Annotated in this window: 51 protein-coding genes, 3 tRNA genes and 1 pseudogene (1 of these 55 running past the window's edge); 19 read left to right on the forward strand and 36 right to left on the reverse strand. The window is 74.0% G+C overall.

The features are described 5' to 3' along the window. Positions 1-112: 112 nt before the first annotated feature. From ACFYON_RS14850 to ACFYON_RS14860, 3 genes are all read right to left on the reverse strand, one after another. Entirely contained in the window at positions 113-1,048 is a 936-nt protein-coding gene (locus tag ACFYON_RS14850) for a serine hydrolase domain-containing protein (protein ID WP_355015011.1), read from the reverse strand. Positions 1,049-1,140: 92 nt separating this feature from the next. After that, positions 1,141-3,342 carry an ATP-dependent DNA helicase RecG gene (gene recG / locus ACFYON_RS14855; RefSeq protein ID WP_354865842.1) on the reverse strand — a complete coding sequence of 734 codons (2,202 nt, stop codon included), beginning with the start codon at positions 3,340-3,342 and terminating at the stop codon, positions 1,141-1,143. Further along, positions 3,339-4,952, reverse strand: a complete 1,614-nt coding sequence (locus ACFYON_RS14860) for a DAK2 domain-containing protein (protein ID WP_354865844.1) — start codon at positions 4,950-4,952, stop codon at positions 3,339-3,341. Before ACFYON_RS14860 ends, recG begins: the two co-directional genes overlap by 4 nt. A gap of 210 nt (positions 4,953-5,162) precedes the next feature. Between ACFYON_RS14860 and rpmB the strand changes: the two genes are divergently transcribed. Together rpmB and ACFYON_RS14870 are read left to right on the forward strand one after the other, a co-directional pair. After that, complete coding sequence (gene rpmB / locus ACFYON_RS14865; protein ID WP_013284551.1) at positions 5,163-5,354, forward strand: 50S ribosomal protein L28; 192 nt, start codon at positions 5,163-5,165, stop codon at positions 5,352-5,354. A 224-nt stretch (positions 5,355-5,578) separates the two neighbouring features. After that, a complete protein-coding gene (locus tag ACFYON_RS14870; protein ID WP_354865846.1) occupies positions 5,579-6,835 on the forward strand; it encodes an ATP-grasp domain-containing protein in 1,257 nt (418 codons plus the stop codon). Here the strand turns inward: ACFYON_RS14870 and ACFYON_RS14875 are convergent. Both ACFYON_RS14875 and ACFYON_RS14880 read right to left on the reverse strand, forming a co-directional pair. Beyond that, entirely contained in the window at positions 6,832-7,299 is a 468-nt protein-coding gene (locus ACFYON_RS14875) for a GNAT family N-acetyltransferase (RefSeq protein WP_354865848.1), read from the reverse strand. The two genes, ACFYON_RS14870 and ACFYON_RS14875, sit on opposite strands and share 4 nt — an antisense overlap. A gap of 76 nt (positions 7,300-7,375) precedes the next feature. Beyond that, positions 7,376-8,323, reverse strand: coding sequence for a thiamine-phosphate kinase (locus tag ACFYON_RS14880; RefSeq protein ID WP_354865850.1), 948 nt, complete (start codon positions 8,321-8,323; stop codon positions 7,376-7,378). Positions 8,324-8,486: 163 nt separating this feature from the next. Here ACFYON_RS14880 and ACFYON_RS14885 point away from each other — a divergent pair, with 163 nt between their 5' ends. Continuing rightward, positions 8,487-8,720, forward strand: coding sequence for an Lrp/AsnC ligand binding domain-containing protein (locus ACFYON_RS14885; RefSeq protein ID WP_013284547.1), 234 nt, complete (start codon positions 8,487-8,489; stop codon positions 8,718-8,720). After that, positions 8,721-9,311 (forward strand): DUF3515 domain-containing protein, encoded by a 591-nt coding sequence (locus ACFYON_RS14890; protein WP_354865851.1) that lies wholly within the window; start codon positions 8,721-8,723, stop codon positions 9,309-9,311. A 15-nt stretch (positions 9,312-9,326) separates the two neighbouring features. Here ACFYON_RS14890 and ACFYON_RS14895 read toward each other — a convergent pair whose 3' ends face one another. Both ACFYON_RS14895 and ACFYON_RS14900 read right to left on the reverse strand, forming a co-directional pair. Next, positions 9,327-10,430 (reverse strand): D-alanine--D-alanine ligase family protein, encoded by a 1,104-nt coding sequence (locus ACFYON_RS14895; protein WP_354865853.1) that lies wholly within the window; start codon positions 10,428-10,430, stop codon positions 9,327-9,329. A 163-nt stretch (positions 10,431-10,593) separates the two neighbouring features. After that, positions 10,594-10,812 carry a hypothetical protein gene (locus tag ACFYON_RS14900; protein WP_354865855.1) on the reverse strand — a complete coding sequence of 73 codons (219 nt, stop codon included), beginning with the start codon at positions 10,810-10,812 and terminating at the stop codon, positions 10,594-10,596. A gap of 234 nt (positions 10,813-11,046) precedes the next feature. On the opposite strand from ACFYON_RS14900, the gene ACFYON_RS14905 reads away from it, so the two are divergent. Beyond that, positions 11,047-11,898, forward strand: coding sequence for a helix-turn-helix transcriptional regulator (locus tag ACFYON_RS14905; protein ID WP_354865857.1), 852 nt, complete (start codon positions 11,047-11,049; stop codon positions 11,896-11,898). After that, positions 11,895-12,095, forward strand: coding sequence for a DUF397 domain-containing protein (locus ACFYON_RS14910; protein WP_354865859.1), 201 nt, complete (start codon positions 11,895-11,897; stop codon positions 12,093-12,095). The genes ACFYON_RS14905 and ACFYON_RS14910 overlap by 4 nt, the downstream gene beginning before the upstream one ends. A gap of 10 nt (positions 12,096-12,105) precedes the next feature. Here ACFYON_RS14910 and ACFYON_RS14915 read toward each other — a convergent pair whose 3' ends face one another. The 5 genes from ACFYON_RS14915 to ACFYON_RS14935 form a co-directional block, all read right to left on the reverse strand. Next, positions 12,106-13,155 (reverse strand): ROK family protein, encoded by a 1,050-nt coding sequence (locus ACFYON_RS14915; RefSeq protein WP_355093690.1) that lies wholly within the window; start codon positions 13,153-13,155, stop codon positions 12,106-12,108. Positions 13,156-13,239: 84 nt separating this feature from the next. Next, on the reverse strand, positions 13,240-14,031 hold the full coding sequence (locus ACFYON_RS14920) for a putative protein N(5)-glutamine methyltransferase (RefSeq protein ID WP_354865863.1): 792 nt from the start codon (positions 14,029-14,031) through the stop codon (positions 13,240-13,242). Between the two features lie 172 nt (positions 14,032-14,203). Further along, positions 14,204-15,322 (reverse strand): cystathionine gamma-lyase, encoded by a 1,119-nt coding sequence (locus tag ACFYON_RS14925; protein ID WP_354865865.1) that lies wholly within the window; start codon positions 15,320-15,322, stop codon positions 14,204-14,206. Positions 15,323-15,333: 11 nt separating this feature from the next. Then, entirely contained in the window at positions 15,334-16,341 is a 1,008-nt protein-coding gene (locus ACFYON_RS14930) for an NAD(P)H-dependent glycerol-3-phosphate dehydrogenase (RefSeq protein ID WP_354865867.1), read from the reverse strand. Continuing rightward, positions 16,338-17,063 (reverse strand): lysophospholipid acyltransferase family protein, encoded by a 726-nt coding sequence (locus ACFYON_RS14935; RefSeq protein ID WP_354865869.1) that lies wholly within the window; start codon positions 17,061-17,063, stop codon positions 16,338-16,340. The genes ACFYON_RS14930 and ACFYON_RS14935 overlap by 4 nt, the downstream gene beginning before the upstream one ends. Positions 17,064-17,158: 95 nt before the next feature. Here ACFYON_RS14935 and cofC point away from each other — a divergent pair. The 4 genes and pseudogenes from cofC to ACFYON_RS14955 form a co-directional block, all read left to right on the forward strand. Next, positions 17,159-17,782, forward strand: a pseudogene (cofC, locus tag ACFYON_RS14940) (2-phospho-L-lactate guanylyltransferase); the annotation flags it as partial. 24 nt (positions 17,783-17,806) lie between these two features. Then, entirely contained in the window at positions 17,807-18,004 is a 198-nt protein-coding gene (locus ACFYON_RS14945) for a cold-shock protein (RefSeq protein WP_043330566.1), read from the forward strand. A gap of 54 nt (positions 18,005-18,058) precedes the next feature. Further along, positions 18,059-20,365, forward strand: coding sequence for an RNA degradosome polyphosphate kinase (locus tag ACFYON_RS14950; RefSeq protein WP_354865871.1), 2,307 nt, complete (start codon positions 18,059-18,061; stop codon positions 20,363-20,365). A 7-nt stretch (positions 20,366-20,372) separates the two neighbouring features. Beyond that, on the forward strand, positions 20,373-21,290 hold the full coding sequence (locus ACFYON_RS14955; protein WP_354865873.1) for an NUDIX hydrolase: 918 nt from the start codon (positions 20,373-20,375) through the stop codon (positions 21,288-21,290). Positions 21,291-21,376: 86 nt separating this feature from the next. Here ACFYON_RS14955 and ACFYON_RS14960 read toward each other — a convergent pair whose 3' ends face one another. From ACFYON_RS14960 to leuC, 4 genes are all read right to left on the reverse strand, one after another. Next, positions 21,377-23,314 carry an endonuclease/exonuclease/phosphatase family protein gene (locus ACFYON_RS14960; RefSeq protein WP_354865875.1) on the reverse strand — a complete coding sequence of 646 codons (1,938 nt, stop codon included), beginning with the start codon at positions 23,312-23,314 and terminating at the stop codon, positions 21,377-21,379. A gap of 135 nt (positions 23,315-23,449) precedes the next feature. Further along, a complete protein-coding gene (locus ACFYON_RS14965) occupies positions 23,450-24,073 on the reverse strand; it encodes an HU family DNA-binding protein (RefSeq protein ID WP_355015009.1) in 624 nt (207 codons plus the stop codon). A gap of 161 nt (positions 24,074-24,234) precedes the next feature. Continuing rightward, positions 24,235-24,822, reverse strand: a complete 588-nt coding sequence (gene leuD, locus ACFYON_RS14970; RefSeq protein WP_354865879.1) for a 3-isopropylmalate dehydratase small subunit — start codon at positions 24,820-24,822, stop codon at positions 24,235-24,237. Positions 24,823-24,837: 15 nt separating this feature from the next. Beyond that, positions 24,838-26,280 carry a 3-isopropylmalate dehydratase large subunit gene (gene leuC / locus ACFYON_RS14975; RefSeq protein ID WP_354865881.1) on the reverse strand — a complete coding sequence of 481 codons (1,443 nt, stop codon included), beginning with the start codon at positions 26,278-26,280 and terminating at the stop codon, positions 24,838-24,840. Positions 26,281-26,329: 49 nt separating this feature from the next. Here leuC and ACFYON_RS14980 point away from each other — a divergent pair, with 49 nt between their 5' ends. Then, positions 26,330-27,016 carry an IclR family transcriptional regulator gene (locus ACFYON_RS14980; RefSeq protein WP_013284529.1) on the forward strand — a complete coding sequence of 229 codons (687 nt, stop codon included), beginning with the start codon at positions 26,330-26,332 and terminating at the stop codon, positions 27,014-27,016. 152 nt (positions 27,017-27,168) lie between these two features. Here the strand turns inward: ACFYON_RS14980 and ACFYON_RS14985 are convergent. From ACFYON_RS14985 to ACFYON_RS15000, 4 genes are all read right to left on the reverse strand, one after another. Next, positions 27,169-27,241 (reverse strand) — tRNA-Glu (locus tag ACFYON_RS14985). Between the two features lie 152 nt (positions 27,242-27,393). Continuing rightward, positions 27,394-27,466, reverse strand: a tRNA-Glu gene (locus ACFYON_RS14990). 76 nt (positions 27,467-27,542) lie between these two features. Continuing rightward, positions 27,543-27,614, reverse strand: a tRNA-Gln gene (locus tag ACFYON_RS14995). 107 nt (positions 27,615-27,721) lie between these two features. After that, complete coding sequence (locus ACFYON_RS15000) at positions 27,722-28,525, reverse strand: fumarylacetoacetate hydrolase family protein (RefSeq protein WP_210898861.1); 804 nt, start codon at positions 28,523-28,525, stop codon at positions 27,722-27,724. A gap of 207 nt (positions 28,526-28,732) precedes the next feature. Between ACFYON_RS15000 and ACFYON_RS15005 the strand changes: the two genes are divergently transcribed. Together ACFYON_RS15005 and ACFYON_RS15010 are read left to right on the forward strand one after the other, a co-directional pair. Further along, positions 28,733-30,193, forward strand: coding sequence for a hypothetical protein (locus ACFYON_RS15005; protein ID WP_387189063.1), 1,461 nt, complete (start codon positions 28,733-28,735; stop codon positions 30,191-30,193). A 34-nt stretch (positions 30,194-30,227) separates the two neighbouring features. Next, a complete protein-coding gene (locus ACFYON_RS15010) occupies positions 30,228-31,112 on the forward strand; it encodes a 3-methyladenine DNA glycosylase (protein ID WP_354865886.1) in 885 nt (294 codons plus the stop codon). 24 nt (positions 31,113-31,136) lie between these two features. Here ACFYON_RS15010 and ACFYON_RS15015 read toward each other — a convergent pair whose 3' ends face one another. The 8 genes from ACFYON_RS15015 to ACFYON_RS15050 form a co-directional block, all read right to left on the reverse strand. Continuing rightward, positions 31,137-32,264 (reverse strand): cellulose binding domain-containing protein, encoded by a 1,128-nt coding sequence (locus ACFYON_RS15015; protein WP_354865888.1) that lies wholly within the window; start codon positions 32,262-32,264, stop codon positions 31,137-31,139. Positions 32,265-32,351: 87 nt separating this feature from the next. Next, positions 32,352-32,924, reverse strand: coding sequence for a GNAT family protein (locus tag ACFYON_RS15020; RefSeq protein ID WP_354865890.1), 573 nt, complete (start codon positions 32,922-32,924; stop codon positions 32,352-32,354). A 48-nt stretch (positions 32,925-32,972) separates the two neighbouring features. Beyond that, the gene (gene arfB, locus ACFYON_RS15025) at positions 32,973-33,398 is read right to left on the reverse strand and encodes an alternative ribosome rescue aminoacyl-tRNA hydrolase ArfB (RefSeq protein WP_120571223.1); all 426 of its coding nucleotides are present in this window, start codon (positions 33,396-33,398) and stop codon (positions 32,973-32,975) included. Positions 33,399-33,407: 9 nt separating this feature from the next. After that, positions 33,408-33,704, reverse strand: coding sequence for a hypothetical protein (locus ACFYON_RS15030; RefSeq protein ID WP_354865894.1), 297 nt, complete (start codon positions 33,702-33,704; stop codon positions 33,408-33,410). 153 nt (positions 33,705-33,857) lie between these two features. Further along, entirely contained in the window at positions 33,858-34,718 is an 861-nt protein-coding gene (locus ACFYON_RS15035) for a trypsin-like peptidase domain-containing protein (protein ID WP_355015008.1), read from the reverse strand. 37 nt (positions 34,719-34,755) lie between these two features. Beyond that, on the reverse strand, positions 34,756-35,715 hold the full coding sequence (locus tag ACFYON_RS15040; protein ID WP_013284520.1) for a VWA domain-containing protein: 960 nt from the start codon (positions 35,713-35,715) through the stop codon (positions 34,756-34,758). After that, entirely contained in the window at positions 35,712-36,728 is a 1,017-nt protein-coding gene (locus tag ACFYON_RS15045) for a DUF58 domain-containing protein (RefSeq protein ID WP_354865898.1), read from the reverse strand. The genes ACFYON_RS15040 and ACFYON_RS15045 overlap by 4 nt, the downstream gene beginning before the upstream one ends. Beyond that, a complete protein-coding gene (locus tag ACFYON_RS15050; RefSeq protein ID WP_354865900.1) occupies positions 36,725-37,774 on the reverse strand; it encodes a MoxR family ATPase in 1,050 nt (349 codons plus the stop codon). Before ACFYON_RS15050 ends, ACFYON_RS15045 begins: the two co-directional genes overlap by 4 nt. 168 nt (positions 37,775-37,942) lie before the next feature. On the opposite strand from ACFYON_RS15050, the gene ACFYON_RS15055 reads away from it, so the two are divergent. Beyond that, positions 37,943-38,935, forward strand: a complete 993-nt coding sequence (locus ACFYON_RS15055) for an endonuclease/exonuclease/phosphatase family protein (RefSeq protein ID WP_354865902.1) — start codon at positions 37,943-37,945, stop codon at positions 38,933-38,935. Position 38,936: 1 nt separating this feature from the next. Here the strand turns inward: ACFYON_RS15055 and cimA are convergent, their stop codons facing one another. After that, positions 38,937-40,535, reverse strand: a complete 1,599-nt coding sequence (gene cimA, locus ACFYON_RS15060; RefSeq protein ID WP_387187391.1) for a citramalate synthase — start codon at positions 40,533-40,535, stop codon at positions 38,937-38,939. Between the two features lie 359 nt (positions 40,536-40,894). On the opposite strand from cimA, the gene ACFYON_RS15065 reads away from it, so the two are divergent. Both ACFYON_RS15065 and ACFYON_RS15070 read left to right on the forward strand, forming a co-directional pair. Then, positions 40,895-41,359: a PRC-barrel domain-containing protein gene (locus ACFYON_RS15065; RefSeq protein ID WP_387187389.1), complete on the forward strand. Its 465-nt coding sequence runs from the start codon at positions 40,895-40,897 to the stop codon at positions 41,357-41,359. Positions 41,360-41,410: 51 nt separating this feature from the next. Next, positions 41,411-42,151: a tyrosine-protein phosphatase gene (locus tag ACFYON_RS15070; protein WP_387187388.1), complete on the forward strand. Its 741-nt coding sequence runs from the start codon at positions 41,411-41,413 to the stop codon at positions 42,149-42,151. A 52-nt stretch (positions 42,152-42,203) separates the two neighbouring features. Here the strand turns inward: ACFYON_RS15070 and ACFYON_RS15075 are convergent, their stop codons facing one another. Next, positions 42,204-43,298 (reverse strand): branched-chain amino acid aminotransferase, encoded by a 1,095-nt coding sequence (locus ACFYON_RS15075; RefSeq protein ID WP_354865911.1) that lies wholly within the window; start codon positions 43,296-43,298, stop codon positions 42,204-42,206. Between the two features lie 189 nt (positions 43,299-43,487). Continuing rightward, complete coding sequence (locus ACFYON_RS15080) at positions 43,488-44,519, reverse strand: 3-isopropylmalate dehydrogenase (protein ID WP_354865913.1); 1,032 nt, start codon at positions 44,517-44,519, stop codon at positions 43,488-43,490. 214 nt (positions 44,520-44,733) lie between these two features. On the opposite strand from ACFYON_RS15080, the gene ACFYON_RS15085 reads away from it, so the two are divergent. Together ACFYON_RS15085 and ACFYON_RS15090 are read left to right on the forward strand one after the other, a co-directional pair. After that, the gene (locus ACFYON_RS15085; protein WP_354865915.1) at positions 44,734-45,606 is read left to right on the forward strand and encodes an FAD:protein FMN transferase; all 873 of its coding nucleotides are present in this window, start codon (positions 44,734-44,736) and stop codon (positions 45,604-45,606) included. Between the two features lie 326 nt (positions 45,607-45,932). Beyond that, positions 45,933-46,286, forward strand: coding sequence for a hypothetical protein (locus ACFYON_RS15090; RefSeq protein ID WP_354865917.1), 354 nt, complete (start codon positions 45,933-45,935; stop codon positions 46,284-46,286). Between the two features lie 59 nt (positions 46,287-46,345). Here the strand turns inward: ACFYON_RS15090 and serA are convergent, their stop codons facing one another. The 5 genes from serA to ACFYON_RS15115 all read right to left on the reverse strand — a co-directional run bounded on the left by serA (position 46,346) and on the right by ACFYON_RS15115 (position 54,358). Further along, positions 46,346-47,944, reverse strand: a complete 1,599-nt coding sequence (gene serA, locus ACFYON_RS15095; RefSeq protein ID WP_120571297.1) for a phosphoglycerate dehydrogenase — start codon at positions 47,942-47,944, stop codon at positions 46,346-46,348. 316 nt (positions 47,945-48,260) lie between these two features. Further along, positions 48,261-49,274 (reverse strand): ketol-acid reductoisomerase, encoded by a 1,014-nt coding sequence (gene ilvC, locus ACFYON_RS15100; protein WP_354865919.1) that lies wholly within the window; start codon positions 49,272-49,274, stop codon positions 48,261-48,263. 58 nt (positions 49,275-49,332) lie between these two features. Next, complete coding sequence (gene ilvN, locus ACFYON_RS15105) at positions 49,333-49,848, reverse strand: acetolactate synthase small subunit (RefSeq protein ID WP_354865921.1); 516 nt, start codon at positions 49,846-49,848, stop codon at positions 49,333-49,335. Then, the gene (locus tag ACFYON_RS15110) at positions 49,848-51,743 is read right to left on the reverse strand and encodes an acetolactate synthase large subunit (RefSeq protein WP_354865923.1); all 1,896 of its coding nucleotides are present in this window, start codon (positions 51,741-51,743) and stop codon (positions 49,848-49,850) included. The genes ilvN and ACFYON_RS15110 overlap by 1 nt, the downstream gene beginning before the upstream one ends. Positions 51,744-51,922: 179 nt before the next feature. Then, complete coding sequence (locus tag ACFYON_RS15115; protein WP_354865925.1) at positions 51,923-54,358, reverse strand: bifunctional diguanylate cyclase/phosphodiesterase; 2,436 nt, start codon at positions 54,356-54,358, stop codon at positions 51,923-51,925. Between the two features lie 111 nt (positions 54,359-54,469). Here ACFYON_RS15115 and ilvD point away from each other — a divergent pair, with 111 nt between their 5' ends. After that, positions 54,470-56,250, forward strand: the 5' portion of a protein-coding gene (gene ilvD, locus ACFYON_RS15120) for a dihydroxy-acid dehydratase (RefSeq protein WP_387189058.1). Its footprint extends 67 nt past the window's final position; only the first 1,781 of its 1,848 coding nucleotides appear in the window; its start codon is at positions 54,470-54,472; its stop codon lies off the right edge, out of view.

Raw genomic sequence — 56,250 nt, forward strand, 5'->3', positions numbered from 1 at the left:
TGTTGTGGGGGGGGCCCCGCCGCCCCGGGACCCGCCCCCCCCCCCCCCCCCCCCGGGGGCCGCCCCCCCCCCCGGGGGGGCCCGCCCTCGCCATTTGCGTGCCACCGACGGCTCAGACGGTGTCGAGCACCGACGTGACAGCGGCCGGGTTCACCTCGGCCTGGTTGGCCAGCAGGACGAGCCGCTCGTCCGAGTCGGGCAGCCAGGCGGCGAACGCCTTGTAGCCGCCGTTGTCCCCCGAGTGGTGCACCGCCCGCCGGCAGGCCAGCGGGCCGACGAAGAACCCGTAGCCGTACGCCTCCCCGGGCCGGCCGGTCGGCGCGTGCGGGGTGGTCAGCGCCGCCACCGAGGCCGGGGTGAGCAGCCGGCCCCGGCGCGGTACGTCGAGCCAGGTCAGCAGGTCCGCAGCGGTGCACCAGACGTCACCCGCGCCCATGCTCACCGTCGCCAGGTCCCAGGACGGCACCGGACGGCCGTCCTCGTGCCCGACCGCCACGTCCGGCCGGTCGTCGCCCGCACCGGCGAAGCTGCCCGTCATGCCCAGCGGCGCGAAGACCTCCTCGGCCAGGAACCCGGCGTACGGCCGCCCGGCCACCCGTTCCACGGTCCGGGCCAGCAGCACGTAGCCAGGGCTGCTGTAGTGCCACCCCGTCCCGGGCGGGAACAGCGGCGGCAGCGCGGCGAACCGGCCGAGCAGCTCGTCCGGCTCGGCCGGCCCGTGCAGGTCGACAGCCGGGTACTCCTCCCAGTGGCCCAGGCCGGAGGTGTGGGTGAGCAGATGGTGCAGCGTGATGCCGGACCACTCCGGCGGCGGCGTGCCGGGCAGCCACCGGGTGACGGGGTCGGTCAGGCGCAGCGCGCCGCGCTCGGCGAGCAGCAGCACCGCCACGGCCGCCATCTGCTTGCTGATCGAGGCGATCTGGAACCGCGTGGCCGGGGTGCACGGTCGGCCGGACGTCTCGTCGGCCGCCCCGACGACCCGGTCCACAAGGAGTTCGTCGCCCCGGGCCAGCAGCAGCACACCGCGTTCGAGGAATGGTGTCGACATCTGCGCGAGCCTAGGCACGCGACGCGGGTGCCGCAGTCCCGCGGACCCGCACCAGCGCGTTCACCGGGCACGCCGGCCGCCGCCCTCGTGCGTCAGCCCTTCTCCAGGTATTCGGCGCGTTCCTCGTCGACGAGCGCGGCGACCGACGCCGCCAGCGCCGGATGCCGGGACAGATCCGGGTCCTCCTCGACCAGCTCGATCGCCTCGGCCCGCGCGTCGCGGATCAGCTCGGCGTCCCGCAGCAGCGACAGCAGCCGCAGGTGCGAGCGGCGGCCGGACTGGGTCGCGCCCAGCACGTCGCCCTCCCGGCGCTGTTCCAGGTCGAGCTCGGCGAGCTTGAAGCCGTCGGTGGTGGAGGCGACCGCGTCCAGCCGCTCCCGCGCGGAGGATCCCTCCACCGCCTCGGTGACCAGCAGGCACAGACCGGCGGCCGAGCCCCGGCCGACCCGGCCGCGCAACTGATGGAGCTGGGAGACGCCGAACCGGTCGGCGTCCAGCACGATCATCACCGTCGCGTTCGGCACGTTCACGCCGACCTCGACCACAGTGGTCGCGACCAGCACGTCCAGCTCGCCGTCGGCGTACGCGCGCATCACCGCGTCCTTCTCGTCGGCCGGCAACCGCCCGTGCAGCACCCCGATCCGCAGCCCGTGCAGCGGCCCCTCGGCCAGCAGCGGGGCCACCTCGGTCACCGCCAGCGGCGGGCGCCGGCCGTTGTCGTCCTCCCGCGGCGCCTCCTCGTCCGACACCGGACCCTCGCCGATCCGGGGGCACACCACGTACGCCTGGTGGCCCTTCGCGACCTCCTCGCGCAGCCGGCGCCAGGCCCGATCGAGGAACGCCGGCTTCTCGGCGGCCGGGACCACGTGCGAGGCGATCGGCGAGCGGCCCTGCGGAAGCTGGGACAGCGTGGAGGTCTCCAGGTCGCCGTAGACGGTCATGGCGACAGTGCGCGGGATCGGGGTGGCGGTCATCACCAGGACGTGCGGCGGCTGCTCGGCCTTCGCGCGCAGCGCGTCGCGTTGCTCCACGCCGAAGCGGTGCTGCTCGTCCACGACCACCAGGCCGAGGTCGTGGAAGTCGACGCCCTCGTACAGCAGGACGTGCGTGCCGAGCACGATGCCGGCGCGGCCCTCGGCCACCTCGGCCAGCGCCCGGCGCCGGGCCGCCGCGCCGAGCGAGCCGGTGATCAGCTCCACCCTCGTGGCGTCGTCGGCGGCACCCAGCTCACCGGCCCGGCCGAGCGGCCCGAGCAGGTCGAGGATGCCCCGGTGGTGCTGGGCGGCGAGCACCTCGGTCGGGGCCAGCAGCGCGGCCTGCCCGCCGGCGTCGACCACCTGGAGCATGGCGCGCAGCGCCACCACGGTCTTGCCGGAGCCCACCTCGCCCTGCAGCAGCCGGTGCATCGGGTGCGCCCGGGCCAGGTCGGCGGCGATCTCCCGCCCGACGACCTGCTGGCCGGAGGTCAGCTCGTACGGCAGCCGGCCGTCGAACGCGTCCAGCAGGCCGCCCGCCTTCGCCGGCCGGGCCCGTCCCGGCGACGCCGCCGCCCGGTGCTTGCGCTGCACCAGCGTGAGCTGCACGGCGAACGCCTCGTCCCACTTCAGCCGGCGGCGGGCCCGGTAGAGCGCCTCCTTGCTGGTCGGGCGGTGGATCTCACGCAGCGCGGTGCCGATGTCGGCCAGGTTGCGGGTGGCCCGCACGGTGGCCGGCAACGGGTCCTCCGGCGGGGTGAACGTGTCGAGCACGACGCGGACGCAGCGGGCGATCACCCAGGTCGGCACCGCCGCCGCGGCCGGGTAGACCGGGATCAGCGCCCCGGCGAACTCCTCGACCTCCTCGTTCGCCGCCGCCTCTCCCTCGCCGCCCTCGCCGAGCAGGACGTACTCCGGGCCGTTGAGCTGCCGCTTGCCCCGGAACTCGGTCACCTTGCCGGCGAACAGGCCCCACCGGCCGGGTCGCAGCTCCCGCTCCCGCCACGCCTGGTTGCCGAAGAACGTGCAGGTGAGCAGGCCGCCGGAGCCGTCGCCGACGGTCACCTCCAGCAGGTTGCCGCGCCGCTGGCGCATCGGGCGCACGGCGGTGCGCTGCACCTGGGCGAGCACCGTGACCTGCTCCCCCACGTCGAGCGAGCGGATGTCGGTGTGCTCGCCGCGCTCGTCGTACCGGCGCGGGAAGTGGTAGATCAGGTCGCCCGCGGTGTGCAGGTCGAGATGCCCGGCCAGCGCCTTCGCCGTGCGCTCGCCGACCAGCTTCTTCAGCGGCGTGTCGACAGTGGCCGCTTCACCCGTCATTCGACCCCCACCAGGAGCGGATAGTGCGGCTGACCGCCCTCGTACGCCTGCACCTCGACGAACGGCCACGCCCTCTCGACGTGCGCGCGGACCCGGTCGGCCAGCCCGGCCGGCGCATCGGCGCCGCAGAGCAGCGTGACCAGCTCGCCGCCGCCACCGAGCATCCGGTCGACCACGGCGGTGCAGGTGTCGACCAGATCCTGCCCGATCAGGTGCACCTCGCCCTCGACCAGGGCCAGCACGTCGCCCGGGCGGGCCGGTCCGGCGACGGTGAGCGCCTCCCGGGCGGCGTGGCAGACCTCGGCGTACCGGCAGGCGCCGGCCGCCTCGGCCATCGCGATCACGTCGTCCTCGAACCGCCGCTTCGGATCGCGTACGGCCAGCGCCGCGAGCGCCTGCACCGGCGAGCGGGTCGGCACCACGCTCACCTTCACGCCCAGGCCGTGCGCCTCCCTGGCCGCCGCGCTCGCCACCGACTGGGTGTTCGGGTCGTTCGGCAGCACCACCACCCGGGCGGCGCCGGTGGCCCGGATCGCGTCGAGCAGCTCGCCGGTGGACGGGTTGGCGGGCACCACCACGGCGCCCTCGGCCGCGAACAGCTCCGCGATGCCCGCGCCGGTGGCCACCACCACAGCGGCCCGTCCCTCGGGCAGCGGCGCCTGGGGTCCGGGCGCCGGGGCGGCCCGGTCGGCGAAGCGGGTCACGCCGATCCGGTGCGGGCGGCCGGCGACCACGCCCGCCTCGACCGCCGCCCCGATGTCGTTGACGTGCACATGCACGTTCCAGGTGCCGGCGCCGTCGCCGACGATCGCCAGGGAGTCGCCGAGCGCGTCCAGCTCGGCGCGCAGCCGGGCCACCGCCTCGTCGTCCGCGTCGAGCAGGTACTGCACCTCGTAGGCGTACGCGTCGGAGCCGCTCTCCCGCACCGCGGTGGCCGGCGCGCGGCGGACGGGCGGCGCGGGCGCCGGCTGCGCCGGGCTCTCCCCCGTGATCACCTCGACCAGCGCGTCCAGCAGCAGGCACAGGCCCCGCCCGCCGGCGTCGACCACGCCCGCGCGGGCCAGCTCCGGCAACTGCTCGGGGGTACGCGCCAGCGCGTGCGCCGCCGCCTCGGCGGCGGCACCGGCCACGGCGCGCAGGTCGTCGCTGTCCGCCCGGCGGGCCGCGTGCGCCGCGGCGGAGACCACGCTCAGCAGCGTGCCCTCGACCGGCCGGGCGACTGCGGCGTAGGCGGCGGCGGTGGCGTCGGACAGGGCGTCCGCGAGCTGCCGCCCGCGCACCGCGGGCACGGCGGCGAGTGTGTCGGCGAGGCCACGCAGGATCTGCGAGAGGATCACGCCGGAGTTGCCGCGTGCCCCGAGCAGCGCGCCCCGGGCCATCAGCCGCAGCGCGTGCCCGTGCGGGGTGTGCCCGTCGTCGGGGAGCGTGCCGAGGTTCATGGCCAGGGCCTGCTGGGCCGAGGTGAGCGTGAGCACCAGGTTGGTGCCGGTGTCGCCGTCGGGCACCGGGTAGACGTTCAGGTCGTCGATCTCGCCCTGGTGGGTGCGGAGGGCGGCCAGCCCGCTCGCGCACCAGCGGCGTACCGCTGCGGCGTCGAGGGTCTCCAGCACGTCGGGAAGCCTACTGGCGCGCACCGACACGCGCCGGGGTCGTCCGCCGCGTGTCCGCCCCGGCGGACGGCCCGGCCGGGACGCCGGTACGCTGGGTGGGCTCGCGAAAGGGCCGGTTGGGCGTACCGACTGTCATCGGGTAACCTGACCAGGTTGCCCGGGCAGCGCCTGGCGGCGACCTCATGAACGTTTCAATCCCAGGAGTATCCCGTGGCTAGCGTGTGCGACGTCTGTGGCAAGGGGCCGGGCTTCGGCCACAACGTGTCCCACTCGCACCGGCGGACCAACCGCCGCTGGAACCCGAACATCCAGTCGGTGCGTACCCCGGCCGGTGGTGGCACCACCAAGAAGTTGCAGGTCTGCACCTCGTGCATCAAGGCCGGCAAGGTCACCCGCGCCTGACGCGGTAGCGCCACCGGAAACATCGTCGGTCGCCGGCGGATCCCTTCGGGGGTCCGCCGGCTTCTGTCGTGTGTCCGGCAACCCGCCGCACCCACCGGCTCGGTATCGGCCGAGCCGCCCTGGCACCCCTGACCGACCGCCCGGTGACCTGCTGGAACCAGCCGGTTAGGGTGCTGCTGCGCCGGCCGTCCGGTTCCGGCGCGAGCCGTGGGGAGGTGTGACCGGTGGACCTCGATCTGGGTCGCGAGCAACTGGTGGTGGTGGGCGCGTCGTTCGGCTCGCTGAGCTGGTTCGACCAGGAGCTGCCGCCCGGCAGCGTGGTGCTCATCGAGGAGCCGGACGTGGCCGCCCGCCGCGACCTGGCCCGGTTCGCCGACCGGCTGCCGATGATCGGGCGCCTCGTCGTGGCCGAGTACCAGACCGGCTTCGACGCGGACGCCCTGCTCGCCCGCGAGCCCGGCCTCGCCGACGCCCGGCTGGTCCTGCCCGGCCTGGAGTACGCGGTCGGCGCCACCGCCCGGCTCGCCGAGCGGCTCGGCCTGCCGGGCGCCGGGGTGGAGGCCGCCGACGTCTTCTCCGACAAGCACCGGATGCGGCTGCTCGCCGACCGGATCGGGCTGGCCAACCCGGCGTACGAGCTGGTCGACGACCCGGCGCGGGCGGTGGAGTTCGCCGAGGCGCACGGCGGCCGGTGCGTGCTCAAGCCCACCCGCCGCTCGGGCAGCCTGGGCGTGCAACTGATCACCGAGCCAGCCGAGGTGCCGGCCCACTGGGCGGCCAGCGCCGCCCCGCCCGACCCGGCCGAGGCCACCGAGCGCGGCCTGCCCACCGGTGTGCTGGTGGAGGAGCTGCTGGTCGGCTCCGAGCACAGCGTCGAGCTGCTGGTGGCCGACGGCGAGGTGATCTTCGCCAACGTGACCGACAAGCGGATCGCCGGTGGCCGCTACCCGGTCGAGACCGGCCACACGGTGCCGTCCGCGCTGCCCGCCGCCGCGCACGACGCGCTGCGGTCCGCCGCGGTACGCCTCGCCGAGGCGGCCGGCTTCCGCAGCGGCATGCTGCACAGCGAGTGGATCCTGGTCGACGGCGTGCCGACGCTCGTGGAGTGCGCGGCCCGGATGCCCGGCGACATGATCACCGCGCTCATCTCGATCGCCTACGAGCGGGACGTCATCGAGGCGTACCTGCGGGTGCTGCGCGGCGAACGGCCGGCGCTGCCGGCGCGGGCCAGCGGCGCGGCGGCGATCGAGTTCCTGATCGCGCCGCCCGGCCGGGTCACCGCCGTGGACGGCAGGCGCGACGCGCTGCGCGTGCCGGGCGTGCTCGACGTGCAGGTGGAGACGAAGGTCGGTCAGATCGTGCCGGAGCTGCTCTCCTCGGCGCACCGCAGCGGGCACCTGATGGCCTGGGGCGCGACACCGGACGAGGCCGCGGATGCCGTACGCCGCGCCGCGAGCGAGATCCGCATCTCGGTGGGCTAGAGGGTGCGGCCGTACGACAGGCAGCCCGGGGCGTCCTTGTAGAAGCCGAAGTTCGGGATCCGCTCGTAACCGGCCGAGGTGTACATGGCGATCGCCTCGGGCTGCTTGTCGCCGCACTCCAGCACGATCCGCTTGCGGCCGTGGTCGCGGGCGGATCGCTCGACCGCGGCGAGCACCGCGCGGGCCACGCCCCGGCCCCGGGCCGCCGGGTCGGTGTACATGCGCTTCAGCTCGGCCGTGTCGTCGCCGTCGCCGTGGCTGCGCCAGCCCCCGCAGCCCACCGGCCGCCCGTCCAGGTAGGCGACGAGAAACGTGCCGTCCGGCGGGGTGAACTCGGCCGCGTCGACGGGGGTCTCGTCGCCGCTGCCGCCGTACCGGGCGCCGAGGTCGGCCAGCGCCGCCCGGATCAGCGCCTGCGACTCGGGCGCGTCGAAGCGCCGCTCCCGGATCTCGATCTCGCTCACCGTGCCAGGTTACGACCGCCGCCGGCCCGACCCCGGCCGGGCGGCCCGGGGTCGGACGCAGATCACTCCGGACCCGCTACTCCGCTCGCCTGAAGTGGTCCCAGCCGCGCGGGCCGCTGTAGGCGGCGCCGTCGACGGTGACCCCGGCACCGTCGGCCACCCGCCCGACCGGCTGCCATCCGTCGGGCAGCGCGGCGTCCCCGGGGAACGTCGCCGCCAGCGCGTGGTCCTCGCCGCCGGCGAGGACCCAGGTGTACGGGTCGACGCCGAGCGCCTGCGCCGCGTCGCGCATCTGCCGGGGCACCTCGAACGCGTCGCGGTTCAGGTCGATCGCCACGCCGCTGGCGGTCGCCACGTGCCCGAGGTCGGCCAGCAACCCGTCCGACACGTCGATCATGGAGGTGGCCCCTGCCGCTGCGGCAGCCGGTCCGGCGGCGTACGGCACCTCGGGGCGGCGGAACGCCTCGACCAGCAGCCGGGGCGTGCGGAAGCCCCGGGAGAGCACGGTGTAGCCCGCCGCCGACCAGCCGGTGCGCCCGGCAAGCGCCACCACGTCCCCCGGCCGGGCGCCGGAGCGGACCACCGGGGCGCGGCCGGCCAGGTCGCCGAGCGCTGTCACCGCGACGGTGAGCGTCGGGCTGCCGGACATGTCCCCGCCGACCACGCTCGCGCCGACGAGCGCCGCCTCCGCGCCCAGCCCGTCGGCCAGTTCCTCGGCCCAGGCCGGGTCCAGCTCGGCCGGCATGCAGAGCGCGACCAGCAGGGCGGTCGGGGTGGCGCCCATGGCGGCGATGTCGGCGAGGTTCGCCGCCGCCGCCCGGTGGCCCACGTCCCGTGCCGACGACCAGTCCCGGCGGAAGTGCCGCCCCTCCACCAGCACGTCGGTCGAGGCGACCACCCGCCGGTCCGGCGCGGCCACCACCGCGCCGTCGTCGCCGGGGCCGAGCAGGCAGTTCCGTCCCTGCGCCAGCCGGGCGGTCACCCGGCCGATCAGGCCGAACTCGCCGACATCAGTGACAGTCATTCCGTTCCCTCGCTCCGCTGCGTCGTTCCGCACGTCCCACCCCCACCCGTACCGGCGTGTGCTCGCTCACCGCGTCCGACCGGCAACCGATAGGGATCACGGCCGCTCAGTACGGTAGTTTCACCCTTCAGGTCGCCCGGAGGCGACGGACGGAGGTCGAGTCGTGGTACAGGCGTACATCCTCATCCAGACCGAGGTCGGCCGGGCGCGTGACGTGGCCGGTCTGATCGCGGATCTGGCCGGCGTGGTACGGGTCGACGCCGTCACCGGGCCGTACGACGTGGTCGTGCTCACCGAGGCGAACACCGTCGACGAGCTCGGCAAACTCATCGTCAGCAAGGTGCAGATGGTGCCCGGCATCACCCGCACCCTCACGTGTTCGGTGGTGCGGCTGTAAGTGGACGAGAAGGACACCTCCTCTCCCCGCCGGGACGGCGGCACCCGCCGTGCCGCGCTCTGGGCCACGCTCGTCGCGGTGCCGGTGACCGTGGCGGTGGCCGCGTTCACGTTCGCCAAGCTCGCCCCGGAGTCGCCGGAGGCCGAGCCGAGCGCGTCGGCGAGTCCCCGGGCGCAGTCCAGCGCGCCGGTCGAGATGCCCGCCCCGGCGCTGGCCGAGCGCCCGACCGTGCTCTGCCGGGCCCTGATGTCGCAGCTTCCGGACCGCGTGCGTGACCTGCCGCAGCGTCCGGTCACCGCGGGCCCGGAGCAGAACGCCGCGTACGGCGACCCGGCGCTGACGGTGGCCTGCGGCGGCAGTCCGGCGCAGTTCCCGCCCACCGACGAGGTGTGGACGGTCAACAAGGTCTGCTGGCACGCGGCCGAGGAGGCCGACGCCACGGTACTGACCACCGTCGACCGGGAGACCCCGATCCGGGTCCGGGTGCCGAAGTCGTACGAGCCGCCGCTGCAGTGGGTGACCTCGATCTCCGACACGATCGTCAGCTCGGTCCCCTCGGCGAAGCAGGCCCCCTCGGGCTGCTCCGCCTGACGCCCGGCCGGCCGGTCAGCGGCCGGCGCGGCGGTGCAGGGCAGTACGGATCAGACGGTTCACCAGCTTCGGGTACTCCAGCCCGCTGGCCGACCACATCCGCGGGAACATCGACGTCGGGGTGAAGCCCGGCATCGTGTTGATCTCGTTGAGGTAGACGTCCATCTGCGGGGTGACGAAGAAGTCGACGCGGGCCAGGCCGGAGCAGTCCAGCGCGGTGAAGGCCCGGGTGGCGTAGTCGCGCACCTGCCGGGCGACCGGCTCGGGGAGGTCGGCCGGCACGTCGTACTCGCAGACCTCGTCGGCGAAGATGTACTTGGCCTCGAAGTCGTACCAGTCGCGGTCGCCGATCATCCGTACCTCGGCGAGCACCGACGCCTCGGGAGCGCCACCCGCCTCGCCCTCCAGCACGCCGCACTCGATCTCGCGGCCCACCACCGCGCTTTCGACGAGCACCTTGCTGTCGATCTCGCGGGCGGTGACGAGCGCGGCGTCCAGGTCGGCCCAGTCGTCGACCTTGGTGATGCCGAACGAGGAGCCGGCCCGGGACGGCTTGACGAAGACGGGCAGGCCCAGGCGCTCCTTGTCCTCCTCGCTCAGCGACATGCCGGCGCGCAGCACCGCGTACGGGCCGACCGGGATGCCCTCGGCGGCGCAGAGCTTCTTGGTGAACTCCTTGTCCATGGCCGCGGCGGAGGCGAACACGTTCGCGCCGACGTAGGGGAGGTCGGCCATCTCCAGCATCCCCTGGATGGTGCCGTCCTCGCCGTACGCCCCGTGCAGCACCGGGAAGACCACGTCCACGTCGGCGAGCGCCACCGGCCCCTGGGCCGGGTCGAGCACCATCAGGCCGCCGAGGGCGGGGTCGGCGCGCAGCACCAGTTCGGCGCCGGAGCCGGCGGTGATCTCGGGCAGTTTGCGGTCGGCGATGGCGAGCCGGCTCGGGTCGCCGTTGGCGAGCACCCACTGGCCCTGCCGGGTGATGCCGACCGGGATCACCTCGAACTCGTCCGGGTCGAGCGCGGCCAGCACGCTGCCCGCGCTGACGCAGGAGATGCCGTGTTCGGGGCTGCGGCCGCCGAAGACGATCGCCACACGGGTCTTACCTGGGGTGGTCATTGTCACCTCATCGTTCGCGGCTGCGGCTGGCCGTGCTCGCCGGTGGCGCTCACCCGACTGACCTTACTGTGCGTTGCCGCAAGCGGTGGTCGTTACCCGGGGAGAGGCGGAGTCGCGTGGCAAACGGTCAAGGTGACATATACGGGGAGTAACGGAACGGTGCTCACCAGGCCGGGTGCCGGGGCCTGCGGCCGACCGCGATGACCTTCACCCGCTGCCGGCCGGCCCGCACCATGCCCAGCGCCATGAAGGCGCCGGCGATCCGGTCGGCCGCCTCCCGGCTGCTCGCGCCGACCACCTGACGGCGGCGCTCGGGACTGGTCCGTTCGTCGCGCCACGCACTCGGACGCACGTCGGTGAGGACCACGAGGAACCTGGTCATCGCGGATCCCCCCCGTCTCGTGGGGCCAGCAGGGGCACGCGGCGGCCGGATCGTGGGGGAGTAAGAGATCCGGCCACCGCGCGCCCCGTCCCCTCCGGTCGCTCACCGCCACCGTCGCCACGACAACCGACGGTGAGGACGCCGTCACACATTGGCATGTTTACAAGCATGAATGCAACTCTCATCGACTTTCTCTCATGCCCGCTTTCCCAAAAGATGTGCGACCATCGATACATGGCGCCGAAGACCGCCCGGGCCCGACGGCTCGGCATCGCCCTGCGAACCCACCGGGAAGCCGCCGGGCTCACGCTGGAAGCCGCGGCTGACGAGATCAACAGCACCCGGAGCACGCTGTCCCGCTACGAGAACGCCCAGACGCTCGTCAGTCCCGCCACCGTGCGCGCGCTGCTGACCAGCTACGGCGTCGACCCGGCCGACATCGCCGCGGCGGTGGAACTGGCAAAGGACGCCCGCAAGCCGGGCTGGTGGGTCTCCTACTCGTACCTGCTGGACCGCCGCACCATCGACTTCATCGCGCTGGAGGCGGAAGCCACCGGCATCGCGAACTTCGAGCCGTCGGTGGTGCCCGGTCTGCTCCAGACCGCCGACTACATCCGCGGGGTGATGCGCGGCGGGCCGCACACGCTCAGCGACGAGCAGGTGGAGCAACGGGTCCGGCTCCGGCTGGATCGCCAGCAGCGGCTCTCCGGCGCCGAGCCGCCGATCCTCGACGCCATCATCGACGAGGCCGCGCTGCTGCGCCCGGTCGGTGACCGCTCGGTCATGTCCGGCCAGCTCCAGCACCTGCTGAAGACGATCGAGCTGCCGAACGTGACGGTGCAGGTGATCCCGCTGGCCGCCGGCTACCACCGGGGCACCCGGGGATCACTGCACATCCTGGAGTTCGCCGACCCGGAGGATCCGATCATCGCCTCGGTGGAGACCGTCGCCGGGCAGATGATCCTGGACCGGCCGGGTGACCTGCGCACCTGCGTCAAGATCATGGAGCACCTGCGGACCGTTGCGCTGAGCCCGGCGGCCAGTCGGGACCAGCTCCTCCGCCTGGAACGAGAGGTGACCAGATGAACGGCACGAACCGCGCCGCCCCGGCGCCGGCCGGCTGGCGTAAGAGCAGCCACAGCGGCGACGAGGGCGCCTGCGTGGAGGTGGCCTCGCTGACCGGCGCGGTGGCGGTCCGCGACTCGAAGGATCCGGCCGGCCCGGTGCTGGTGTTCGCGCCGCGCGCCTGGGCCGCGTTCACCGCCGCGCCGCCGGGCGCCTGAGCGGTCCGCGTCAGCCGAGAGGGGCGGCGGCGGTGCGGGTGCCGCGTACCGCTTCCAGCGCCGCGATGGCCACCCCGCGCGCCCCGGCCATGTCCCGGTCCGGCACCAGCGCGAAGGTGGAAACCGCCCGCTGCTCCTCCCGGAGCACCGTGTGCTCGGCGACGGTGGCGAGGAACCAGTCCCGGAACTCCGGCGCCGCCTCCACCACACCCCCGCCGACGAAGTACGCGTGCGGATCGGTGAAGTTGGCCGCGATGGTGAACAGCCGGCCCAGCGCCTTCGCCTGCTGGGTGAACACCAGGCGGGCCAGCGGGTCGCCCCGCTCGCCGTATCCGCGCAGCAGCTTCGCCGCCCGGTCCGGCTCCTCCGCCGCGAGCGGGTGCTCCGGGTGCCGGGCCAGCCAGTACGGCAGCAGGTTGCGCCGGATCGCGGTGAGCGAGGCGACGCTCTCCGCGTCCCCGGTGAAGCCGCAGGCGCAGACCGGCGCCGCCTGGTCCGGCTCGACCAGGCCGTCCAGCGGGATGTGCACGTGCCCGAACTCGCCGGCCATGCCGGCCGCGCCGCCGACCACCCGGCCGGACTCCACCACGCCGCCGCCGAGTCCGGTGCCGACGATCGCCGACACCGACGACCGGGCCATCGCCGCGGCGCCGAAGTGCACGTGATGGGCGTAGAGCGCGGCGGCGTTGCCGTCGTTCGCGTACACCACCGGCAGGCCCAGCCGCCGCTCCAGCGCGCTGCGCACGTCGAAGCCGCGCCAGGCGGGCTGGGAGAAGTTCGTCGAGCCGCGGGAGGAGATGACGCCGGTGGCGCTGGCCGGGCCGGGCGTGTCCAGCCCGACCGCGCGGACCAGGTCACGCGGCACGCCGGTGTGCGCCAGCACGCCGTCGAACGCCCGCGCCAGCGCCTCCACCGCCGCCTCCGGGCCGGCGCCGACGTCGCTCGGGATCTCCAGCAGCCCGTCCACCAGGAACCGGCCGTCGACGGTCAGCACCGTGGCGTTGTCGCTCGTGCCCCCGTTGTCCAGCCCCACCACCACCGGCACACCTGCGCTGTCCACCGCCACCGCCTCCCGCCGCGCCTGATCCGAGGCTAGTTCCCGTCCTGGCCACCCGTCACGCCCCCGCGCGGACTCCCGTAGCGGTCAGCCGGGACGGCGGGCGGTGACCGCCGTGGCGTCCCACTCCTCGTCGCGTACCACTTCCGGGTCCAGCCCGGCGGCGGTGAACACGGCGCACAGCGACGGGGCCTGTGCGGCGCTCGCCTCGACCACGACGTGCCCGCCCGGGGCGAGCCACTCGGCCGCGCCGGAGGCGACCCGGCGCAACACGGCCAGGCCGTCCGCGCCGCCGTCCAGGGCCACCGGCGCCTCGTACAGGCGTGCCTCGGCCGGCAGCGAGGCCACTGCGGCGGTCGGCACGTACGGCGCGTTCGCCACCACCAGGTCCAGCCGGCCACGCCGGCCGGCCGGCAGCGCGTCGTACAGGTCGCCCTGGTAGACCGGGACGCCGAGTGGTTCGAGGTTGCGCCGGGCGCAGGCCACGGCCACCGGATCGATGTCGGCGGCGGCCAGCCAGCGCGGCGCGAGCCGCTCGTGCAGCACCACCGCGGCGGCGCCGGAGCCGCAGCACAGGTCGAGCACCGCCGGCGCCGGCCCGGCCAGCGCCGCCGCCGTGTCGACCAGCAACGCGCTACGACGGCGCGGCACGAAGACCCCGGGGTGTACGGCGATCCGCCGGCCGCAGAACTCGGCCCAGCCGAGCAGGTGCTCCAGCGGCAGGCCGGCGACGCGACGGTCGACCAGCCGGGTCAGCGCCGGCGCCGAGTCGGCGGCGGCGATCAGCAGGTCCGCCTCGTCCTCGGCGAAGACGCAACCGGCGGCGCGTAACCGCCGGACGAGGGCCGGACGATCGGGAGTGAATACCGTGGATGCCATGGCAAGCCTTTCGGGAAGCGCTCGTCGGCGCCCCCGGCGTCGCCTCAGCTCCGAGGCGACGCGGACTCGGAGGGAGCGCCGGTCCTCTGCTTGGGAATCGGACTCACCTCCTCGGGTCGGGGCCGCACGGGCCGTGGCTGCCCGTCACCATAGCCCAGCGGCAGTCGCGCCGTCAGCCCGCCGCGTCGAGCGCGGCGGCCACGTCGGCGAGCAGGTCGGCGGTGTCCTCGACGCCGCAGGAGAACCGCACGAAACCCGGTGTGGTGGCATCGCCCCACTGGGCCCGCCGGTCGGCCGTCGTGTGCAGCCCGCCGAACGAGGTCGCGGCGGCCACCAGCCGGGAGGCGCCGAGGAACCGGGCCACCCGGCCCTCGTCGCCCAGGTCGAACGAGAGCACGCCCGGCACGCGCCGCATCTGGGCCGACGCGACCGGGTACGCCGGGTCGTCCGGCCGGCCGGGCCACCGCACGCCGGTGACGTCCGGCCGGGCCGCGAGCAGATCGGCCAGCGCCCCCGCGTTCGCGGTCTGCCGGGCCAGCCGCAGGTCGAGCGTGGCCAACGAGCGGTGGGCCAGCCAGCAGTCGAACGCGCCCGGCACCCCGCCGGTGGTGGTGCGCCAGGTGGTCGCCGAGTCCCGCAGCCCGGCGTCCCGGGTGACCAGGTAGCCCAGCAGCAGGTCCGAGTGGCCGGTCAGCGCCTTGGTGCCGGAGGCGACCACCACGTCCGCGCCGAGATCCAGCGGGCGCTGCCCGAGCGGCGTGGCGGTGGTGTTGTCCACCGCCACCAGCGCACCGGCGGCGTGCGCGGCCCCGGCCACCGCCCGCACGTCGACGACGTCCAGGCCGGGGTTCGCCGGGGTCTCCAGCAGCACCAGCCGCACACCCTCGAACGACGGGTACGGCCCGGCGGTCGGCACGAGCACCACGCGCACGCCGAGCCGCTCCAGCGCGTCGGAGGCGAACGAGCGCACCGCGTAGTAGCCGTCGGCGGGCAGCAGGACCGTGTCGCCGGGGCGCAGCAGGGCCAGCAGCAGCCCGGTGATGGCGGCCTGCCCGCTGGCGAAGACCCGGCAGTCGCCGCCCTCCAGCTCGCCGACAGCGGTCTCCAGCAGCCGCCGGGTGGGGTTGTCCGGCCGCCCGTACTCGTCCGTCGCCGCCGACGGGCCGCGCTCCGGATCCAGGTGGTACGGCGCGGCGAAGACCGGGCCGGGCAGGAACGGCTGCCCGGGTACGGCGTCCGGCAGCCCGGCGTGCACGCTGCGCGTGCCGTCGCCCCAGTGCTCGCTGCCCATCCCGGCTCCCCTCACTCGTACGACTCGGGCTTGGCGGTACGGCTCATCAGCGCGTCCACCGCCAGGCGCGGATCCATCCCCTCGTGGCAGATCCGCTCGATCTGCTCGGTGATCGGCATCTCCACCCCGTGCGCCCGGGCCAGGTCACGGATGGCCAGGCAGCTCTTGACGCCCTCGGCGGTCTGCCGGGTGGCCGCCTGGGCCTGCTCCAGCGTCTCCCCCCGCCCCAGGTGCTCGCCGAAGGTGCGGTTGCGGGCCATCGGCGACGAGCAGGAGGCGACCAGGTCACCCATGCCGGCCAGCCCGGCGAACGTGATCGGGTCGGCGCCGAGCGCCACGCCCAGCCGGGCGGTCTCGGCCAGGCCGCGGGTCATCAGCATGGCCCGGGTGTTGTCGCCGAAGCCCATCGCGGTGGCGATGCCGTACGCCAGGGCGATCACGTTCTTCACCGCGCCGCCCAGCTCGCAGCCGATCACGTCGTCGTTCGTGTACGGGCGGAGGTACGGGGTGCGGATGGACGCCTGCACCAGCGCGGTCCGCCGGCTGTCGGTGCCCGCGACCACTGTGGCGGCCGGCTGCTCGGCGGCGATCTCCGGGGCCAGGTTGGGCCCGGAGACGACCACCACCCGGTCGGCGGGCACCCCGGCGGTCTCCATGATCACCTGGCTCATCCGCTTGGTGGTGCCCAGCTCGATGCCCTTCATCAGCGAAACCAGCGTGGCGTCCGGCGCCAGGTACGGCGTCCAGTCGCCGAGGTTGCCGCGCAGCGTCTGCGACGGCACCGACAGCACCACCACCTCGGCGCCCTCGATCGCCTCGGCGGCGTCGCCGGTCGCGGTCACCCGCTCGGGCAGCCGCACGCCGGGCAGGTACTCCGGGTTGTGCCGCCCGGTCCGGATCGCCTCGGCCACGGCGGCCCGGCGGGCCAGGACCGTGACGTCCCGCCCGGCGTCGGCGAGGATCTTGGCGAACGCGGTCCCCCAGGAACCGGCGCCCAGCACGGCGACGTGCCCGCTCATTCGGTGACCTCCCGGATGCCGGTGCGGGCGGGCCGCTGCCACAGCGGCGGTGGCGTGCCGCCGCGGATCTCCGCGACCAGATCCCGGATGCGCAGCATGATGGTGTCCGTCATCTCCTCCAGGATCGGCCGGGTCGGCGTGGCGCCTGCCCAGGGGCTCAGGTCCACCGGCGGCCCGGCGATCACCGTCACCGGGGTACGCGGGCGCAGCCCGAACCGGGCCGTACGCGGGTCGAACATCCGTTCCGGGCCCACCATGGCGATCGGGACCACCGGGGCGCCGGTGGCCAGCGCCAGCCGGGCCGCGCCGGTCTTGCCCTTCATCGGCCACAGGTCCGGCTCGCGGGTGGTGGTGCCCTCCGGGTAGATCACCACCGCGCCCCCCTCGGCCAGCGCGGCGACCAGCTTGTCCAGCGACTTGACCGCCTCGACGGTGTCGCGCTCGACCGGGATCTGCTGGCACCGGTGCAGGATCCAGCCGACCACCGGCACCCGGAACACGCTCGCCTTGCCGAGGAAGCGCGGCCAGCGCCCGGCGTCGTAGACGAAGTGCGCGACCACGAGCGGGTCGGCGTGCGAGATGTGGTTGGGCACGAGGATCACGCCGCCGTCGTGGCGCAGGTGTTCCATGCCCCGCCAGGCGCGCCGGGTCCAGACCGTCATCAGCGGCTTCACCAGCACCACGGCGAGCCGTCGCCAGAACCCCAGCCTCCGCCGTGCCACTGTGCCTCCTCGATCCGCCACGCGCCCCGGGACAGAATCATGCCTGTTCGCCCCCGCTGCGGCCAGTGCGGGTACCGGCGCTCTCCGCTGGCAGGATGGTCGGCGTGTCTGAGGCCCGCTGGACCGTGGTGACGCCGGTGAAGCGCCTTCCGGCGGCGAAGAGCCGGCTGCGGGGCGCGCTGCCCGGCGTACCCCATGAGGAGCTGGCGCTGGCCCTGGCGGCCGACACGCTGCGCGCGGTGCGGGCGTGCCCGGCGGTCGCCGGGGTGCTCGTGGTCACCGACGACCCGCGGGTGAGCGCGGCGGCCGGCGCGGCCGGCGCCCGCGTCGTCGGCGACCCCGGCGGCGGGCTGAACGCGGCGTTCCGGCACGGCGCGGCAGCGGCCGGGCCGCGCGCCGCCGTGGCCGGCCTGACCGCCGACCTGCCGGCGCTGCGACCGGCCGAGCTGGCCGCCGCGCTGCGGGCCACTCACGGGGTACGCGGATTCGTGGCGGACGCCCCGGGCGCAGGCACGGTGCTGCTGGCCGCGCCCACCGGGGCGGCGCTGGCGCCCTGCTTCGGGCCGGGCTCGGCCGCCGCGCACGCGGCGAGCGGGGCGCTGCCGCTGGCCGGCGACTGGCCCAGCCTGCGCCGGGACGTGGACACCCCGGCCGACCTGGCCGACGCCGCCGGGCTGGGCGTGGGGCCGCACACCGCCGCGCTGCTGGACCGGGTCGCCGGAGCGGTCCGGTACGGTGCTGGCATGCAGGGCACGGTGGCGACCTACGACGCGTCGACCCGCAGCGGCGTGCTGCTGCTCGACGACGGCACCGAACTGGCGTTCCCGGCCCGCGCGTTCGACGCCTCCGGGCTGCGGTTGCTCCGTTTGGGGCAGCGCGTCCGGATCGAGCGGGACGCCGACGGCGAGGTGGTCCGGGTCACCCTGCCGACGATGGCGTGAACAACCTGGCCCGAGTTCATTTTCCGTTCACCCTCTTCGGGGAATCATGAGGTGGTGAGCACCCCTCGCGAGCACCCCGACAGCCCGCCGCCGATCCTCGACCCCGGCACGCCCCGCAACGGCAGCCCCACCCGCGGCCAGGACGGGCGGTTCCGCCCGACCCGGCCCCCGGAGGAGCGCCTCGGCGCCGATCCGGACGCGGCCGGCGCGACCGGGCTGGACGAGCCGCTCGACCCGGTGGAGGGTCCCGGCCCGGCCGACGAGACCGCTGCGGACGCCGGCCCGCGGGCCGCGCCGCCGCTGCCGGAGGACCGCTTCCTCAACCGGGAGCTGTCCTGGCTCGACTTCAACGCCCGGGTGCTGGCGCTCGCCGAGGATCCGCGTACCCCGCTGCTGGAACGGGCGAAGTTCCTGGCAATCTTCGCCAGCAACCTGGACGAGTTCTACATGGTCCGGGTGGCCGGGCTGAAGCGGCGGCTCTCCGCCGGCCTGCCGGTACGCGGCGGTGACCGGCTGCCGCTGCGCACCCAGCTCGAACTCATCACCGAGAAGGCCGCCGGCCTGGTCGCCCGGCACGCCGCCTGCCTGGTCGACGACGTGCTGCCGAAGCTCGCCGCCGAGGACATTCGCATACTGCGCTGGAGCGACCTGGACGACGCCGAGCGGGAACGGCTGCGCACGTGGTTCCGGGAACACATCTTTCCGGTGCTCACCCCGCTGGCGGTCGACCCGGCGCACCCGTTCCCGTACATCTCCGGCCGGTCGCTGAACCTGGCCGTGTCGGTACGCGACCCGGACGGCGGCTCGGAGCTGTTCGCCCGGGTCAAGGTGCCGAACAACGTGCCCCGGTTCGTCCGGGTGCACCGCGACCAGCCGGGCGTGCGGTTCCTGCCGGTGGAGGACCTCATCTCGGTGCACCTCGGCCAGCTGTTCTCCGGCATGCAGGTGGTCGAGTGCCACCTGTTCCGGGTGACCCGCAACGCCGAGGTGGAGGTGGACGAGGACCGCGACGAGGACCTGCTCCAGGCGCTGGAGCGGGAACTGGCCCGGCGCCGGTTCGGCCCGCCGGTACGCCTGGAGGTCGCCGCCTCCGTCTCCGACCGCATGCTTGAGCTGCTGGTCCGCGAGCTGGACATGGACGGCCACGACGTGCTGCGCGTGCGCGGCCTGCTCGACCTGTCCGCGCTCTGGCAGGTCTACGGCGAGGCCGACCGGCCCGACCTGAAGGACCCGCCGTTCGTGCCGGCCACCCACCCGCGGCTGGCCGAGGGTGAGGTGCCGCGCAGCGTCTTCGCCACGCTGCGCGACGGCGACGTGCTGGTGCACCACCCGTACCACTCGTTCGCCACGAGCGTGCAGCGCTTCGTCGAGCAGGCGGCGGCCGACCCGAACGTGCTCGCCATCAAGCAGACGCTCTACCGCACCAGCGGCGACTCCCCGATCGTGGACGCGCTGGTCGACGCGGCCGCCGCCGGCAAGCAGGTGGTGGTGCTGGTCGAGCTGAAGGCGCGCTTCGACGAGGTGGCGAACATCGGCTGGGCGCGCACGCTGGAACGGGCCGGCTGCCACGTGGTGTACGGCCTGGTGGGGCTCAAGACGCACTGCAAGACCGCGCTGGTGGTACGCCAGGAGGGCAACCAGATCCGCCGCTACTGCCACATCGGCACCGGCAACTACCACCCGAAGACGGCCCGGCTCTACGAGGACTTCGGCATGCTCACCGCCGACCCGGAGATCGGCGCCGACCTGACCGACCTGTTCAACGTGCTCACCGGCTACAGCCGGCAGACCGCGTTCCGGCGGCTGCTGGTGGCGCCGCAGGGCATCCGCAGCGGCCTGATCGAGCGCATCGACCGGGAGATCGGACACGTCCGGCTGGGCATGCCCGGGCTGGTGCAGTTCAAGGTGAACTCCCTGGTGGACGAGGAGATCACCGACGCGCTCTACCGCGCGTCGCGGGCCGGCGTGCACGTGGACCTGCTGATCCGGGGCATGTGCACGCTGCGGCCGGGCGTGCCGGGGCTGTCGGAGAACATCCGGGTCCGTTCGATCCTCGGCCGGTTCCTGGAACACTCCCGGATCTTCCGGTTCGGCAACAAGGGCGACGCCGAGTTCTGGATGGGCTCGGCCGACCTGATGCACCGCAACCTGGACCGCCGGGTGGAGGCGCTGGTGCAGGTGAGCGACCCGGTGGCCCGGGCCGAGCTGGACCACGTACTCACCGCCGCGTTCGATCCCGGCGTGGACGCGTTCGAGCTGGCCGCGGACGGCACCTGGCACCGCCGCGCCGGGGACGGCGACACGGCGCTCACCCACCTTCAGGATCTGTTGCTGCGCCGGGTCGGCGGAAGGGCGGACTGAGCGGACCGTGGCGCGTGGCGGGCGGACATACGGTGAGCGGGTGAGCGACGACGAACCGGTACGGATCCGGGCCGCCGGCGGCGTGGTGTGGCGCCCGGGTCCGGCCGGCGTCGAGGTGTGCCTGGTGCACCGCCCCCGGTACGGCGACTGGTCGCTGCCGAAGGGCAAGCTGGATCGCGGCGAGCACCCGCTCGTGGCCGCCGTCCGCGAGGTGGCCGAGGAGAGCGACGTCCGCGCCGTTCCGCAGGTACGCCTGCCCACCGTCCGCTACCGCAGCGAGGGCCGCGCCAAGGCGGTCGACTACTGGTCCATGCGGGCCGTCGGCGCCGGCGGTTTCCAGCCCGGCACCGAGGTCGACGACGTGGCCTGGTTCCCGGTCGACGACGCGGTACGCCGGGTCGACTACCCGCACGACGCCGAGGTGATCGCGGCGTTCGCGGCGCTGCCGCCGGTCACCGCGACGGTGCTGCTGGTCCGCCACGCGCACGCCGGCAGGCGCGGCACCTGGACCGGCCCGGACCACGGCCGCCCCCTCGACGAGCAGGGTTGGGCGCAGGCGCGGGCACTGGTCCCGCTGGTGACGCTGGTGCGCCCGGCGCACCTGTTCTCCGCCTCGGCCCGGCGTTGCGTGCAGACGCTGGACCCGGCGGCGGCCCGCCTGGACCTGCCGATCGAGGTCTGCGGCGACTTCGACGAGCCGGTGCCGGGCCAGCAGGCCGAGGAGTGCGCGCTGGCCGCCGCGGCGCGGCTGACCGCGCTGGCCCAGGCTGTCGGGACGGCGGCGGTGTGCAGCCAGGGCAAGGTGATCCCGGGCGCGCTGGAACGGCTCACCGGCCGCGTGGACGACGACTTCACCACCGCCAAGGGCGGCGGCTGGCTGCTGCCGTTCGCCGGTGACCGGCTGGTCCTCCCCGACCGGTTGTGAGGCGGGCCGCGGCCGACGCCTGTTGTCGCGGCGGGCCGCGGCCGACGCCCGTTGTCGCGGCGGGCTCCGGGTCGTGCGGCGTCGGCTCAGGGCAGCGTGACGGTGAGCGTCACCGGGAGGTGGTCGCTGGCCCCGGTGCGCGGCGCGCGTACCTCGGCGGCGGTCAGGCCCGGCGAGACGAAGACGTGGTCGATCTGGGTGCGCGGATCGTCGGCCGGGCTGGTCCGCAGCGGCCGGGCCGGAGCCAGCGCGTCCACCAGACCCGCGCCTGTGAACTCGGCGAACGCCGGATCGTCCGGCTCGGTGTTCAGGTCGCCGCCGACCACGAGTGGACGGCCGTTCGCGTACCGGCGGGCGAACTCGGCCACCTCGCGTGCCTGCTCGACCGGATCCCGGCCGGGCGGCGGTTGCAGGTGCGTGGCCACCACAGCCAGTTCCCGGCCGCCGAGGTCGAGCGTGACGCCGAGAGCCTGCGCACCGGTCGGCGCACCGTGCGCGGTCAGCCGCCGGGTCTGCCCGGAGCGCGCCGGGAAGCGGCTGAGCACCGCGTCGCCCCAGACCGGGTCGGCGGCGGGCGCGAAGACGTACGGCATTCCCAGCCGCCCGGCCAGCAGCGCCAGCGTGTCGTGGCCGCCGTTGAGCCACCAGCCCCGGTCGACCTCGCTGAGCAGGATCACGTCCGAGCCGTGCAACTCCCGGGCCACCGCGTCCAGGTCCAGCCGGCCGTCCAGGCCGAATCCCATCCGGATGTTGTACGCGGCCACCCGCACCGCCGCCGGTGCGGTGGCGGCCCGGGCGTTTGTCGGTGGCACGTGCAGTGTGGCGGCGAGCCCGGCCAGCGCGGTCAGGCCGCCCAGGGCCGCCACCCGGACCAGGGTGGGCAGCACCGGGGCGGATGACGTCGCGCCAGGCACCGCCGGGACGGACCGGAGGGACGCGCCGACCGCCACCAGAGCCACCAGGAGGGCCGTGGCCACCGGTGCCCACCCGTTGGGGTACCCCAGGTCGTAGGCGGCGTAGTAGGCCACCGTGGCCACCGCGAACACCAGCATCCCGAGCGCCGCCGCCCGCCCGCGCCGCGCCCCCGCCCGCACGTCGCCGGCGGGCCGCTCGTCGGCGGCGGCCGAGTCGGCGAGCGCCAGGCAGCCGCCGAGACCGGCGGCGGTGAGCAGGTACGCCGGGACGAGGCGCCCGGTCACGAACAGCACCGAACCGGCGAGCAGCGCCAACGGCCACACCACCCGGGCCAGGCGCAGCGGCGCCCGGAACAACGCCGTCGCCAGGAACAGCAGCACCGCGAACGCGCCCGGCAGGACTCCGTTACCAGGGCGGGCGAGTCCGGGGAAGTCGGGCGATCCGGTGCCGGCGGCGGCGTTCCACAGCGCCGGGGCCAGCGCCACCTGGCTGGCCAGCAACAGTGCCGGCCCGCACAGCAGCCAGGCCCGCCGGCCCGGGGTACGCATGTGCGGGGCGGCGTCACCGTCCCCCACGCCCGCCGACGCGGCCGGCCGCCGACGCCGCGCCACCGTGGACGCGGCCAGGAACGCCGCCACCAGCAGGGCGCTCAGGCTCCAGCCGAGCGCGCCGCCGCGCCACACCAGATCCTCGGTGCCCAGCAGGGCGTGCCCGACCGCGTTGCCGGCAAGGCCGAGCGCCAGACCGGCGGCCGGGCGGGGCACCGACGCGGCGACGGCGGCGAGCCAGACCAGGCCGGCGAGCAGCCCGGCGCAGGCGAGCCAGAGCTGGGCCGGGCCGCCGGGTTGCGCGGTGAGCGCCAGCCGGGCCGCCGCCAGCACACCCGCGGCGACGAGTCCGACCGGGCCGGAACCGGCACGGCGGACCAGGGTGGGCGCGGCGAGGGCGAGCAGGAACCAGCCGAGCGCGAACGCGCCGAGCAGCTCGGCGGGCGTCTCGGCGGCCCGCCCGAACAGGGTGATGACCGAGGGCAGCCAGACCCGCAGCACGTCCAGCAGGACCGCGATGCCCAGCGCGAGCGCCAGGGTGGAGAGGTGACGGTGCCGCACGGGGCGCCTCTTCTCGTGACCGACGGGGGTGTTCGGCACGGCGATTCTGCGGCGCGGGGCGCCGGGCGGTCAACGCGTACCCATGCGAAAGGGCGTCCACCGCGAACGGTGGGCGCCCTTTCGTGGGTCGTCCGGTCAGCGCCGGGTGGCGGCCTTCTTGGCCGGCGCCTTCTTCGCGGGCGCCTTCTTGGCCGCCGTCGTCTTCTTGGCCGTGGCGGACTTCGCCGCGGTCGTCTTCTTGGCGGCGGTGGTCTTCTTCGCCGCGGTGGACTTCGCCGCCGTGGTCTTCTTCGCCGCCGTGGTCTTGGTCGCGGCGGCCTTCTTCGCCGGCGCGGCCTTCTTGGTCGCGGTGGTCTTGGTGGCCTTCGCCGCCGTGGTCTTCTTCGCGGCGCCGGTGGTCTTCTTCGCGGCGCCGGTGGTCTTCGCCGCCGTGGCCTTCGCGGCCCCGGTGGTCTTCTTCGCCGCGGCGGTGTCCTTCGGCACCTTGCCGCTGGCCACCATCTCCTTGAAGCCCGCGCCGGCCCGGAACGTCGGGACGGAGGTCTTCTTGACCTTCACCGCCTCGCCGGTTCGCGGATTGCGCGCTGTTCGGGCTCCCCGGACGCGCTTCTCGAACGCTCCGAAACCGGTGATCGCCACCTTCTCGCCCTTGGTGACCGCCGCCTGGACCTCAGCGAGAACCGCGTCGAGCGCGGCCGTCGCCGTCTTCCGGTCCCCCAGGCGAACGGCGAGCGCCTCGATGAGCTCGGCCTTGTTCACGACTTCCTCCCGATTGTGCAACTGACTCGACGCGAGCCATTCTGCGCGCACGGTATGCCCTGTGCTGCCTGGACACAAACATTCGGTGGAAAAAAGCCCTTGTGTCGCAACGGATTCGCCCCCACCGGATGCATCCGGTGGGGGCGAGAAGCGGTCTGGGGTCAGGCTACCGACGGCAGGAACGACGGCCGGGACGCCTCGAAGGCACTGATCTCGGCCTCGTGCCGGAGGGTGAGTCCAATGTCATCCAAGCCCTCCATCAACCGCCAGCGGCTGTGGTCGTCCAGCGGGAAGGCCCAGGTGGCATCCCCGGCGCGGACCTGGCGGGCGGCGAGGTCGACAGTGATCGGAGTGCTCGGCTCCGATTCCACGAGGTCCCAGAGTTCTTCCACGGCCTTCAATTCCAGCTCTACCGGAAGGAGGCCTTCCTTGAGCGAGTTGCCCCGGAAGATGTCGCCGAAGCGAGGCGAGATGACGGCCCGGAAGCCCCAGTCCCGCAGCGCCCAGACGGCATGCTCCCGGGAGGACCCGGTGCCGAACTCGGGACCGGCGATGAGAATCGACGCGCCCGAATGGGCGGGATCGTTGAGCACGAATGACTGCTCCTCCCGCCACGCGCTGAACAGCCCGTCGGCGAAACCGGTCCGGGTCACCCGCTTGAGGTACACCGCCGGGATGATCTGGTCGGTGTCCACGTTGGATCGGCGCAGCGGCACGGCGGTGCCGGTGTGGGTGGTGAACTTGTCCATCTCTCGGCTGCCCTTCTACAGGTCGGCGGGAGCGGCCAGGCGGCCGACCACCGCGGTGGCGGCGGCGACCGGCGGGGACACCAGGTGCGTACGCCCGCCCCGGCCCTGCCGTCCCTCGAAGTTGCGGTTGGAGGTCGAGGCGGAGCGCTGGCCCGGCTTCAGGGTGTCCGGGTTCATGCCCAGGCACATCGAACAGCCGGCGAAGCGCCACTCCGCGCCGGCGTCGGTGAAGACCTTGTCCAGCCCTTCAATCTCGGCCGCCTCCCGGACCGCGGCGGAGCCCGGGACCACCAGCATGCGTACGCCGTCGGCGACCCGCCGCCCGCGCAGCACCTCGGCGGCGGCCCGCAGGTCCTCCAGGCGGCCGTTCGTGCAGGAGCCGACGAACACCACGTCGACCGCGAGGTCGCGCAGCGGGGTGCCCGGGGTGAGGTCCATGTACGCCAGCGCGCGCCGGGCGGCGACCCGCTCCGGCTCGGTGACGAACTCCTCCGGGTCCGGCACCGTGGCGCCCAGCGGCAAGCCCTGCCCGGGGTTGGTGCCCCAGGTGACGAACGGCGTGATCCGGCTCGCGTCGAGCGTGACCTCGGTGTCGAAGGTCGCTCCCTCGTCGGTGGGCAGCGTCCGCCAGTACTCCAGCGCCGCGTCCCAGTCGTCGCCCTGGGGCGCGTTGGGCCGCCCCTTCAGGTACGCGAACGTGGTCTCGTCCGGCGCGATCATGCCCGCCTTGGCGCCCCACTCGATGGACATGTTCGCGATCGTCATCCGCCCCTCCATCGAGAGGTCGCGGATCGCCTCGCCCCGGTACTCGACGATGTGGCCGCGCCCGCCGCCGGTGCCGACCTGCGCGATCAGCGCGAGCACCAGGTCCTTTGCGGTGACGCCGGGCGCCAGCTCGCCGACGACGTTCACCGCCATGGTCTTCGGGCGGGCCTGGGGCAGCGTCTGCGTGGCCAGGACGTGTTCGACCTCACTGGTGCCGATGCCGAACGCCAGCGCCCCGAACGCGCCGTGAGTGGCGGTGTGCGAGTCGCCGCACACGATCGTCATGCCGGGCTGGGTGAGGCCGAGCTGCGGGCCGATGACGTGCACGATGCCCTGGTTCTCGTCGCCCAGCGGGTGCAGGCGGATGCCGAACTCGGCGCAGTTGCGGCGCAGCGTCTCGATCTGGGTGCGGGAGGTGGGGTCCGCGATCGTGAGCAGGTCGCCGCGCCGGGAGCGGAACGCCGGGTCGTCGTACCCGGTCGGGGTGTTGTGGTCCTCGGTCGCGATCGTCAGGTCGGTACGGCGGACCCCGCGCCCGGTCAGACGCAGCCCGTCGAACGCCTGCGGGCTGGTCACCTCGTGCAGCAGGTGCAGGTCGATGAAGAGCAGGTCCGGCTCGCCGGCGGCGGAGCGGACCACGTGTGCGTCCCAGACCTTCTCGGCCAGGGTCCTCGGTTGAGTGACTCCCACCATCTGGACATCCTAAATTCTGGGAGGTAAATTTCGGCTTGTGGGACACAGTATGAGCGGTGTCGGCGTTCTCGACAAGGCGGTGGTCATCCTGGCCGCCTGTGTCGACGGCGCCAGCCTGGCCGAACTCGTTGAACGCACCAAGCTGCCCCGGGCCACCGCGCACCGGCTGGCGCAGGCGCTGGAGATCCACCGGATGCTCGTCCGGGACACCCAGGGGCGCTGGCGCCCGGGTCCACGCCTGGGCGAGCTGGCGAACGCGGCGCCGGACGTGCTGCTGACCGCCGCCGAGCCGCTGCTCGCCGCGCTACGGGACGCCACCGGCGAAAGCGCCCAGCTCTACCTGCGCCGCGCCGACGAGCGGATCTGCGTGGCCGCCGCCGAGCGCGCGAGCGGCCTGCGGGACACCGTCCCGGTCGGCTCGGTGCTGCCGATGACCGCCGGTTCGGCGGCGCAGATCCTGCTGGCCTGGGAGCCGCCGGAGGCGGTCATGCCGCTGCTCCCCCGCTCCAAGTTCACCGGCCGCACGCTGGCCGAGGTGCGGCGGCGCGGCTGGGCGCAGAGCGTCGCCGAGCGGGAGGCGGGTGTGGCAAGCGTCTCAGCGCCGATCCGCGATCGCACCGGCCGGGTGATCGCCGCGATCAGCATCTCCGGCCCGATCGAGCGCCTCGGCCGCCGCCCCGGCGAGCGCCACGCCATGGCCGTCGTCCGAGCCGGCCAGCGCCTCTCCGGCCTCTGACCCACCCCACCCCTCGCGTTGATCATGAAGCTAGCGGCATTTTTGATCTCCCCGACTGCCGCTACCTTCATGATCAACGGAGCAGGGCGGGGAAGGGCGGGAATGCGGAACGGCCCGCCTCGCTCGACGCGAGACGGGCCGTTCGATGAACGTAGCCCCGACCGGATTCGAACCGGCGCTACCGCCTTGAGAGGGCGGCGTCCTGGGCCGCTAGACGACGGGGCCAGGCACTTTTCGTGCTTCACCGCCCTGCCGGGCGGCGCGGCAGTAGTCTAGCGGCATCGCGTCCGGCGTCACGCGGAGGGGGTCACCCCCTGCGCACGTGGGCCGGACAGCAGAAAGCCCGCCCCGGAAGACGGGACGGGCTGTCGGTGCTGTAGCCCCGACCGGATTCGAACCGGCGCTACCGCCTTGAGAGGGCGGCGTCCTGGGCCGCTAGACGACGGGGCCAGAACCTTCATTGCACTCCGACAGTGTGAGCTGCCGGAGTCCAGCGGCCGAGGATTCTCGCGAAACCTCGGTTGCGCTGGGGTACCAGGACTCGAACCTAGACTAACTGAACCAGAATCAGTCGGGCTGCCAATTACCCCATACCCCATTGGCCCCTTGCGGCGCCGGGAATGAACTTTACCCTCCCGGTGCCGACAGGCCAAATCCAACCCCTCGAAACCCACCTGACCAGCGGAAACGAGGCATCGGACCGAATCAGGCGACCGGGACGACAGGGTTGCTGAGCTCCCCGATCCCCTGGATGCGCACGGTGACGGTATCCCCCTCGGTGAGCGGGCTAACCCCCGCCGGCGTGCCGGTCAGGACCACGTCGCCGGGCAGCAGCGTCATGACGTGCGAGATGTACGACACCAGCCCCGGTACGTCGAACACCATGTCCTTGGTCCGGCCGATCTGGCGTACCTCCATCTCCTCCGGGTTGCGGCCCACCTCACAGCGGATCTCCAGGTCGCTGACGTCGAGCCCGGTGGTGATCCACGGCCCGATCGGGCAGAACGAGTCGAAGCCCTTGGCGCGGGTCCACTGCCCGTCGGAGCGCTGGAGGTCCCGCGCGGTCACGTCGTTGGCGCAGGTGTAGCCGAAGATGGCCCGCTCCGCGGCGGCCCGGTCGGCCCGGCGGGCGCCCGGGGCGCCGATCACCACGGCCAGTTCCGCCTCGTGCTCGACCTGCTTGGAGAAGATCGGCAGCCGGATGGCGTCGCGCGGGCCGATCACCGAGGTGGACGGCTTGAGGAAGAGCAGCGGCTCCTTCGGCACCTCGCTGCCGTGCTCGGCGGCGTGCTCGGCGTAGTTACGGCCGACACAGACCACCTTGCTGGGCAGGATCGGTGACAGCAGCCGGACGTCGGAGAGCGCCCAGCGGGCGCCGGAGAACTGGATCTGTCCGAACGGGTGGCCCTCGATCTCGGCGATGGTCAGGCCCTGCGGCCCGGCCTCCGGCTCGCCCTCGACGACCCCGAACGACATTCCCTTGGCATGAGCGAAACGAGCGATACGCACCCGGCCAATCTATCCCCGCCCGGCTGCGCCCGGTGACAGGCGGCATGCCCCGGCCGCCGCGCCCCGCCCCGCACCGGCCGCCACCGGCCCCGGACCGGCACGAGCCGGGCAGGGTACGCGCGATCGCGCCGGACGTGGCGGGAATGGCGGCTTCGTACCCGCCCGGCGGCCCCCGGCCCATAGCTTCGGGTCCGGAGGTTCGTTGGTATGCCTGCATCGAGACGACACCACAGGGCCCTGGCAGTGCTCGTGAACTGCCTCGGCGTCATCGCCGCCGTACCGGCGCTGTCCCCGGCGACGCCCCGCGCGGCCGCCGCCCCCGCCCATCCGGCCCCGCCCGCGGCGGTCGTCCGCGGTGCCGCGGCCACCCCGATCCCGACCGGCGTGCCGGCGGTGCCCCCGGCGGTGCCGACCACCGGCCCGGCTCAGGTCCGGCCGACGATGCCACCGGTCAGCGTGGCGGTGGGCGCGTCGGGCACCCCGGCGCCGGGGTACCGGATCGAGGTCCGCAACGCCGGCACGGCACCCGTCGAGACGATGGTCCGGCAGGAGCTGCCGAACGGGTCGCGGGCCACCACCGTGACCGGCGGTGGGCGGACCACCCGGCCCGCCGGGGCAAGCGCCGGGGAGGTGACCTGGCGGCTGCGGCTGCCGGCCAAGAGCACCACCACGTTGCACACCGCGCTGTCGGTTCCCGGCCCGGGCCGCTCGGTGACCGCGCCCACCTGCGTCTACGGCACGGACGGCACGCGCCCGTTCGACTGCGCCACGGCCATCTGGGTGGGTGCCGCGACGGCTCCGGCGGCCCAGATCACCGCCGCCCCGGCCTGGCGGCGGCCGCCGGTGCTGCTCGCCGCGTTCACCGCGCTGCTGGTGGTCACCGCCGGCGTGCTGTGGTGGGTGGTCCGGCGCCGCCGGCGCACGGCGGCGGGTAGCGCCGCGCCCGGCGCCGTGGTCCGCGGCACGACGGCGCACACCGGTACGCCCGGAAGCGGCGCGATGCCCACCGGCGCCCCCGCAGGCGGCGTGCCCGGCCGCGGCATGCCGAGCGGAGGCGGACCGGGCCAGGGGCCGGTCCAGCGGGGCACCGTCTATCCGCGGGCGTCCGTTCCGTCGCCTGCGAGCCGCCGTGGAAGGCCGCCGGTCTGGCTCGTGGTCGGCGTGGCGGCGGCGGTGCTCGCCGGCGTGGTCGGCGCGGCGGCCTGGTCGGCCACGCAGCGGGTGGCCGCGATGGACACCACCAAGCAGCCGACGAGCGGGGCGTGGGTGGGCAACAGCGTCACCGGCGCGCTGGGCCAGCCGCTGCGCGAGAACGCGTTCGAGTTCACCGTCTACCGGCTGAGCTGCGGCGCCGACGTGCTGCCGCCGGCGGCCGGCGGCGGCCGGCCGTGCCTGGCCACGATCGGGGTGCGCAACCTCACGTCCGAGGACCAGACCTGGCACGGGCAGTTGCAGCGCGCGTACCTGCCCAGCGGGAACTGGGTGGCCGCCGACGAGGACGCGACCCGGGTGGCGAACCTGGGCCGGGACGTCTTCGCCCAGCCGGTCACCGCCGGGCGGCGGGTGCTGCTGCCGCTGGTGTTCATGATGCGCGGCGACGAGCCGCCGAAGCGGCTGGAGCTGCGCAGCGGCGTCTTCTCCGCGGGCGTGCGGGTGGACGTGGCGTGATCCGGGCACGGGCGGCGGTCGTACCCTGGGGTGTGTGACCGCCGCCCTCGCCCCCGCGCTCGACCTGGCCGACTGGCAGGCGCGCAGGCACGCCCACGAGGCGCGGGTGGACGCCTGGCTGACGCCGCATCTGGCCCGCCGCCGCGCCGGGGTGAAGCACCCGGTGGAGGACTTCCTGTTCACCTACTACTCGCACCGCCCGGCGCAGTTGCGCCGCTGGCACCCGGGTGCGGGAGTGGTGCTGCGCGACGCCGACGCGGCCGTCTTCGGCCCGGACTACACCGCGAGCGCCGCCGGGCTCACCCTGGACACCGATCGGGTACGCGCGCGGCGCGCCGAGTCGATCGCCTGGATCCGTACGCTGCTCGCGGCGACCGCCGCACGCCCGGCGCAGCTTGGCTGTTTCGGCATGCACGAGTGGGCGATGGTCTACCGGCAGACCCAGGAGCAGGTGCGGCACAACGCCTGGCCGCTCCGGCTGAGCCCGGCGGCGACGGCGGCGGTGGTCGAGGAGCGCGGCGTGCGGTGCAGCCACTTCGACGCGTTCCGCTTCTTCACCGCGCCGGCCCGGCCGCTGAACGTGCTCCAGCCGACCCGGGAGGGTCAGCACGCGCTGGAGCAGCCGGGCTGCCTGCACGCCAACATGGATCTCTACAAGTGGTCCTACAAGCTGTCGCCGCTGGTGCCGTCGGAGCTGGTGGCGGACTGTTTCGCGCTGGCCCGGGAGATCCGGGCGCTGGACATGCGGGCCAGCCCGTACGACCTGGCCGACCTGGGCTACCCGCCGGTGCGGGTGGAGACGCCGGAGGGCCGGGCCGAGTATGCCGCCGCCCAGCGCGAGTTCGCCGAGCGCGCCGCCGGGTTGCGGGCCCGGCTGCTGGCCGGGCTGGACCGGGCCGTGCCGGCCGGCCACCGCTGAGCGCGGGACCGGCCGGCGCGGGGATCAGTTCGCGGCGCAGGTCAGCGCCGGCACCGGGTTCGGGACGGCACCGTCGGCCAGGAACCCGAACGTGGTCTGGGCGGCCGGGGCCAGGGCGCCGTTCCAGCTCGCGTTCCGGGCGGTCACTGTGGTTCCGCTCTGCGTCACGTCCGCGCTCCACGCCTGGCTGATCCGCTGGCCGCCGGTGAGCGGGAGGCTCACGGTCCAGCCGGCGATCGGCGCGGCGCCGCCGTTGCGGACGGTCACCTCCCCCTGGAAGCCGCCCGGCCACTGGCCGGCGAGGCGCCAGGTGGCGGTGCAGCCACCGGGCGCCGGCGTCGGGCTGGCGGTGGGCGACGGGCTGGTCGTCGGAGACGGGCTCGTCGTGGGCGACGGGCTGACGGTGGGCGACGGGGCCGGCGTGGTCCGGTCCAGCGCGGCGACCAGCGCCGGGTACCACCTGTCGGACATCTTCTGGTCCCCTGCGGCGTTCGGGTGCACGCCGTCGTACGTGTCGGTGGCGGTGCTGAACCCGGTCCACTGGTCGACCACCACGATCGGCGACGCGGCTGTGGTCCTTCCGGCCGCCCAGCCCTCGATCAGCGAGTTGAGCGCCACGGTCCGCTGGCCGCACTCCGGGCAGCTGGCCGGGTTCATCGGGATGATCTTCGCGACCAGCACGGTCATGGCCGGGTTGGCGGCCCGCATCTGGTCCACCAGTTTCGAGTACGCGGCCAGGATCGTGGCGGGCGCGATGTTGCTCCACACGTCGTTGGTGCCGAAGTGCATCAGCACGACGTCCGGGCGGGTGGCGGCCAGCCAGCCGGGCAGCAGGTTCTGGTTCGCCACGTTCGTCGCGAGGTAGCCGCCGTGCCCCTCGTTGTCGCCGTCGTACGGCACGCCGCAGCCCTGCGGTCCGAGCGTGCCGACGAAGTCGACGTCGGTGTGGCCGGTGGACTGGAGGCGGTTCCAGAGCACCGCCCGCCAGCAGCCGGGAGACCCGGTGATGGAGTCGCCCAGCGGCATGACGCGGACCGGGGTGGCCGCCGCGGCGGCCGTGGGCGGGTTGGCGGTGAGGGCGAGGCCGAGGGCGAGGACGGGCAGCAGCGCGGCGAGCGCGGTCAGCGCGGCGCGTACGGGGTTTCGGGACATGCGGAAGGGACTCCTGTCACGGTGACGTGGTGGTCGGTGACGGCCCTGACGCTCCCGTATGCATTGAAGCGCTTCGACGCCTCCGGCTCAACCCTCCGGGTGGCCCCGATGCTCGTTCCACTCCGGGGCGAGGATCGACATGACTGTGGCGTCCACCCAGTCGTCGCCGTCGCGCAGCACCTGTCGCAGCGTCCCCTCGGCGACGAAACCCACCTTCTCGTACGCCCGCCGGGCGCGCGGGTTGAACGCGAACACCTCCAGCCCGATGCGGTGCAGGCCGAGCTGCTCGAAGCCGTACCCGACGATCAGCCGGACCGCCTCGGTGCCGAGGCCGCGATCGCGCCCGCCGGGCCCGATCAGGGTGCGGAAGTTGCAGCCGGCGTTGGCCCGGTCCCACTCGTTGAGGACGACCTCGCCGACGCAGACGCCGCTCGCGCGGTCCACCACCGCGAGGTCGAGCCGGTCGTCCTGGCTGTTGCGGGTGCCGTACCAGGCCCGCAGCCGGGACGGCTCGAACGTCTCGCCGGCCGGGCTGCCGGTCAGCCGGGCCACCTCCGGGTCGGCCAGGATCTCGGCGAGCGCCGGCAGGTCGTCGTCGTGGAACGGGCGCAGCACCACCCGCTCGCCGGTGAGCGTGGGCTTGACGGAGAAGTCGATCACGTGGCGGGATTCTCCGGCCCGGGGCTCGGCGGCTCAACCCGTTTCCGGTCAGTCGCCGTCCACCCGGCGGTCGCGTTTGCGCTGGGACTGGCGCTTCTTCTCGGCCAGACGGCGCTCCTTGGCACCGCGGGAGGGTCGGGTCGGCCGGCGCGCCTTCGGCGGCGGGGCGACTGCCTCGCGCAGCAGCGCGGCCATCCGCTCGCGGGCCGCCTCCCGGTTGGCCAGTTGCGCGCGGTGCTCGCTGGCGGTCACCGTCAGCACACCGCCGACCAGGCGGCCGGCGAGCCGGGCCAGCGCCCGTTCCCGCAACGCCTCCGGCACGCTCGGCGAGCCGCCCAGGTCGAAGCTCAGCTCCACCCGCGAGTCGGTGGTGTTGACTCCCTGCCCGCCCGGCCCGGACGACCGGGAGAACCGTTCCCGCAGCTCGGCGGCGGGCACCACGAGCCGGTCGGTCACCCGCAGTCCGTCGTCCACGCCCCGAGGCTAGCGCCCGGCGCGACGACTCGGTGTGGGGGTGGCGCTCGGCGTGGGTCCGGCCCGTTCCTCGCCGCCGCCGGACGCCGCGTACGCGGCCGCGCCGAACAGCAGCAGGGCGATCACGGCGAGCTTGACGACCACGCCCCGGATCGCCAGCCAGGCGTTGCGCCGGGCGGTGGGGACTGTGGTCCGGGCCGTCCGGTAGTCCGTCCAGCCACGCTTCGCACGCGCGTAGGACGCGCCGACACCGGCGCCGATGACAAGGCCCACCAGGAGGAGGGCCGCAGTGACAGCTTGCTCCACCTCCGCCAGTATCCATACTCAGCGTAATATTTCCATGCTCCGATCATTGCGCGCCGGATATCCGACAGTTCGCACCGATCTTGCGCTACTTGTGCAGGTCAGCGCCCCGGGCGGGACGGCGGTCGGCCCCGCGCGGGACACCACGCGGGCGGCTCAGCCACCCCGGCCGATGATGGTGTCGGCGGTCTGCTGGACCTGGTCGATCGGGATGGCGAAGCCGATGCCGATCGAGCCGCTGCCGTCGATGGTGGCGATCGCCGTGTTCACGCCGACCACCTCACCGCGCGCGTTCACCAGCGGCCCGCCCGAGTTGCCCGGGTTGATCGAGGCGTCGGTCTGCACCGCCGTGTGCCGGCCGTTGCCGATCCGCACCTGCCGGTCCAGCGCGCTGACGATGCCCGCGGTGACGGTCCCGGCCAGGCCGAGCGGCGACCCGACCGCGAGCACCGGCTCCCCCACCCTCGTCGAGTTCGCCTTGGCCAGCGGCAACGGCGGCAGCCCGGCCGACGCGGGCACCTTGAGCACCGCGAGGTCGCTGGCCGGTTCCCGGCCCACCACCTCGGCCGGGAAGCGCCGCCCGTCCGAGGTCTCCACAGTCACCGCGCCGGCGCCGCCCCGGGCCAGGATGTGGTCGTTGGTGACGATGTGCTGCTCGTTGTCGATGGCGAACCCGGAGCCGGACGCGGACGCGCCGGAGCGGCCCCCGACCATCACCGAGACCACCCCGGGCACCGTCTTGCCCGCGGCGGTGACCAGTTCGGCCGGCACCGGCGCGGCGGACGCCGCCGCCGGTCCCGGCGTGCCCCGGTCGGCCGCCCAGGTGCCGGCCGCCGCGCCGGAGACGGTGGAGAGCGCCACCACCGCCGCCACGCTCAGCAGCCGGTGCCGCAGGCTCCGCCGCCCGGCCTCCGGCCCGCCCCCGGGTACGTCCCGGTAGCCGCGCCCGTCCGGGCCCAGCTCGGGCGAGACGAACCACGGGCCGCGTGGCTCGCCGAGTCCGGTCTGCACTGCCATGCCTGGCTCCTCACGTGTCGTGCGGTCGTGGTGCGGGTCAGGGCAGCCGGGAGAACCACCGCAGCGAGCCGGCCGCGGCGCCCATCGCCAGGACCAGCCCGAGGCCGATGAAGCGGGCCGAGATGTCCTGCCGCTCGGTGCGGTAGCCGACCGAGGTGCCGATGTCCTCGTAGACGTCCTTCAGCTCGGCGGTGGTGGACGCCTCGTGGAAGCCGCCGCCGGTCTGCTCGGCGACCGCCCGCAGCGTCTGGCCGTCCACCGGCACCTGGATCGCCCGGCCGCCCCTGTCGACCGAGCCGCCGGGCGTGCCGAACGAGATGGTGTGCACCGGCACCTTCGCGGCGACCGCCTGGTCGGCGGCTTCCATCGGGTCCATGCCGGAGGTGTTCGCGCCGTCGGAGAGGATGATGATCCGGGCCGGCGGCGGATCCTTGGCAGCGGTCGCGTCCAGGCTCTTGACCGCGCCGAGCGAGGTGCTTATCGCCTCGCCGATGGCGGTGCCCTGCACGCCGGTGATGCCCTCGGCCAGCCGCCCGATGCCGTCGTGCAGCGCCTCCCGGTCGGTGCTCGGCGGCACCAGCACCGCCGCGCTGCCGGCGAACGCGACGAGGCCGACGTTGAACTCGTCCGGCAGCCCGTCGACGAACCGCCGGCCCGCCTCCTTGGCCGCCGTCAACCGGTCCGGGTCCACGTCACCGGCGAGCATCGAGGTGGAGACGTCCACCGCGACCATCACCGTGGCCCGCTCGCGGGGCACCCGCACCTCCGCCTCGGGCCGGGCGAACCCGACCACGAGCAACGCCAGCATGGCGAGGAACAGGCCCGCCGGGACGTGCCGCCGCCACGCCGGGCGGCGCGGTGCGACCCGGTCGAGCAGGCGCAGGTTGGTGAAGCGCACCGCGTACCGGCTCTGCCGCCGTTGCAGCACCAGGTAGCCGGCGACCAGCGCGACGACGGCGAGCAGCAGCCAGAGGCGGGCGGGTGACTGCCAGGTCATGCGACACCTCCGCGGGCCGCGGCCGGCACGGTGGCCAGCCGGCGCTGTTCGTGCACGTACCGGACGACGTCCGCGCACCAGTCCCGGTCGGTGCACAGCGCCAGGTGGGTGGCGCCGGCCCGGCGCAGCGTGCGGCGTACCTGGTCGCGCTGCTCGGCGGCGGCGCGCGCGTACCGCTCGCGCAGGCCCGGGTCGCCGGTCCACACCTCGCGGCGCCGGCCGCTCTCCGGGTCGACCAGCGTGACCAGGCCGACGTCCGGCAGTTCCAGCTCGCGCGGGTCGGTCACCTCGACCGCGAGCACCTGGTGCCGTACCGCGAGGCGGCGCAGCGCCGCGGCCCAGGGCGGCGGCGCGGCGTCCGGGTCCTCGGGCAGCTCGTCGAGGAAGTCGGAGACGATCACCACGAGGCCGCGCCGGGTGGCCACGCGCTGGAGACCGTCCAGCCCGTCCACCAGGCCCGGCGGCGCGTCCGTCCGGCCCGCGCCGGCCGCGCCCGCGCCGTCGGAGTCCGGCAACTCGCCGGTACGCGGGGCGCCGAGCAGCGCGCGGAGCAGCCCGAGCAGATGGGTACGCCCGCTGCGGGCCGGGAACCGGCGCAGCCCGTCCGGGGTGAGCACCTGGGCGCCGAGCCGGTTGCCGACTCCGGCGGTGAGGAAGCCGATCGCCGCCACGGCGGCCACCGCGAGTTCCCGTTTGTCCAGCGTGGATGTGCCGTACTCCATGCTGGGGCTGGCGTCGACGAGCAGCCAGGTGGTCAGTTCCCGGTCCGCGTCGACCTCCCGTACGTGCGGAACCGTGGTCCGGGCGGTCACCGCCCAGTCCATCCGGCGTACCTCGTCCTCGCCGGGCCGGTACTCGCGGCTGCCGGCCGCCTCACTGCCGGGACCGGGCAGCAGGCCGCGGTACCGGCCGTGCAGCAGGCCGTCGAGCCGGCGGGTCACCGTCAGCTCCAGCCGGCGCAGCCGCTGGTCCGGGGCGAGATCGGCGAGCGCGGGTTCGGCCGCGCCGGTCATGCCGCCGCCAGGTCGGACATCGTCTCCGTGGGCCCGTTCACCAGCCGGGGCGGCGGCACCGCCTCGACCACGCGGCGTACCACGTCCTCGCCGGAGATGCCGTCGGCGATCGCGTCGAAGGAGAGCACGAGCCGGTGCGCCAGCACGTCCACCGCCAGTTCCCGGATGTCCTCGGGGAGCACGTAGTCCCGGCCGTGGATGAGCGCCTGGGCGCGGGCGGCGGCCACCAGGCCGAGCGTGGCCCGGGGGCTGGCCCCGTACGCCAGCAGGGGCGCGACGTCGGCCAGGCCGAAGCGCTCCGGGTCGCGGGTGGCGAGGATGAGGCGGACCACGTACTCGGCGAGCGCGTGGTGGACGAAGACGTCGGTGGCGCGGCGCTGCAGTTCGCGCAGCCGGACCGGGTCGAGCACGGTACGCGCGGTGGGGCGCTCGGTGCTCATCCGGTAGAGGATGGCCAGCTCGTCGGCGTCGCTCGGGTAGTCGACCACGACCTTCATCAGGAAGCGGTCGCGCTGCGCCTCGGGGAGCTGGTAGACGCCCTCGGACTCGATCGGGTTCTGGGTGGCCAGGACCAGGAACGGGTCCGGCACCGGCCAGCTCCGGCCGGCGATGGAGACCTGCCGCTCGGCCATCGCTTCGAGCAGCGCCGACTGCACCTTGGCCGGGGCCCTGTTGATCTCGTCGGCGAGCACCAGGTTCGCCATGATCGGCCCCAGCTCCACGTCGAACTGCTCCTTGGAGGCACGGTAGATGCGTGTGCCGACGATGTCGGACGGGACCAGGTCGGGGGTGAACTGGATGCGGGAGAACGTGCCACCGACCACTGTGGCCAGCGTCTGCGCCGCCAGCGTCTTGGCCACCCCCGGTACGCCCTCCAGCAGGCAGTGCCCGTTGGCGACGAGGGCGGTGAGCAGGCGGTCGACGAGTCGATCCTGCCCGACGATCACGCGTTTGACCTCGACGAGGGTCTGTTCCAGCTCGACGCCGCTCGCGTCGGCATCGACCAGGCTGGGCACGCTGGCGCGGGTGTCCGAGATGTCCGTCACGGTGCTTGCTTCCCGTGGCGGGCCTGCGACAAACGTCGGATTATCGGCCCCTGGGCGGTGGTGGCCGGGCCGGACCGGCAGCATCTCCCCAGCCGGGGCGCAACGGCACGAAGCGGCGCGGCACCGGCCGGATCGGCACGGAACACGACACCGGGTAGCCTGACCGTCATGATCACCCTGCCGGGGCTGCGCCGGGCCGGCACCCGGGGCGGACGCCTGGCCACGGCCGCGTGCTGGCTCGCCGTCGCGCCGGTCGCCGCGTGGGCGCTGGTCCGCCTGGCCGGGCTGGAACGGGGTCCGCTGGTGCCGGCGATCGCCTTCACGCCGTACGTGGCCGCCGTGGCCCCGGTGGTGGCGGTGGCGGCGCTCGCCCTGCGGCGACGCGCCCCAGCGGTGGTCGCGGTGCTGGCCGCGCTGGCGCTGATCGGCGCGGTGGCGCCCCGCGCGATACCCGGCGGCCCGCCCGCCGCCGACGGGCCGACGGTACGCCTGCTCACCGCCAACCTGCGCCTCGGCTCGGCCGACCCGGCCGCGCTGGTGGACCTGGTCCGGACGCGACGGGTGGACGTGCTCACGGTGCAGGAACTCACCCCGCCGCTGGCTGCCGAGCTGGACCGGCTCGGCCTGGCCACGCTGCTGCCGCACCGGTCGTTGAGCCCCGAGGTCGGCTCGACCGGCTCGGGCGTCTACGCCCGCCACCCGCTGCGCGACGGCGGTCACCGGCGCAACCAGGGCTTCTTCTTCGCCCAGGCGTACGCGACAGTGACGGTGCCCGGTGCGCCGCCGCTGCGAGTGGAGTCCGCGCACCCGGCCGCGCCGTACGCCCTCGACGTGGTCCCGGACTGGTGGACCGACCAACGCGCCCAGCCACCGGCCACCCCGGACGGCGGGCTGAGTGTGCTGGCCGGGGACTTCAACGCCACGCTCGACCACGCGGCGCTGCGGGACCTGATCGCCACCGGCTACACCGACGCGGCGGACGCGGCCGGAGCCGGGTTCGGCGGCACCTGGGGCCCGTACGACGGCGACCCGATCCCGCCGATCACCATCGACCACGTACTGGTGGACCGGCGCGTCGCGGTGCGCGCCGCCGGCATCTTTCCGGTGCCGGGCAGCGACCACCGCGCGCTGCTGGCCGAGCTGCGCCTGCCGGCCGGCTGAGTCAGGCGGTCGTACCGCCCGCCACCCGGGACCGGTCCAGGCCGTAGGTGAGCGCGTCGACGAGCGCGTGCCAGCTCGCCTCCACCACGTTCGGGTGCACGCCCACCGTGGTCCAGTCCCGGCCGGCGCCGGCGGTCTCCACGAGCACCCGGGTGACCGCGCCGGTGCCGTGGCTGCCCTCCAGGATGCGCACCTTGTAGTCGGCCAGCCCGAAGTCCCGCAGCTCCGGGTAGTGCCGGGCCAGGCCCACGCGCAGCGCCTCGTCCAGCGCGTTGACCGGACCGTTGCCCTCGGCGGTGGCGATCACCCGCTCGCCGCGTACCCGGACCTTCACCGTCGCCTCGGACACCACCGCGCCGTCCTCGCGGTGCTCGACGATCACCCGGTACGACTCCAGCGCGAACGGCCGGGCCGGCCCGGCATCCGGCAGCTCGGAGCGGACCAGCAGCTCGAACGAGGCGTCGGCGGCCTCGAACGACCAGCCGTCGGCCTCCATCTCCTTGACCCGCCGGGTGACCCGGGACAGGGCGTCCGGATGGCCGGCCAGGTCCAGACCGAGCTCGCGGCTCTTGAGCTCGATGCTGGCCCGGCCGGCCATCTCGGTCACCAGGATCCGCATGTCGTTGCCCACCACGGCGGGTTCCACGTGGTTGTAGAGCAACGGGTCGACCTTGATCGCGCTCGCGTGCAGCCCTGCCTTGTGAGCGAAGGCGGCGGCCCCGACGTAGGCCTGGTGGGTGTCGGGGGCGATGTTGGCGATCTCGGCGATGGCGTGCGAGACCCGCACCATCTGTTCCAGGCAGCCCTCCGGTAGGACGGGCATGCCCAGCTTGAGCTGGAGGTTGGCGACGATCGCGAACATGTCGGCGTTGCCGGGGCGCTCGCCGTACCCGTTGGCGGTGCCCTGCACGTGCCGGACGCCCGCCTCGACCGCCGCGATCGTGTTGGCGACCGCGCAGGCGGTGTCGTTCTGCGCGTGCATGCCGAGCCGTTCCGGCGCGATCCCGGTCCGCGCCACCAGTCCTTCGATCACGGCGGTGACCTGGGAGGGCAGCATGCCGCCGTTGGTGTCGCAGAGCACGAACCGCTCGGCGCCGGCGGCGAGCGCGGCCTCCGCCACCGCGGAGGTGTAGCCGGGATCGAAGCGGTATCCGTCGTAGCAGTGCTCCCCGTCGACGAAGACGCGCCGCCCCTGCGCCACCAGGTACGACACGGTGTCGCGGATCATGGCGAGGTTCTCCTCGGCGGTGGTGCGCAGCGCCCGCTCCACGTGCCGCAGGTCCGCCTTGGCGACCAGCGCCACGGCCGGGGTCTGTGCGTCGAGCAGGCCGCGCACCTGCGGGTCGTCCTCGACGGCGAGGCCGGCCTTGCGGGTGGCGCCGAACGCGACCAGGATCGCGTGCCGCAGCTCCAGTTCGGTGCGGGCGCGGCGGAAGAACTCGGTGTCCTTCGGCACCGCGCCCGGCCAGCCGCCCTCGATGAAGCCGACTCCGAGGTCGTCCAGCAGGCGGGCGACCGCCAGCTTGTCGACCACCGAGTACGTGAGTCCTTCGCGCTGCGCGCCGTCACGCAGCGTCGTGTCGTACACCTGGAACGTCATCGGGGTCCTCTTCTCGTGCCCTGGGGAGCAAACAAAAAGACCCCCCGCGGATGCGGGAGGTCTGCGCGCTCGGCGAGGGAAGGCCGGCGCGCTAGCTGCTAATGATCAGGACGAAGCTGGTCACGACCCGTACTCTGCCACCCCGCTCCGGGTTTTGGGAGGCCTAACCCATATTCCGGGACGACGAAACCGATCCAGTTACTGGCCCGCGTTTGTCGCCGAGTCACGCTCAAGGACGGAGGGCCGGCGCCACCACCGTGGCGTCGGCCCTCGGCGGGTTGGCACCCGGACGGGGTGGGTAACCGTACCGGCGCACGACGCGCCGCGACGGCCGCGGCTGTCGGGACGGGAGGCGGCACATGGACGGACTGGACCCGCGCGCCACGCACGGCGGCACCGAGCCGATCCTCGACGACGGCCGGGGCGCGGTCGCCGGCGGCGCTCCGGCGGGCGCCTTCGACCCGTGGCGCTACCGCGACGAGGCGGGTGTCGAGAGCGCCGACCTGACCGGCTACAAGGTCGAGGCCACCGACGGCGCGATCGGCAAGATCGACCAGGCGAGCCACGACGTGGACGACAGCTACCTGGTGGTGGACACCGGGCCGTGGATCTTCGGCAAGAAGGTGATGCTCCCGGCCGGCACGGTCAACCTCGTCGACCACGACTCCCGCACCGTGCACGTCGACCGGGACAAGGACCAGATCAAGGCCGCCCCGGAGTACGACGAGGCCAGCCACGCCGACCCGGGCTACCGGGACCGGCTGGGCGGCTACTACGGCGAGAACCACTCGGCGCTGCCGCCGGACGTACCGCCTCGGATCTGACAGCTCGGCGACGGCCGGCGGGGACGCGTGAACGCCCCGCCGGCCGCTACCGTGTCAGGCGTGGACGCCCCGGAGAACCCCTTCCCCGCCTTGTTCAACTTCCGTGACGTCGGCGGGTACGCCGCGTCCGACGGCCGCACCGTCCGGCGCGGCCGGCTCTACCGCTCCGACTCGCTGCACCGCATCGACGAGACCGACCGCACGGCGTTCACCGCGCTCGGCATCCGTACCGTGATCGACCTGCGCCGGCCGTCCGAGGTGGAACGCGACGGGCGGGTGCCCGCCTACGACGGGCTGGCCTACCGGCACATCCACCCCGAGCACGACGACTGGGCCGCGAAGTCGTTCGGCTCCTCCGGCGTCAGCCTGGCCCGCTACCTCGCCGACCGCTACGCCGACCTGGCGCGTACCGGCACCGCCGGGCTCGCCGAGGCGGTCGGGTTGATCGCCGACAGCGCCGACGCCCCGGTGGTGGTGCACTGCGTCGCCGGCAAGGACCGCACCGGCATCGTCTGCGCGCTCACGCTCTCCGTGCTCGGGGTGCCCGACGAGGACGTGGTGGCCGACTACGCGCTCAGCACCGCCGCCTCGCGGCGCTTCAGCGAATGGGTGCGCGCCACGCTGCCGGACGCGGAGGAACCACCGCCGCCGTTCCTGGAATCACCGGCCGAGACGATGGAACTGTTCCTCGCCGAGTTGCGCGAGGGCTACGGCTCCGTCGAGGGTTACCTGACCCACGCCGGCGTCACCGAGGCGCAGTTGGAGTCCCTCCGCACCCACCTCCTGGACTGACCCCACCACGGCGGTGGTCGAGGAGTGGACTCCTCGACCACCGCGCGGGGTGTCAGAGGACGCGGGTGACCCAGCCGTGCCGGTCCTCGGCGCGGCCACGCTGGATGTCGACCAGCTTCTGGCGCAGCGCCGTGGTGGTCCGGCCCGACTCGCCACCGCCGATGAGGAACTCGCCGTCCGGGAAGCGCACGCCGCCGATCGGGGTGATCACGGCGGCGGTGCCGCAGGCGAAGACCTCGCGCAGCCGCCCGCTCGCGGCGTCCGCCTGCCAGTCGGCGAAGTCGACCGGCGCCTCCCGCACCTCGTGCCCGGCCTCGGCCGCGAGGGTGAGGATCGCGTCGCGGGTGATGCCCGGCAGGATCGTGCCGCCCAGCGGCGGGGTGACGATGCTGCCGTCGTCGTAGACGAAGAAGACGTTCATGCCGCCCAGCTCGTCGACGTACCGCCGCTGCACCGCGTCCAGGAACACCACCTGGTCGCAGCCGGCCTCGATCGCCTCGGCCTGGGCCGCCAGCGAGGCGGCGTAGTTGCCACCGCACTTGGCCGCGCCGGTGCCGCCGGGCGCGGCCCGGGTGTAGTCCGGCGAGACCCACACCGTCACCGGCTTCACGCCGCCGGCGAAGTACGCGCCGGCCGGCGAGGCGATCACGCAGTAGAGGTATTCGTTCGCCGGGCGGACGCCGAGGAAGACCTCGCTGGCGAACATGAACGGACGCAGGTAGAGGCTGCTGTCCTCGTGCTCCGGGATCCACGGCTGGTCGATCTCGATCAGCCGGCGCAGCGAATCCACGAACGTCGCCTCCGGCAGCTCCGGCATGGCCAGCCGGCGGGCGGACGCGTTGAACCGGGCCGCGTTGGCCTCCGGGCGGAACATCGTCACCGCGTCACCCGAGCGGTACGCCTTCAGCCCTTCGAAGATCTCCTGCGCGTAGTGCAGCACCGCCGCGGCCGGGTCCATCGGGATCGGCGCGCGCGCCTCCAGGCGGGCGTCGTACCAGCCCTTGCCCTCGGCGTAGCGGATCGTGACCATGTGATCGGTGAACACCCGGCCGAAGCCCGGGTTCGCCAGCAGGGCGGCCCGGTCGGCGGCGGATACCGGCGCGGGATTCGGACGGATCTCGAAATCGAGCATGTCACCACCGCTCATCGCGCTGACCTCCCTGCGGGTTCCCGGCGTGCGGGATCGCACGCCGACGTCACTGGTGCCAGAAACTTACCCCGAACGTTCGTTCAGCGGATAGCTCCGCCCCGGCGGATGCGACGCGCCGGACGGTCGAGGTGGGCCCGGTGACGGGTCTGGCGGCCCGGTACCGGGCCGCCAGGAGGGTCGGCCCGGTCAGGCTACGGCGTACCCGGCGAGGCGGTCGCCGACCTCCTCGGTGCGCAGCGGCGCCCCCGGCGTACGCCCGGCCAGCTCGGTGCCGACCGCGGCGGTGACCCGGGCGGCGGCGTCGGCGTGGCCGAGCTGGTCCAGCAGCAGCGCGGCGGACAGCACCGCGGCGACCGGGTCGGCGACGCCCTGGCCGGCGATGTCCGGCGCCGAGCCGTGCACCGGCTCGAACATCGACGGGTAGCGCCCCTCGGGGTTGATGCAGCCGCTGGCCGCCAGCCCGATGCCACCGGTCACGGCGGCGGCGATGTCGGTGAGGATGTCGCCGAAGAGGTTGTCGGTGACCACCACGTCGTACCGGGACGGGTTGGTCACCAGGAACATCGCGGCGGCGTCGATGTGCTGGTACTCGGTGGTCACGTCCGGGTGCTCGGCGGCCACCGCGGCGAAGGCGCGCGCCCAGAGCGACCCGGCGTGGGTGAGCACGTTGGTCTTGTGCACGAGCGTGACCTTGCGGCGCTCCCGGCGGCCGGCGCGGGCGAACGCGTCGCGGATCACCCGCTCGACGCCGTGCCGGGTGTTCAGGCTCTCCTCGGTGGCCACCTCGGCCGGGGTGTCCCGGTGCAGCGCGCCGCCGGCGCCCGCGTACAGCCCCTCGGTGCCCTCGCGGACCACCACCAGGTCGACCTCGCCGGGCTTGACCGCGGCGAGCGGACCGGCCACGCCGGGCCAGAGCCGGGACGGGCGCAGGTTGACGTACTGGTCGAAGGCGAACCGCAGCTTGAGCAGCAGACCGCGCTCCAGCACGCCCGGCGGCACGGTCGGGTCGCCCACCGCGCCGAGCAGGATGGCGTCGTGACCGGCCAGCTCGTCGAGGACGGAGTCGGGCAGCACCTCGCCGGTGCGGTGATAGCGCGCCGCGCCCAGGTCGTACTCGGTGGCCTCGATCCCGGGCACCACCGCGTCGAGGACCTTGCGGGCCTGCGCGACCACCTCGGGCCCGATGCCGTCGCCGGCCACCACCGCGATGTGTGCCACCTGACGCTCCTCGTCTCGTCGTTAGGCGCCACGGTAGTCGCCGTCCCGGCTCCCGGTACGAATCGTCCACCATTCGGGAATCCTGAATCACAGGATGCTCCCAGCCGGCACTCATGGTGTGGTCATCTCCACTGCTTAGGGTCGGTTCACCGGGTCGACGAAGCCCGGGCCGGCCACCGCCGTTACACGGCGGCGACCACGAGGGGCAGGTGTCATGCGAATCGAGCACCGGCGGGCCCACTGGGCGGACCAACAACCACGCACCCGTTGGGTCGACCAGGCCGCCTTCCGTCCGGTCCGCCCCGACCTGCACCTGGGCGCCAGCAACCACCGCGTCGAGCGGTCCGGCTCCGGCGCGTCCGGCCGGATCAACGTCCGGCACACCGTCAGCACCTCGACCGCCGACTACACGCTGCTGCTCAACGCGCCCGAGTGGCTGGGGCACCGGGTGGTCGGCGAGGCACTGCGCGACGCCGTCGCCGAGCTGCGCGCCATCGACCTGGCCTACGGCCCGAACCGGCCGGAGAGCCTGGTCTCCCGGCTGCGCCGCGACGAGATCAGCCCTGACTCGTACCCCCCGCTGGCCGGCCTGGTCGACCTCTGCGCGGCCATGCGGGCCGCGACCGACGGCTGGTTCGACGCGTGGGCCGTGCCCGGCGGCTTCGACCCGGGCGGCCTGCTCGGCGGCTGGGCGGTGGAGCGGGCCGCGACGCGGTTGCGGGCCGCCGGCATCCACGACTACGCCGTGCTCTCCGGCGCCGACCTGACGGTACGCGGGCGCGCGGCGCACGGCGGGCCGTGGCGCGTCGCGGTGCACCACCCCACCGACACCAGGCGTACGCCGGTCGTGCTGGAGATGACGTCGGGCGCGGTGGGCACCTCCGGTGTCACCGGGCGGCGGGGGCACGTCGTCGACCCGCACACCGGCGAGCCGACCGAGCGCCTGTCGGCCGCCACCGTGATCGGCCCGGACCTGGCCGTCGCCGACGCCTACGCCACCGCCCTCTACGCCGCCGGACCGGCCGGGCTGGCGTGGTTCCGCCACGACTGCGAATACCGGCCGCTGTTCGCGCACCACCGGCGCTGATCCACTGCCTGCCGGCACGACACCGGCGGGAGAGCGCGATCGGCCCCCACGGTCTCGGCAACGACAGTGAGGGCCGGTCAGCGACGAGTGCGCGTGGCTCGCGCAATCGAGGGGTGCGGGCCGAGGGGCCGGGTGCCCGGCCGCGCCACCCGAAGACGGGCCGGGAATCGACTCAGCGGTAACCGCATCGGTACGCTAGCGAATCGACGCAACTCGACGCAAGAGTCTCCACAGCGGACGCCGGGTGAACGAAGTCGCCGATCAGCGGTGAGGGCACGGTGGGGCAGAGGTGACGGGCGCGGGTCCCGGATGGCACGCTGTCCGCCGTGAGTTTCGATCTGAGCGTGTGGGCCCTGCCGAACGGGGCGACACCGGAGCAGGTGCGGGCGGCGGCGCAGCAGTGCCGCGAGGGCTGGCACGGCAGGCAACAACCCGACCGGAGGTTGGTCGCCTTCTACCGGGAGGTCACAGCGAGCTACCCGGACGGTCCGGCCCGTCCGGGCACGCCGTGGGAGGCGCCGCTGCACACGGCCGCCGACCACATCGAGATGAACCTGAACCCGGCCTGCCCCGATCAGGTCCTGCTGGACATCGAGCGGCTGGCCGGCGAGCACGACCTGATGCTCTTCGACGCCCAGGACGGTTCGGTCTACCCGCCACCGGCCCGCGTCCGTTCCTGAGCCACGGGACGACGAAGGGCCCGGCCGATCCGGCCGGGCCCCGATCTGTCCTGTCCGGACTACACGTCACGCAGGTCGGCCGCGCTGGCCGCGACCGCGCCGATCGAGTCGGCGGCGGAGGTGAGCAGGTCGGCGCCGAGCGCCTGGTCGACGGTGAGCGTCATCAGCGTCTCGCCACCGGCCTCGCGGCGGGCCACCTGCATGGCGGCGATGTTGACGCCCGCCTCGCCGAGCAGCGTGCCGACGGTGCCGACCACGCCGGGCCGGTCGGCGTAGCGCAGGAAGACCAGGATGCCCTCCGCGCCGATCTCCACGTCGAAACCGTCCACCTCGGTCAGCTTGAACACGTCGCGGGTGCCGGTGTGCGCCACCGTGCCGGAGACGCGGACGGTACGCCCGTCCGGCAGCGCCCCGCGCACGGTCACCAGGTTCGGGTGGTCGACGGTCTCGCCCGGCGTGGCGAGCGTGACCTCGACGCCCCGCTCGGCAGCCAGGTGCGGCGCGTTGACGTAGGTGACCTGCTCCTCCACCACGGAGCTGAACAGCCCCTTGGTCGCGGCGAGCTTGAGCACCGACACGTCGTGCGCGGCGATCTCGCCGCGCACCTCGACGGTGACGCTGGCGGCCACCCCGCCGGCCAGGGCGGTGAACGCCCGGCCCAGCCGCTCGGCCAGCGGCAGCAGCGGGCGGACGTCCTCGGCGACCACGCCGCCGGCCTGCACGTTCACCGCGTCCGGGACGAACTCGCCCTGCAGCGCGAGCTTGACGCTCTTGGCCACCGCGAGACCGGCCTTGTCCTGCGCCTCGTTCGTGGAGGCGCCCAGGTGCGGGGTGGCCACCACGTTGTCGAAGGCGAACAGCGGCGACGAGGTGCACGGCTCCTTGGCGTACACGTCGACGCCGGCGCCGGCGACCCGGCCCTCGGCGATCGCGTCGGCGAGCGCCTGCTCGTCGACCAGACCGCCCCGGGCGGCGTTGACGATCCGGACGCCCGGCTTGACGATCGCCAGCTCCTTCTCGCCGATCAGGCCCACCGTCTCCGGCGTCTTGGGCAGGTGGATCGAGATGAAGTCGCTCTCCCGCAGCAGTTCCTCCAGCCCGACCAGGCGGACGCCGAGCTGTGCGGCGCGGGCCGGCTGGATGTACGGGTCGTACGCGATCAGCCGGGTGCCGAACGCGGCGATGCGCTGCGCGAACAGCACGCCGATGCGGCCGAGGCCGACCACGCCCACGGTCTTGCCCTGGATCTCCACGCCGGTGTACTTGGACCGCTTCCACTCCCCCGCCTTGAGCGCGGCGCTGGCGCTGGCGGTGTTGCGGGCCACCGCGAGCAGCAACGCGACCGCCTGCTCGGCGGCGGAGACGATGTTGGAGGTGGGCGCGTTGACCACCATGACGCCCCGCGCGGTGGCGGCCGGCACCTCCACGTTGTCCAGGCCGACACCGGCCCGGGCGACCACCTTCAGCCGCGGCGCGGCGGCGATCGCCTCGGCGTCGATCTGGGTGGCGCTGCGTACGATCACCGCGTCGGCCTCGGAGAGGGCGGAGAGCAGAGCGGGGCGGTCGGTGCCGTCCACGTGGCGCACGTCGAAGTCGTGCGCGAGCACCTCGATGGCGGCGGGGGCGAGTTCTTCGGCGATCAGTACGACAGGATTCATCGGTCCTCGTAGACGCTCGGTAATGGTCGGCCTGGGACGCCCGGGGCGCCGCACTGCGCCCTGCGCCGATTCGTGCCATGGCCGTCGGGTGCGCTCGGGCACCACACCAAGGATGGTAGGTGGCCGCCCGCCCGGCGTGTCCCGGACTGCGGGGTGAGGGCCCTCACAGAGGCCCGTCGCACGCCTGTCATCCCCCGTTCACCGGGGGACGGCACGGCACGAGGCGTTACTCACCGTGTCCCAGCACGTGAACGGACGCGGCCCGCGGTCCGACGCCGGGGAGAGCGTCGGGCCACGGGCCGCACGAGGGAAGAACTCAGGCGGTCTCGGTGATCGGCCGGTCGACCCAGCTCATCATGCCGCGCAGCTTCTGCCCGGTCTCCTCGATCGGGTGTGCCGCGCCCTCGGCCCGCCACTTGGCGAAGTTCGGCCGGCCGGCCTCGTCCTCGGCCACCCACTCGCGGGCGAACTCGCCGGACTGGATCTCGCCGAGGATCTTGCGCATCTCCTCCTTGACCCGGGAGTCGATGACGCGCGGGCCCCGGGACAGGTCGCCGTACTCGGCGGTGTCGGAGATGCTGTAACGCATCCGGGCGATGCCGCCCTCGTACATCAGGTCCACGATCAGCTTCAGCTCGTGCAGGCACTCGAAGTAGGCCACCTCGGGCGCGTAGCCGGCCTCGGTGAGCACCTCGAACCCGGTCTGCACCAGCGCCGCCGCGCCGCCGCACAGCACCGCCTGCTCGCCGAACAGGTCGGTCTCGGTCTCCTCGGTGAACGTGGTCCGGATCACGCCGGCCCGGGTGCCGCCGATCGCCTTGGCGTACGCCAGGGCCAGGCCGAGCGCGTTGCCGCTGGCGTCCTGCTCGACCGCGACCAGGCAGGGCACGCCCTTGCCGTCGACGTACTGGCGGCGGACCAGGTGACCGGGGCCCTTCGGGGCGACCATCGCCACGTCCACGTCGGCCGGGGGCTTGATCAGGCCGTACCGGATGTTGAAGCCGTGCCCGAAGAACAACGCCTTGCCGGCGGACAGGTTCGGCGCGATGGCCTCGGCGTAGAGACCACGCTGGGCGGTGTCCGGCGCCAGGATCATGATCACGTCGGCCTCGGCCGCCGCCTCGGCGGGCGTCAGCACCCGCAGGCCCTGCTCCTCGGCCTTCGGCCGGCTCTTCGACCCGGCGGGCAGGCCGATCACCACGTCGACGCCGGAGTCGCGCAGCGACAGCGCGTGCGCGTGGCCCTGACTGCCGTACCCGATCACGGCGACCTTGCGGCCCTGGATCAGGCCCAGGTCGGCGTCGTCGTCGTAGAACACCTCAACGCTCATTGACTTCCCTTTCGTACGGCGGTGCCCGTCGGCCCGTCGAAAAACTTGTGGGTACGGATCAGGCGGCGCGCAGGGACGGTCCGGCGGTGATGGCCCGCGAACCCCGCCCGATCGCCACGGTGCCGGACTGGACCATCTCCTTGATGCCGAACGGCTCCAGGTCGCGCAGCAGCGCGTCGAGCTTGTCCGGCGTACCGGTGGCCTCGACTGTCAGCGTGTCGGGCGCGACGTCGACCACCCTCGCGCGGAACAGGCCGACCGTCTCCAGCACCTGGGCGCGGGCGGTGCGGTCCGCGCGGACCTTGACCAGCAGCAGCTCCCGGGCCACCGACACCTGCGGGTCCAGTTCCACGATCTTGAGTACGTTGACCAGCTTGTTGAGCTGCTTGGTCACCTGCTCCAGCGGCGAGGACTCGGCGTTGACCACGATGGTGATGCGGGAGACGTCCGGGTTCTCGGTCTCGCCGACGGCGAGGCTGTCGATGTTGAACCCGCGCCGGGAGAACAGCCCGGAGACCCGGGCCAGGACACCCGGCTTGTTCTCCACCAGCACGGACAGCGTGTGCATAGTCATTAGAGTTCGTCCTCGTCGAAGGCGGGGCGCACACCCCTGGCGAACATGATCTCGTCGTTGCTGGTGCCGGCGGCGACCATCGGCCACACCATCGCGTCCTTGCCGACCACGAAGTCGATGACCACCGGCGCGTCGTTGATCGCCATGGCCGCCTCGATGGTCTTGTCCACGTCGGCGGCGTTCTCGCAGCGCAGCCCGACGCAGCCGAGCGCCTCGGCGAGCTTGACGAAGTCCGGGATGCGGTGCTTGTGCGTGCCCAGCTCGGTGTTGGAGTAGCGCTCCCCGTAGAACAGGGTCTGCCACTGCCGCACCATGCCGAGGTTGCCGTTGTTGATCACGGCGACCTTGATCGGGACGCCCTCCAGCGCGCAGGTGGCCAGCTCCTGGTTGGTCATCTGGAAGCAGCCGTCGCCGTCGACCGCCCACACGGTGGTGTCCGGCCTGCCGACCTTCGCGCCCATGGCGGCCGGGACCGCGTAGCCCATGGTGCCCAGGCCACCGGAGTTGAGCCAGGTGTTCGGCTTCTCGTACGAGATGAACTGGCTGGCCCACATCTGGTGCTGGCCGACGCCCGCCACGTAGACCGCGTCCGGGCCGGCGATCTCGCCCAGTCGCTCGATCACGTACTGCGGCGAGAGCGTGCCGTCGGCCGGCTCCTCGAAGCCGAGCGGGTACCGCTCGCGCAGGTCGTCGAGCTGGGCCCACCAGTCGGTCAGGTCCACCGACGGATGGGCGGCCTGCTCGGCGGTGACCGCCACGATCAGCTCGTCGATCACGTGCCGCGCGTCACCCACGATCGGGACGTCGGCGTGCCGGTTCTTGCCGATCTCGGCCGGGTCGATGTCGGCGTGCACCACTGTCGCGTCCGGCGCGAACGAGTCCAGCCGGCCGGTCACCCGGTCGTCGAAGCGGGCGCCCAGCGCCACGATCAGGTCGGCCTTCTGCAGGCCGTAAACGGCGGCGACGGTGCCGTGCATGCCGGGCATGCCCAGGTGCTGGCGGTGCGAGTCGGGGAACGCCCCGAGCGCCATCAGCGTGGTGACCACCGGGATGCCGGTCTGCTCGGCCAGCTTGCGCAGTCCCTCGGTGGCGCCGGCCTTGAGCACGCCGCCGCCGACGTAGAGGACCGGACGACGGGCGCCGGTCATCAGCCGTGCCGCCTCGCGGATCTGCTTGCCGTGCGGGTGCAGCGTGGGCCGGTAGCCGGGCAGGTCGAGCGTGGGCGGCCAGGAGAAGGTCGCCGGCGCCTGGAGCACGTCCTTGGGGATGTCGACGAGCACCGGGCCGGGGCGGCCGGTCGCGGCCAGGTGGAACGCCTCGGCCAGCACCCGGGGGATCTCGTCGGCGGTCTGCACCAGGAAGTTGTGCTTGGTGACCGGCAGCGTGATGCCCTGGATGTCGGCCTCCTGGAAGGCGTCGGTGCCGATCGACGGCCGGGCCACCTGACCGGTGATCGCCACAATCGGCACCGAGTCCATGTACGCGTCGGCGATCGGGGTGACCAGGTTCGTCGCGCCCGGTCCGGAGGTGGCGATGCACACACCGACCCGGCCGGTGGCCTGCGCGTACCCGGTGGCCGCGTGCCCGGCGCCCTGCTCGTGGCGGACCAGGATGTGCCGGACCGTGGAGTCGTACAGCGGGTCGTAGGCGGGCAGGATCGCGCCACCCGGAATGCCGAAGACCACGTCGACGCCGAGCGCCTCGAGCGACCGCACGAGCGAACCGGCGCCCGAGACCTGCGCGGTGACGGGCTCCCGTACGGGCGTCTCGGCGTGCGCGGCCGCCGGAACGGCACGGCCGGGGCGGGCGGCGGGGTCGGAGTCACCGGCCGCGCCGGTGCCGGAGCGGGCCCGGCGGGCGGAGTGGGCGAGGGTCTCTGGCGTGGGTCTCGTCATGGCGGTTCAAGCCTTCGGAAGTCAGTGGGTGACGCGCTTCTCAGGATGGGACGCGGAGGTCCCGCGGTGGTCCGACGGCAACAAAAAAGCCCTCGTGCAGGATGCACGGGGCCAGCGCACTCTCGGTGGGAGAGTGCGCTCAGGTAAGTACTCGCGGCGACCGGTTCGACGACATGCGGCTAAGCCTGACGCATCTCACGCGATGAGTCAACTGATCCCACATTTTGGTTCACGGACGTGGACGTGTCGACCGTCGGCACCCTCTCCGCACCCGGTGCCACCTGCGAAGATCCTTCCATCGAGGGACGCGGGGCGGGCGGGTTGTCGCGCAGCCGGGGCAGCAGCGGAGACGGGGTGCGCGCCGGTGGGGCGGGCGGCGCCGGCGGCATCGCCGTGTGCCGGTTGCCGGGCGCTGTCGCCGCCTCCAGCATCGCCTCCAGGTGCTCGGCCGGTACGCCCCAGCCGAACAACGCGCCCTGGCCGAACCGGCAGCCGGCGGCCACCACCGCGGCCAGCTCGGCAGGGTTGGTGACGCCCTCGGCGATCACCTCCAGCCCGAGCTGGTGACCCAGGCGCATGACGATGTCGACCATCGGGGCGAACGCCGGGCCGTCCCGCCCGACCGGCCGGACCGGCTCGTGCTCGGCGACCAGACTGTGATCGATCTTGAGGATGTCGATCGGCAGCCGCCGGAGCTGCCCGAGCGACGAGTAACCGGCGCCGAAGTCGTCCAGCGCGATCCGGACGCCGGTCAGCCGCAGCGCGGTGAGCCGCCGGATCAGCTCGTCCAGATCGGTGGCGACCGCGTGCTCGGTCACCTCCAGCACCAGCCGTTGCGGCGGTACGTGGTGCGCACGCAGCGCGTCGGCGACCTGGACCACGTACTCCGGGGCGTGCAGCTCGCGCGGTGAGACGTTCACCGACACCCAGACGTCGTGCCCGTCGGCCAGCCAGCGGGAGAGCTGGTAGCAGGCCTGGTGCAGCACCCACGCGCCGAGCTTGGCGATCATCCCGCACTCCTCGGCCAGCGGGATGAACTCGTCCGGCCGCACGTTGCCCAGCTCCGGGTGCCGCCAGCGCAGCAGCGCCTCCGCGCCGACCGGTCGCACCGACGGCAGCGAGGCCACCGGCTGGAAGACCAGCCGCAGCTCGTCGCGCTCGATCGCGCCGCGCAGCTCGTGCTCCATCCGGGTGCGCCGGCTCAGCAACTGGTCGTACGTGGCGTCGTAGCGCTCGATCCGGTTCTTGCCCCGCTGCTTGGCGTAGCGCAGCGCCAGGTCGGCGTTGCGCAGCAGCAGCTCGACGTCCTGCTCCCCCTGGCCGGCGGCCACCCCGATGCTCACCGACAGGAAGACCGGCCCGTCCCCCTGCTCGTAAGGGCGGCCGAGCACCCCGAGCAGGCGGTCGGCGACCGGGCCCGGATCGACCGGCCCGGGCATCAGCACCGCGAACTCGTCACCACCGAGCCGGGCGGCCAGGTCACCCGGGCGCAGGTTGCCCCGCAGCCGCCGCCCCACCTCGACCAGCACCGCGTCGCCCACATCGTGCCCGTACATGTCGTTGACGTTCTTGAAGCCGTCGAGGTCGAGCCCGAGCAGCACGCACGGGCGGCCCAACTCGGCGCAGCGGTGCAGGGCACGCAGCAGCCCGCGCCGGTTCGCCAGCCCGGTGAGCGGGTCGGTGTGCGCCAGCTCGCGGAAGTGCGCCTCCCGCTCGGCCAGCCGGACGGCGTAGCCGCGTACGTCGTTCAGGGCCAGGTACTGCCGGGTCACCAGGGCGAACCCCTCGACGGTGCCGGCCACGATGGCGTACCCGTCGAATCCGCCGCCCTGCACCAGGTGGTACATCGCGGAGGTGGCCAAGGCGAACATCGGCACGAAGGCGTACTCGCCGTCGCGGCGGATGAAGCCGACGTCGAGCTGCGTCAGGTCGGCGCGGCGCCCGGCGACGGCGGTGGCCAGCAGGCCGGCGGCGGTCAGCACGGCGCCGGTGAGCACCATGCCCGGGCCGGCCTGGCAGAGCCCGGCGGCCACGGCCAGCCCGCCGGCCGCCACCGCTGTCGCCGCGGCGGCGAGCAGCGTCAGCCACCCGCGCGGCGGCGCGACCCGCAGCACGACGATCACCGTGAGCCCGATGGTGAGCGCCGCGCTCACCGTCGCCAGCACGATCGGCAGGCAGGCGACCGGAGTCGCGTCACCGAGCAGCCGGGTCGGTTCGCTGACCGCCACCCAGCCGACGAACCAGAGCGCGCAGCCCATGATCAGGCCGTCGAGCAGCAGCCGGGCGGTGGCGGCCCGGGTCGCGGCGGCGCCGGGCAGCCGCAGCACGGCGGCGCCGAGACCGAGCGCGGCGAGCGTCGTGCCGACGGCGACGAGGACCGCCCACACGGTCCGCTGGCCCTGCCGGTGCGCCCAGTGGTCCCCGGCGGCCAGCAAACCGCCGAGGCCGATCAGCAGGCTGAGCAGGGCCGCCCCGGCGGCGAGCGCCAGCAGCAGGTGGGCCGGCCCGCGGGGGCCGGTGCGGCGCCGCGCGGACACGGCGAGCAGCACCGTGGCGGCGGCCGCGGCGACCCCGCTCAGCGCCGCGACGGTGACCATCCCCGGGGACGACTGCACGCGTCAACTCTGCCGGATGAGCGCCTCCCGTGGGGCACCGGGTGTGCAACTGTTGGGACACGGGGGTGCGCGCCGCCGGATCGCCGCGCGGATGGTGTCAGACTGGTTCTCATGCCTGAGCTGCGGTCGAGGACCTCCACCCACGGTCGGACGATGGCCGGCGCCCGGGCCCTGTGGCGGGCCACCGGGATGACCGACGACGACTTCGGCAAGCCGATCGTCGCCATCGCGAACAGTTTCACCCAGTTCGTGCCTGGCCACGTCCACCTCAAGGACCTCGGCGGCCTGGTCGCCGACGCGGTGGCCGAGGCCGGCGGCGTCGGCCGGGAGTTCAACACGATCGCCGTGGACGACGGCATCGCCATGGGCCACGGCGGCATGCTCTACTCGCTGCCCAGCCGGGAGCTGATCGCCGACGCGGTGGAGTACATGGTCAACGCGCACTGCGCGGACGCCCTGGTCTGCATCTCCAACTGCGACAAGATCACCCCCGGGATGCTGCTGGCCGCGCTGCGGCTCAACATCCCGACCGTCTTCGTCTCCGGGGGCCCGATGGAGGCCGGCAAGACGGTGGCGATCGAGGGCGTCGTGCACTCCAAGATCGACCTGATCGACGCCATGATCGCCTCCTCGAACGAGGCGGTCACCGACGACCAGCTCGGCGAGATCGAGCGGTCCGCGTGCCCGACCTGCGGCTCCTGCTCCGGCATGTTCACCGCCAACTCGATGAACTGCCTCACCGAGGCCATCGGCCTGGCGCTGCCTGGCAACGGCTCGACGCTCGCCACCCACGCCGCGCGCCGGTCGCTGTTCGTCGAGGCCGGGCGCACCGTCGTCGAGATCGCCAAGCAGTGGTACGAGCAGGACGACGCCTCGGTGCTGCCGCGCTCGATCGCCGGCCGGGAGGCGTTCGAGAACGCGATCGCCCTCGACGTGGCCATGGGCGGCTCGACGAACACCGTGCTGCACCTGCTCGCCGCCGCCCGCGAGGCGGAGCTGGACTTCGGCGTGGGCGACATCGACGAGATCTCCCGCCGGGTGCCGTGCCTGGCCAAGGTCGCCCCGAACTCGCCAAACTACCACATGGAGGACGTGCACCGGGCCGGCGGCATCCCGGCCATCCTCGGCGAGCTGGACCGCGCCGGGCTGCTGCACCGTGACGTGCGGGCGGTGCACTCCCCCGGCCTCGACAAGTGGCTGGCCGACTGGGACGTGCGCGGCGGCTCGGCCCGGCCGGAGGCGATCGAGCTGTTCCACGCCGCCCCGGGCGGCGTGCGCACCACCGAGCCGTTCTCCACCGCCAACCGCTGGTCGTCGCTGGACACCGACGCGGCCGGCGGCTGCATCAGGGACCGCGAGCACGCGTACAGCGCGGACGGCGGGCTGGCCATCCTGCACGGCAACCTCGCGCCGGCCGGCTGCGTGGTGAAGACCGCCGGTGTGCCCGAGGAGTGCCTGACGTTCCGCGGCCCGGCCAAGGTCTACGAGTCGCAGGACGACGCGGTGACCGCGATCCTCGCCAAGGAGATCGTCGCCGGGGACGTGGTGGTGATCCGGTACGAGGGCCCGAAGGGCGGCCCCGGCATGCAAGAGATGCTCTACCCCACCTCGTTCCTCAAGGGCCGTGGGCTTGGCCGCTCCTGCGCGCTGCTGACCGACGGCCGGTTCTCCGGCGGCACCTCCGGCCTGTCCATCGGGCACGTGTCTCCCGAGGCGGCCTCCGGCGGGCTGATCGCGCTGGTCCGCGACGGCGACGAGATCGTCATCGACATCCCGGGCCGGTCGATCGAGCTGAACGTGCCCGCCGACGAGCTGGAGGCGCGCCGGGTGGCCGAGGAGAAGCGGGACCGCCCGTACACCCCGATCGACAGGCAGCGCCCGGTGTCGGCGGC

Source organism: Micromonospora sp. NPDC005686 (assembly GCF_042871665.1).
Classification (GTDB): domain Bacteria; phylum Actinomycetota; class Actinomycetes; order Mycobacteriales; family Micromonosporaceae; genus Micromonospora.

What these genes read in the sequence shown, in the direction of transcription:
- ACFYON_RS14900 (WP_354865855.1), bottom strand. Translation starts at nt 10,812, where the DNA reads ATGACCAGGTTCCTCGTGGTCCTCACCGACGTGCGTCCGAGTGCGTGG.
- ACFYON_RS14930 (WP_354865867.1), bottom strand. Translation starts at nt 16,341, where the DNA reads ATGAGCGGGCACGTCGCCGTGCTGGGCGCCGGTTCCTGGGGGACCGCG.
- ACFYON_RS15085 (WP_354865915.1), top strand. Translation starts at nt 44,734, where the DNA reads ATGCGAATCGAGCACCGGCGGGCCCACTGGGCGGACCAACAACCACGC.
- leuC (WP_354865881.1), bottom strand. Translation starts at nt 26,280, where the DNA reads ATGGTGGGAGTCACTCAACCGAGGACCCTGGCCGAGAAGGTCTGGGAC.
- ACFYON_RS14925 (WP_354865865.1), bottom strand. Translation starts at nt 15,322, where the DNA reads ATGGGCAGCGAGCACTGGGGCGACGGCACGCGCAGCGTGCACGCCGGG.
- cimA (WP_387187391.1), bottom strand. Translation starts at nt 40,535, where the DNA reads ATGACGTTCCAGGTGTACGACACGACGCTGCGTGACGGCGCGCAGCGC.
- ACFYON_RS15075 (WP_354865911.1), bottom strand. Translation starts at nt 43,298, where the DNA reads ATGAGCGGTGGTGACATGCTCGATTTCGAGATCCGTCCGAATCCCGCG.
- ACFYON_RS15045 (WP_354865898.1), bottom strand. Translation starts at nt 36,728, where the DNA reads ATGACCGGCGCGGCCGAACCCGCGCTCGCCGATCTCGCCCCGGACCAG.
- serA (WP_120571297.1), bottom strand. Translation starts at nt 47,944, where the DNA reads ATGAATCCTGTCGTACTGATCGCCGAAGAACTCGCCCCCGCCGCCATC.
- recG (WP_354865842.1), bottom strand. Translation starts at nt 3,342, where the DNA reads ATGACGGGTGAAGCGGCCACTGTCGACACGCCGCTGAAGAAGCTGGTC.
- ACFYON_RS14850 (WP_355015011.1), bottom strand. Translation starts at nt 1,048, where the DNA reads ATGTCGACACCATTCCTCGAACGCGGTGTGCTGCTGCTGGCCCGGGGC.
- ACFYON_RS15005 (WP_387189063.1), top strand. Translation starts at nt 28,733, where the DNA reads ATGCCTGCATCGAGACGACACCACAGGGCCCTGGCAGTGCTCGTGAAC.
- ACFYON_RS15055 (WP_354865902.1), top strand. Translation starts at nt 37,943, where the DNA reads ATGATCACCCTGCCGGGGCTGCGCCGGGCCGGCACCCGGGGCGGACGC.
- ACFYON_RS14880 (WP_354865850.1), bottom strand. Translation starts at nt 8,323, where the DNA reads ATGACTGTCACTGATGTCGGCGAGTTCGGCCTGATCGGCCGGGTGACC.
- ilvC (WP_354865919.1), bottom strand. Translation starts at nt 49,274, where the DNA reads ATGAGCGTTGAGGTGTTCTACGACGACGACGCCGACCTGGGCCTGATC.
- ACFYON_RS15015 (WP_354865888.1), bottom strand. Translation starts at nt 32,264, where the DNA reads ATGTCCCGAAACCCCGTACGCGCCGCGCTGACCGCGCTCGCCGCGCTG.
- ACFYON_RS15035 (WP_355015008.1), bottom strand. Translation starts at nt 34,718, where the DNA reads ATGGCAGTGCAGACCGGACTCGGCGAGCCACGCGGCCCGTGGTTCGTC.
- ACFYON_RS15110 (WP_354865923.1), bottom strand. Translation starts at nt 51,743, where the DNA reads ATGACGAGACCCACGCCAGAGACCCTCGCCCACTCCGCCCGCCGGGCC.
- ACFYON_RS15040 (WP_013284520.1), bottom strand. Translation starts at nt 35,715, where the DNA reads ATGACCTGGCAGTCACCCGCCCGCCTCTGGCTGCTGCTCGCCGTCGTC.
- ACFYON_RS14905 (WP_354865857.1), top strand. Translation starts at nt 11,047, where the DNA reads ATGGCGCCGAAGACCGCCCGGGCCCGACGGCTCGGCATCGCCCTGCGA.
- ACFYON_RS14945 (WP_043330566.1), top strand. Translation starts at nt 17,807, where the DNA reads ATGCAGGGCACGGTGGCGACCTACGACGCGTCGACCCGCAGCGGCGTG.
- ACFYON_RS15065 (WP_387187389.1), top strand. Translation starts at nt 40,895, where the DNA reads ATGGACGGACTGGACCCGCGCGCCACGCACGGCGGCACCGAGCCGATC.
- ACFYON_RS14910 (WP_354865859.1), top strand. Translation starts at nt 11,895, where the DNA reads ATGAACGGCACGAACCGCGCCGCCCCGGCGCCGGCCGGCTGGCGTAAG.
- ACFYON_RS14895 (WP_354865853.1), bottom strand. Translation starts at nt 10,430, where the DNA reads ATGACCACCCCAGGTAAGACCCGTGTGGCGATCGTCTTCGGCGGCCGC.
- ACFYON_RS14980 (WP_013284529.1), top strand. Translation starts at nt 26,330, where the DNA reads ATGAGCGGTGTCGGCGTTCTCGACAAGGCGGTGGTCATCCTGGCCGCC.
- leuD (WP_354865879.1), bottom strand. Translation starts at nt 24,822, where the DNA reads ATGGACAAGTTCACCACCCACACCGGCACCGCCGTGCCGCTGCGCCGA.
- ilvN (WP_354865921.1), bottom strand. Translation starts at nt 49,848, where the DNA reads ATGACTATGCACACGCTGTCCGTGCTGGTGGAGAACAAGCCGGGTGTC.
- ACFYON_RS14920 (WP_354865863.1), bottom strand. Translation starts at nt 14,031, where the DNA reads ATGGCATCCACGGTATTCACTCCCGATCGTCCGGCCCTCGTCCGGCGG.